Below are 56,284 nucleotides of genomic sequence, written 5' to 3' on the forward strand. Positions count from 1 at the left end.
CATGGGTGACCATGTGGACGTCGATGTCCTCGGAGGCGTCCACGGTGGTCTCGCCGATGCCGGGGCCGGTGAGGAAGCGGTTGGTCCGGCCGCGCCGGCTGGTGCCGAGGACGAGCTGGGTGGCGTCGTGGGCGCGGGCGAAGGAGAGCAGCGCGGTGGGGATGTCGTCGCCGACCACCACGTGGTAGCTGCCGCCCAGGCTCTCCACCAACTGCCGCTGCTCGGCCAGGTTTCCGGGTGAGGCACCGGCCAGGCCGTCGCTGCGGGTGATGTGCACGGCCACCAGCTCACCGCCGGCCGTACGGTCGGCGATGCGGGCGGCGCGGCGGATCAGGGTCTGCCCCTCGGGGCCGCCGGTGAGCGCGACCACGACGCGTTCGCGGGTCTCCCAGACCCGGTCGATCCGGTGGGTGGCGCGGTACTCGCGCAGGCCCTCGTCGACCCGGCCCGCGACCCAGAGCAGGGCGAGTTCCCGCAGGGCGGTCAGGTTGCCGACCCGGAAGTAGTGGGAGAGCGCGGCGTCCACCTTCTCGGCCTGATAGATGTTGCCGTGGGCCATCCGGCGGCGCAGCGCCTGCGGGGCCATGTCGACCAGCTCGAGCTGGTCGGCCCGGCGGACCACCTGGTCGGGGACGGTCTCCCGCTGCGGGATGCCGGTGATCTTCTGCACCACGTCGTTGAGGGATTCGAGGTGCTGGATGTTGACGGTGGTGATGACGTCGATCCCGGCCGCCAGGATCTCCTCGATGTCCTGCCAGCGCTTGGCGTGCCGCCCGCCCGGGATGTTGGTGTGCGCCAGCTCGTCCACCAGGACCAGGGACGGACGGCGGGCCAGCACCGCGTCGAGGTCCATCTCCTCGAACTCGGTTCCCCGGTAGGTGCGGTGGAGCCGGGGCACCGTCTCCAGGCCGTCCAGCATGCCCTCGGTGTGGCGGCGGCCGTGGCACTCGATCCAGCCGACCGCCACGTCCGCCCCGCGCTCCTGCCGCCGCCGGGCCTCGTCGAGCATCCGGTAGGTCTTGCCGACCCCGGGGGCCGAACCGAGGTACACCCTCAGCCGGCCCCGGCGGGTCCGGGAGCCGGGGGCGAGGTCGCGGGCCACGGGCGCTGCTCTTTTCGTGCGAGGGCGGAAGGTGGAATTCGGCCGACCGGCCCGGGCAGGGGAGGCGCTCCCCCGTACCCGGGCCGGTCGTTCTAAGGTGCAGGCGGTGCGGGCAGCACAGCCGGAGGAGCCGTCACTTCTGCTCCGCCACGGCCTGGTTGAGCAGGACGATGTTGACGCCCGCCTGCCCGAGGAAGCCGAGCGAGCGGCCCTCGGTGGCCTGGGCGACCAGCTTCTCCAAGGTGTCCGCAGCGAGGCCGCGGGCCTTGGCGACCCGGGCCACCTGCTGCTCGGCGTACGCGACCGAGATGTGCGGGTCGAGGCTGGAGCCGGAGCTGGTCAGCGCATCCACCGGGACGGCGGCCGGGTCGACCCCGTCGAAGGCGGCGACCGCCGCGCGGCGCTCCTCCACCGCCTTCAGCAGGTCCTCGCTGTTGGGGCCGAGGTTGGAGGCGCCCGAGCTCTTCGGGTCGTAGGGGTAGGCGGCCGGGCGGGGCTGGAACCACTTCGGGTCCGGCTGGGCGGCCTCGTCGGCGTCGTCGGGGTTCTTCTTGGGGAGGTTGAAGTTCTGGCCCAGCAGGCTGGAACCGACCTCCGTCCCGCCGGAGCTGACGATCGATCCGTTGGCCTTCTCGCTGAAGGCGACCTGGCTGATGCCGGTGACCAGCAGGGGGTAGGCGAGACCGAGGACGACGGTCATCACCAGCAGCATCCGCAGCGCGGTGAGGTGGGTCCGGACGGCGTGGGGCAGTGGCTTCGACATGTCCTGCGCTCCTTTCAGCTCAGGCCGGGGATGAACTGGACGATGAGGTCGATCAGTTTGATGCCGACGAACGGCACCACCAGACCGCCCAGCCCGTACACCCCGATGTTGCGGCGCAGCAGCGAACTGGCGTCGGACGGGCGGTACTTGACGCCGCGCAGGGCGAGCGGGATCAGGCCGACGATGACCAAGGCATTGAAGACGATCGCGGAGGTGATCGCGGACTGCGGGCTGTGCAGTTGCATGATGTTCAGCCGGTCCAGGCCCGGGTAGACCGCCGCGAACATGGCCGGGATGATCGCGAAGTACTTGGCCACGTCGTTGGCGATCGAGAAGGTGGTCAACGCCCCACGGGTGATCAGGAGTTGCTTGCCGATCTCGACGATCTCGATCAGCTTGGTGGGGTTGGAGTCCAGGTCGACCATGTTGCCGGCCTCCTTGGCCGCCATGGTGCCGGTGTTCATCGCGACGCCGACGTCGGCCTGGGCGAGGGCGGGGGCGTCGTTGGTGCCGTCGCCGGTCATCGCGACCAGCTTGCCGCCCGCCTGCTCCTTCTTGATCAGGGCCATCTTGTCCTCGGGGGTGGCCTCGGCGAGGAAGTCGTCCACGCCGGCCTCGGCCGCGATCGCCTTGGCGGTCAGCGGGTTGTCGCCCGTGATCATGACGGTCCGGATGCCCATCCGGCGCAGTTCGTCGAACCGCTCCTTCATCCCCTCCTTGACCACGTCCTTGAGGTGGATGACTCCCAGGGCCTCGGGGGCCTCGGCGCCGATCCGGGAGGCGACCACGAGGGGGGTGCCGCCGGCGGCGGCGATGCCGTCCACCAGGTCGGCGATGTCCCGGCCCACCGTCCCGCCGTTCTCGGTCACCCAGGCGGTGACGGACCCGGCGGCTCCCTTGCGGATGGCGTGGACGCCTTCGGCCTCGTCCAGGTCGACGCCCGACATCCGGGTCTGCGCGGTGAACGGAACCCAGGTGGCGTGCGTCAACTCGCCCTGGGCGCGGGCCCGCAGGCCGTGCGCGGTCTTGGCGAGCACCACGATCGAGCGGCCCTCGGGGGTCTCGTCCGCGAGCGAGGAGAGCTGGGCGGCGTCGGCCAGCTCCTCGACCGTGACTCCCTCGGCGGGCTGGAACTCGGCCGCCTGGCGGTTGCCGAGGGTGATGGTGCCGGTCTTGTCGAGCAGCAGCGTGTTGACGTCACCGGCGGCCTCAACTGCCCTGCCGGACATGGCCAGCACGTTGCGCTGCACCAGGCGGTCCATGCCCGCGATGCCGATCGCGGAGAGCAGCGCGCCGATGGTGGTCGGGATCAGCGCCACCACCAGTGCGACCAGGACGATCATCGACTGCGGGGCGCCCGCGAAGGTGGCCATCGGCTGCAAGGTGACCACCGCGATCAGGAAGACCACGGTGAGCGAGGCGAGCAGGATGTTGAGCGCGATCTCGTTCGGCGTCTTCTGCCGGGCGGCGCCCTCGACCAGGGCGATCATCCGGTCGATGAAGGACTTGCCGGGTTCGGAGGCGATCCTCACCACGATCCGGTCCGAGAGCACCTTGGTGCCGCCGGTGACGGCCGAGCGGTCGCCGCCCGACTCGCGGATGACCGGGGCGGACTCGCCGGTGATGGCGGACTCGTCCACCGAGGCGACGCCCTCGACCACGTCGCCGTCCCCGGGGATGGTCTGGCCGGGCTCGACCACCACGTGGTCACCGAGCCGGAGTCCGGTACCCGGTACCTGCTCCTCGGCCCGCGAGGCGGGCCAGTCCAGCAGGCGGCGGGCCATGGTCTCGGTCCTGCTCCGGCGCAGCGTGTCGGCCTGGGCCTTGCCCCGGCCCTCGGCGACGGCCTCGGCCAGGTTGGCGAAGACGGTGGTGAGCCAGAGCCAGAGCGTGATCGCCCAGGCGAAGACGGACGGGTCGGCGATCGCGGCGACGGTGGTGACCACCGAGCCGACCTCGACCACGAACATGACCGGGTTCTTGATCATGACGCGCGGGTCGAGCTTCTTCACCGCGTCCGGCAGCGAGGCGACGACCAGCCTGGGGTCGAGCAGCCCGGTCGCGGCTCGGTGCGGAGCCTGCTGGGGGGTGGGGGTGACGGTGGACATCAGTGCAGACCTTCCGCGATCGGCCCGAGCGCCAGGGCCGGGAAGTAGGTGAGGCCGACCACGATCAGGACGACGCCCGACAGCAGGCCCACGAACAGCGGCTTGTGGGTGGGCAGGGTGCCCGGAGTGGCAGGGACCGGCTGCTGCCGGGCCAGCGAACCCGCCAGCGCCAGCACGAACACCATCGGCAGGAAGCGTCCGAACACCATGGCCAGGCCGAGCGCGGTGTCGTACCAGTCGGTGTTGACGGTGATCCCGGCGAAGGCGGAGCCGTTGTTGTTGGCGGCCGAGGTGAACGCGTACAGCACCTCGGAGAAGCCGTGCGCCCCGGAGTTGAGCATCCCGGCCCGCTCGCCGGGCAGCGCCATCGCGATGCCGGTGCCGACCAGCACCAGGGTCGGCGTGGTGAGGATGTAGAGCGAGGCGAACTTCATCTCCCGCCCGCCGAGCTTCTTGCCCAGGTACTCCGGCGTGCGGCCGACCATCAGCCCGGCCACGAAGACCGCGACGACCGCGAGGATCAGCATCCCGTACAGGCCGGAACCGGTACCGCCGGGCGCGATCTCACCGAGCATCATGTTGAAGACCGTCAGCCCGCCGCCGAACGGCGTGTACGAGTCGTGGAAGGAGTTCACCGCGCCGGTGGAGGTCAGCGTGGTCGAGGCCGCGAACAGCGAGGAGGCGGCGATGCCGAAGCGCTGCTCCTTGCCCTCCATCGCACCGCCGGCCGCCTGCAGCGCGGAGCCGGAGTGCTGGAACTCCGCGAGGGTCAGCAGGGCGACCGAGGCGGCCCAGAACAGGCCCATCACCGCGACGATCGCGTAGCCCTGGCGGGTGTCGCCGACCATCCGGCCGAAGGTTCGCGGCAGTGCGAACGGGATCACCAGCAGCAGGAAGATCTCCAGCAGGTTGGTGAAGCCGGTCGGGTTCTCGAACGGGTGCGCGGAGTTGGCGTTGAAGAAGCCGCCGCCGTTGGTGCCCAGCTCCTTGATGACCTCCTGCGAGGCCACCGGACCGCCCGGGACCGACTGCGGGTCGCCGGCCAGGGTGGTCAGCTCGTGGAAGCCGTGGAAGTTCTGCACCACGCCGTTCGCGACCAGCACCAGCGCGAAGAGTATCGACAGCGGCAGCAGCAGGCGCAGCACGATCCGGGTCAGGTCGACCCAGAAGTTGCCGACCCGGTCGGTGCGGTTGCGGGTGAAGCCCCGGATCAGCGCGGCCATCACGGCGATGCCGACGGCGGCGGAGACGAAGTTCTGCACCGCGAGGCCGGCCATCTGGACCAGGTGGCCCATCGCCGACTCACCTGAGTAGGACTGCCAGTTGGTGTTGGTGGTGAACGAGATCGCGGTGTTCCAGGCCTGGTGGCCCGGCATCTGCGGCACGCCCAGGCTCAGCAGCAGGTGGCCCTGGAGCCGGATCAGGCCGTAGAGGAAGAGGACCGAGACGGCGGAGAAGGCCAGCACCGAGCGGAGGTAGACCGGCCAGCGCTGGTCGGCGTCGCCGTCCACGCCGACGACCTTGTAGACGACGCGCTCGGCTCTCAGGTGCCGGGCGGAGGTGAGGAGCTTGGCGATCCAGTCGCCAAGGGGGCGGTGGCACAGGGCCAGCGCGCCGACCAGCGCGAGGACCTGGAGCCAGCCCGCGAGAGTGGAACCCATGTCAGAACTTCTCCGGGTAGATCAGCGCCACGACGAGGTAGCCGACGAGGGCGACGGCGACGATGAGACCTGCGATGTTCTCGGCGCTCACAGCTTCTCCACCCCCCGGGCGATCAGGGCGATGACGGCGAACACGGCGACCGTGACGCCGACGAAGATGAGATCGGACATGTGCTCCACCAAAAGTGGTCGGATACCAGGCCGTTCGTGGTCCTGACGGACCCTCACGGCGCCGACGGCAGGTCGACGAATGAAGCAAATCAGCTGGTCACAACGGTGACGCGGTTCCTGACGCGCTCCATACGGGGCCACCCGCAACCTTGACGCGGCCTTGACGCCGACCCCGGGAACGCACCGGCCCCGGCAACGCGGAAGGCGGCCCCCCACCGCCCGGGGCCGCCTTCGACGTGCCTGCTCAGCCCACCTTGGACCGGGTCGGCTCGCCCCGGCGGACCGAGCCGGGGGCCCGGCGGGCCGGGCGGTCGGCCCGGGGCGCCGAGGAGAGCTGCCAGGGGACGCTGATCACCATCACGCCGGGCGTGAACAGCAACCGGCTCTTCAGCCAGAGGGCGGACTGGTTGTGCAGCAGGTGCTCCCACCAGTGGCCGACCACGTACTCCGGGATGAAGACCGCGACCGCGTCGCGCGGGCTGCCGCGCCGCACCGATCGGACGTACCCCACCACCGGCTTGGTGATCTCCCGGTACGGCGAGTCGAGCACCTTGAGCGGCACCTGGAGGTCGAACTCGGCCCACTGGGCGACCAGTTCGGCGGTCGAGTCCGGCTCCACCGCGACGCTGACGGCCTCGAGGGTGTCGGGGCCGAAGGCCTGGGCGTAGCCGAGCGCCCGCAGGGTCGGCCGATGCACCTTGGAGACCAGCACGATGCCGTGCACCTTGGCCGGCCGGGCCGACTCGGCCGCCGGGTCCTCGACCGCCAACTCCTGGGCCACCGCGTCGTAGTGGCGCCGGATGGCCCGCATCATCAGCCAGAGCAGCACGGCCGCGACCACCGCGAGCCAGGCGCCCTGGGTGAACTTGGTGGCCAACACGACCACCAGCACCAGCCCGGTGACCACCGCGCCGAAGCCGTTGATCACCCGGGAGCGCTGGGCCGCGCCGCGCACCGACGGGGCCTGCTCGGTCCGCAGGATGCGGTTCCAGTGCTTGACCATGCCGATCTGCGAGAGCGTGAAGGAGGTGAAGACACCGAGGATGTAGAGGTGGATCAGGTCGGTGACGTCCGCGTCGTAGAGCCAGAGCAGGCCGCCCGCCACCACCGCGAGCGCGATGATGCCGTTGGAGAAGGCGAGCCGGTCGCCCCGGGTGTGCATCTGCCGGGGCAGGTAGCGGTGCTGGGCCAGGATCGAGGCCAGCAGCGGAAAGCCGTTGAAGGCGGTGTTCGCGGCCAGGATCAGCACCAGCGCGGTGGCCGCCTGGATCAGGTAGAACAGCACCGAGTCATCGCCGCCGAACACCGCGGCCGCCAGCTGGGCGATCACGGTCTGCTGGGTGAAGCCGCCGCACTCCCCCGCCAAGCCGGTCAACTGGCAGGCGTCGTCGACGTAGTGGACCTTGGCGATCAGGGCCAGCGCGGTCACGCCGACGAACATCACCACGGCGGTCAGGCCCATCACGCCCATGGTGGTGGCGGCGTTCCTGGACTTCGGCTGCTGGAAGGCCGGCACGCCGTTGGAGATCGCCTCCACCCCGGTCAGCGCGGTGCAGCCGGAGGCGAACGCCCGCAGGCCCAGCACCAGCAGGCCGAGCCCGGCCAGCGCGTCCTTGCCGTGCTCGGCGGTGATCCCGTACGCCGCGCTCTCCGCCACCGGTGCGTCGCCGAAGGCCACCCGGACCAGCCCGGTGACGATCATCAGCAGCATCGCGCCGATGAAGAGGTAGGTCGGCGCCGCGAAGGCGTTGCCGGACTCCCGGACGCCGCGCAGGTTCATCGCGGCGAGCAGCGCCACGAAGCCGACCGCGAGCGCGACCCGGTGGTCCGCCAGGGCGGGCAGGGCCGAGATGATGTTGTCCACGCCCGAGGCGACCGAGACGGCCACCGTCATCACGTAGTCGACCAGCAGCGAGGCCGCCACCACCAGACCCGAGCTCGGCCCGAGGTTCCTGGAGACCACCTCGTACGAGCCGCCGCCGCTCGGGTAGGCGTGCACCACCTGACGGTACGACAGCACCACGACCACCATCAGCGCGACGACGCCCGCCGCGACCCAGGGGGTGAGGTAGAGGAAGGCGGTGCCGCCGACGGTGAGCACCAGCAGGATCTCCTGGGTGGCGTAGGCCACCGAGGAGAGCGGGTCGGACGCGAAGATCGGCAGGGCCAGGCGCTTGGGCAGCAGGGTCTCGCCCAGCTCCTCGCTGCGCATGGCCCGGCCGATCACGAGGCGCTTCAGCGCCTGGGGCAGATTGAACACAGGGGTGAGCGTAAGTCGCCCGGGCGCCCGGTCAAGGCAGGCCGAAATCCCCGTCGGACCCGGCATCAGTGCAGGTCGGACGGGGTTTCGGGGGCTGTTCCGGCCGCTTCGGCCCGGGCGTTAAGGGATCGTCAAGGTCCGTACGCGGATTCGGTTCATCCGGTACATTCCGGTCATTTTTCCGCCTCCATCCGCAGTCGGAGCCGGCAGACCACGGCGTCGGTGCGGCGGCGCAGCGCCCGGTCGATCACGGCGCCGCGCTGGTTCTGCAGCGCCCGCTGCCAGACCCGGGCCGGCTCGACCTCGGGGATCAGCACGGTGACCCGGCGATCGGCCCCGAGCCCGTTCACGTACCCGGCCAGCGGTGCGCCGAGGCGGCGATGCGCGTCGGGGAGCTCCACCAGCGGGACGCCCGGGCCCCACAGCTCCCAGTCCCGGCGCAGGGCCTCGGCGGCCGCCCGGTCCTCCCGGTCGGGGTCGGCGGGCACGACCGTGACGGCCAGCACCTCGTCGCCGAGCGAGACGGCGGCGCAGAGCGCGTCCCGGGTGAGCCGGGTGATCGCGGTGACCGGGACCACCACCAGGGACGGCTGCCGGGTCACCGGCCCCGGTGCCCGGCCGAGTTCGAGCCGGGTACCGATCCGGGCGTAGCTGCGGTGCACCGCCTCGAACAGCAGCACCAGCAGCGGCAGCGCCAGGCAGATGCCCCAGGCGCCCTCGGTGAACTTGGTGCCGGTGACCACGACCGCCGCCACGCCGGTGAGCAGCGCGCCGAAGCCGTTCAGCAGCGCCCGGGCGGGCTCGCCCGCCGCGCGCCAGTGCCTCACCATGCCGACCTGACAGATCGTGAAGCCGACGAAGACGCCGATCGCGAACAGCGGTACCAGGCTGTTCACGTCACCGCCCGAGCCGACCAGCAGCCCGGCCGAGACCGCGGCCAGGAACAGCACCCCGTGCCGGTGCACCTGGTGGTCGGCCCGCAGCGCGAAGACGTGCGGCAGGTGGTTGTCCCGGGCCAGCAGGCGCAGCAGCACCGGGAGCCCGCCGAAGGAGGTGTTGGCGGCCAGGCCGAGCAGCACCACGGTGGCGAACTGCACCAGGTAGAAGCCGAAGCCGTGGCCGAGCGAGGCATCCGCCAACTGCGCCAGCACGGTGACCCCTTCGACCGGCTGGAGCTGGAACCGGCCGATCAGCACCGCCAGCCCGATCAGCATCACCCCCAGCAGCGCCCCCAGCGCCACCTCGGTGTGCTGCGCCCGCTTCGCCGACGGAGCCCGGAACGAGGGCACCGCGTTGGCCACCGCCTCGACGCCGGTGAGCGCCGAGCAGCCCGCCGCGAAGGCCTTCAGCAGCAGCAGCGCGCCGACCGCGGTGACGTTGTCCGTCAGCACCGAGGCGTGGCCCGCGGCCGCCTCGACCGAGGCGGGGGCGTCCCGGAACAGCCCGACCACGATGATCACCAGGATCGAGCCGACGAAGACGGCCGTCGGCGCCATGAACCACCGCGCGGACTCGGCGATCCCGCGCAGGTTGACGGCGGTCACCAGCGCCAGCACGCCGAGGCAGAGCCAGACCCGGTCCCCGTAGAGGGACGGGAAGGCGGAGGTCAGCGCGGCCACCCCGGCCGTCACCGAGACGGCGACGTTCAGGACGTAGTCGACCACCAGCGAGGCGGCGGCGGTGAGCGCCGTCCGGCGGCCCAGGTGCGCCTTGGCCACCGCGTACGAGCCGCCGCCGTCCGGGAAGGCCGCGATCACCTGGCGGTAGGACGCCACCAACACGGCCAGCAGCACCGCGATCGCGATCGTCACCGGCAGCGTGAAGCCGAGCCCGTACGAGCCCGCGGCGGCCAGCACCAGCACGATCGACTCGGGGCCGTACGCCACCGAGGCCATCGCGTCCAGCGAGAGCGCCGCCAGGCCGCCGAGTGCGGTCAGCCGGTCCCGGGGGTGCCCGGCGTCCGTGGCGACTCGGCTGTCAGCGGCTCCGGCACCGGTGGCTCCGGTATCAGGGGGCTCCGGTTCGGCCGTGGCGGTCGGCTGCGCCTGGGTGGCACCGGACATGGACGTACCTCCGTGGATCGGGGCTGTGCCCCTCGGCTCTGTGCCCCGATCCTGGCCGCCCGGCCCGCTGCCGCCCGCCGGTCATACGCGATCCTGACGCGCACCGGCGCGGTCCTGACGCATCGTTGACACCCGTCGGCTCGCCCCGTGCGGTGGGCACGGGGCGGGCCGGGTGGTGGTCCGGTCAGCCCCGGCCGAGCAGGGCGCCGCCGTTGATCTGGAGGATCTGGCCGGTGACGAAGCCCGCCTCCGGCGAGGCCAGGTACCCGGCCATGGCCGCGATCTCGGCGGCTCGGCCGGCCTTGCCGACCAGGGTCTGGGACACCCGGGCGGCGTGGCCCGCCGGCGTCATCCGGTCGCCGAAGAACTCGGTCTCCTCGATGTAGCCCGGCGCGATGATGTTGGCCGTGATGCCCTCCGGCCCCAGCGCGGTGGCCTGTTCGGCGTTCCACGGGTGCAACGCCGCCTTCGCGCCGCCGTAGGTGCCCGGGCCGCGCAGCGCGGCGATCGAGGACAGCGTGACGATCCGGGCGCCCGGCCGGGTCAGCTGCGGGAGCAGCGCCTCGGTCAGCAGCACGGTCGGCAGCACGTTGCCCTCGAAGTTGGCCCGCCACTGGGCGGCGTAGCCCTCCAGGGTGTCCGGCTGGTCCAGCCCGTAGAAGCCGCCCGCGTTGTTCACCAGCACGTCCACCGTGTCACCGGTTCCGGCGACGTGGGCGGCGACCCGCTCGACCTCCTGGACATCGCTCAGGTCGGCCGCGAGGTGGGTGACCCGCTTGGCGTCCAGTTCGGCGTTGACGGCGTCGGCGGCCGCGGCCAGGGTCGCGGCCCTGCGCCCGAGGATCAGCACGTCGTCACCGGCGGCGGCGAAGTGCCCGGCGATCGCCAGGCCGATTCCGCTGCCGCCGCCGGACACCACCACGAGACGAGACATCCGAACTCCCCTTTCTAGCAAGGTCCGAGCGACGGGCAGCCGCCGGTTGCGGCCTCGGCGACCGGGCCGGGCTTGGCCGGTGCGCTCTGGGCCGGCTGCGCGACGACGGCAACGACAGCCACCAGTGCGGCGACGAACAGTGCGATTCTGGTCGGCTTCACAGTGAATCCTCCCCCTTCGTTCCATGGGCTTCACGCCACGGTCGGTCCGCCCCTGCACGAGCCGCACTCGACCGTCCCTCAGTCTGGGCCCTGGTTACATCGGTTGTGCATCGGCGCTGGGAACGCCGCCTTGATTCACCCGATCCGGTGCCCGCGCAGGCGAGCAGCACCAGCGCGATCATGGTGAACCCGAAGCCGAACAGCCCCATCAGCAGCACGATCCCGCCGTGCAGCAGGACGGCTCCGGGCAGCGCCGCGCGGCGCAGCCGGGGCGGTGCCACCATGCAGGCGGCCAGGGCCAGTTCGAGCCCGATCACCGACCAGCTCAGCGCCCGCACCGACCAGCCGTGATCCAGCACCGGGTCGACGAAGGGGCGCAGCCCCGGCGTGGCGCCCCAGTAGTGGCTGTGCAGCCAGTAGTACATCGCCGTCCCCTGCCGCCAGACCGGGTCGGCCAGCTTGGACAGGGCGGCGTTCAGGTAGACGATCAGGACCTGGAGCCGGAGTAGGAGTTGGGCCGCGTGGCCGGCCCCGCGCCAGAGCGGCGGCAGGGCGTCGGGGCGGCGGCGCCAGTGCCAGCGCCGGGTGTCGCCGAGCAGGACCGGGACCAGCAGCAGGGTGGCGATCCGGGCCGCCGCGTCCCCGGCGTCGGCCAGGCCGGTCGCGGCGCCGAGGGAGAAGGTCAGGTACCAGTGCAGCAGGCAGGTCCAGCGGGGCAGGAAGCCGGAGAGCACCACGGCCAGGCCGACCGCCGCCAGCAGCCGGTGCACCGTCAGGGTGCCGTCCGCGGGGCCCAGGCACCACAGTCCGAGGGCCCGGACGCCGTCGCAGCGGGGGCCGACCGGGCCGTACCCGCCGGCGGCGAACAGCGCCGCGTCGGGTGTGCCGAGCAGGGTGGCCAGTTGGACCAGGGCGAGCAGCGAGCGGCCGACCGCGATCGCCGGTCCGGGCGCGTACCCGGCGGCCCCGGCGGCGGCCCGGTCGTACAGCCGGCGGGTCCAGTCCGTGCGCGGGCCGGGCGACCGGCCGCTCACGAGCAGCTCACCCGGAGCAGGACGGCCGCCTCGATCCACCACTGCCCCGCCTGCCCGCTCCCCCAGCGCGCCAGCCTCTCCCGGGTCAGCGCCACCTCCCCGCAGAGGGTGGGCCGGGCCGCCGGGTTGTCCAGCGGCCGGGGTGCGGGGGCGCCGGGGGCACCGGTGTCGGGCCAGTGGCAGTCGTCGAGCTCCGCCGCCTCGCAGCGGAGCCAGGAATCGGGCCGGAGCAAGGCCGTCAGGGCCTCGATCTCTTTGATCTGGGTACGATCTGACTTGTTCATGCCCCATCCGCTGCCCGGCCTGCCGTGCGGGGTCAGCATCGCCTCGGTCCAGCCCCCGGGACCGGCCAGGTAGGCCACCGTCTCCGGCGCGTACTGCCCGTCGTCGAACAGATTCCACCCCTGCGGCCAGATCATTCCGGCCAATTCCCGGGCCCGCGAACCCGGCGCCGATCCGCCCTGGCCGGGCGGGAGTTGGGCCACCAGGGCGAACAGCAGCACCGCCCCCAACAGCAGTACCGTACGCCGGAATCCGCGCTCGGCCCCGGCCGTTTCCTGATCATCCGTCAACTGTCCGCCGCGCCTTCCCCCGACGTCGACCTGACGACGTCCTGGCCACTTCCTGCCACCGGGTCCGAGGATTTGCCGGAGCGGTGTTATTGAGTGCTGATATACATGGCCTCACTTGCCCACCGCTACTCGAAAGACTGTGCGCTCGTGATGAACGAGGAGTGGGGCATCGAGGTCCTCGGTCCGCTGCGCGTCCATCTCGGCGGGCGCCAGCTGGACCTGAACGGCCCTCGACAGGAGAAGGTGCTGGCCGTCCTGGTGCTGGACGCGGACCGGGTGGTCCCGTTCGACACCCTGGTCGACACGCTGTGGGACGACGCCCCGCCGGACACCGCCCGGCGGCAGGTGCACAACGCGATCGCCGCCCTGCGCCGCTGCCTCGGACCGCTGCGCGAGCTGATCCGCACCGACGGCCGGGGCTACCGGGCCGAGTTGAGCAGTGTCCCGCACGGACGTGAACGGGTCGACGCGCACCGCTTCCGCGCCCTGGTCCGCTCGGCCGAGACCGCCCGCGCAGCCGGCCGCCGGGCCGAGGCCGTCGCCGCCCTGACCGAGGGGCTGGCGCTCTGGGAGGGCCCGGCGCTGGCCGGGCTGGACGGCCGGGCGGTGCGGATCGCCGCCGACAAGCTGGACGAGAAGCGACTCACCGCGATGGAGCGGCTGTTCGACCTCCGCCTGGACTCCGACGAGGCCGGCGCCCTGGTGGCCGGCCTCTCCGAACTGGTCGCCACCCACCCGCTCCGGGACCCGTTCCGCCGTCAGCTGATGCTCGCGCTGCACCGCTCCGGCCGACAGGCCGACGCGCTGGAGGTCTACGCCCAGGGCCGGGACCTGCTGGCCGCCGACCTCGGCCTGGACACCCGGGCCGAACTCCGGCTGCTGCACGAGCAGATCCTGCGCTGCGACCCCGCCCTGGACCGGCCCGCCGCGGTCGAGCAGACCGCCCCCGCCGGACCGGGCCGGGCCGCCGACGGCGTCTTCCGGGCCCACCAGCGCCGCTTCCTGCCGTACGACGTCACCGACTTCACCGGTCGCAGCGACGAGCTGGACCGGCTGGTCACGCTGGCCGGACGGGACGAGAGCGCCACCCTGGTGGTCACCGCCGTGGACGGCATGGCCGGGATCGGCAAGACCACGCTGGCCGTCCGGGCCGCGCACGCACTGGCCGACCGCTACCCGGACGGCCAGCTCTTCATCGACCTGCACGGCCACACCCCCGGCCAGGAGCCGATCACCCCGGCCGCCGCGCTCGACCGCCTGCTGCGCTACGTCGGCGTCACCCCCGAGGGCATCCCCGACGGCCTGGACCAGCGCGCCGCCGCCTGGCGCGCCGCACTCGCCAACCAGCGGGTCCTGGTGGTGCTGGACAACGCGCTCGACGTCGGGCACGTCCGCCCGCTGCTGCCCGGCACCGGCCACGCACTGGTGCTGATCACCAGCCGGCGAAGACTCGCGGCGCTGGACAGCGCCGTCAACCTGTCCCTGGAGGTGCTCGCACCCGAGGACGCCGTCGACCTCTTCGTCCGCATCGTCGGCGCCGAGCGGACGGCCGGTCAGGACGCGGCGGTCCGCGACGTGGTCGCGCTCTGCGGCTGCCTGCCGCTGGCCATCCGGATCGCCGCCTCCCGGCTGCGCCACCGCTCCGCCTGGAGCGTGTCCCACCTGGCCCACCGGCTGCGCGACCGGCAGCGCCGGCTGGCCGAGCTGGTGGCGGGCGACCGCAGCGTGGCCGCCGCCTTCGAGGTCTCGTACGTCCAACTCGACGAGCCGCAGCAGCGGTTGTTCCGGCTGCTCGGGCTGCACCCCGGCCACGACTTCGACGCCGTCAGCGCGGCCGTGCTGACCGGCTCCACCGTGGCCGAGGCAGAGGTGCTGCTGGAGGAGCTCTTCGACACCCACCTGCTCAGCCAGCACACAGTCGGCCGCTACTACTTCCACGACCTGATCCGGCAGTACGCGCTCACCAAGGCCGAGCACGAGGAGCAGCAGGCCGGCCGCGAGGAGGCGCTGCGCCGGCTCCGGCAGCACTACCTCAACCTGGCCCGCAGCGTCGCCGACCTCTCCGACCCCGGGCTGCCCGCCGCCCCGGCCCGGGAGGTGCCGAGCGCGATCCCCGGCCTGCGGACGGTGGCCGACGCGGCCGACATGCTGGCGGCCGAGCGGGCCAACATCGTCGCGCTGCTGGCCGGCGTCCCGTCCGGCAGCGACCTGGAGCAGACCTGGCGGCTGGCCGTCGCGGTCGGCCCGCTGCTGGTCCGCAACGGCTACGCCGAGGACGCCCTGACCGGCTATCAGCACGCCCTGGACGCCGCCCGGGCCACCGACGACCTGCACGGCCAGGCCGAGGTGCAGACCAACCTGGGCCTGGCGCACCGGGCGCTCGGCCACTACGAACAGGCCGGACGGGCGCTGCGCACCGCGCTGGAGCTGTGCCGGACCACCGGCGACCGGTACGGCGAGGCCAGGACGCTGTGGACGCTCGGGCACGTCGGCCTGCTGCGCGGCGACTACCCCGAGGTGCTGGCGCAGTACCGGGAGGCGCTGGCCATCTTCGAGCAGCTGGGCGCGGCCCGCGACCAGGCGGCGGTGCTCGGCAACATCGGGGTGGTGTACGGCTACCTGGCCGACTACCGGCAGGCGTTGGCGTACCACCGGCAGGCGCTGGAGCTGAGCCGGGGCCTGGACAACCCGTTCCGCGAGGCGGTGGACCTGCTCAACGTCGGCTGGGTGCACTCCCGGCTCGGCCATGCCGAGGAGGCCTGGTCCTGCCTGGAGCAGGCCCTGGCCCGGACCCGGGAGCTGGGCGCGCGCGAGGTGGAGGCCCGCACCCGCTGGGCGTTCGGCGACTTCCTGCACCACACCGGCGACCAGGCCGCCGCACTCGGCTGGGCCCGGGAGGCCTTGGTGCTGGCCCGGGAGATCGGCAGCCGGGACCTGGAGAGCCAGACGCTCAACCTGATCGGCTCGATCCACCGCAGCCAGGGCTCGCCCGAGGTGGCCCGGGACTGCCACGAGCGGGCCCTGCGGCTGGCCACCGAACTGGAGCTGCGGTTCGACCAGGGCGTCGCCTTCGAGGGCCTGGCCCGGCTGGCCGGGGACGCGGGCGACCGGCCGGCCGCGCTGGAGCACATCGACCGGGGGCTGGCGCTGTTCTCCCGGATGCACCCGGGCCGGGCCGCCGAACTACGGCTGCTGCAGCAGCAGTTGGGCCCGTAGGCCCGGCGGTCGCGGCGACCGGCCCGGCGGGTCCGGCCGACTGCCACCACCGGACCAGCCGCCACTGTGCCGGGCCGGTCAGCTTCCCCTCCGCACCGGGCTTTGCCGCCGGCCCGGTCGAGCCCGTGGGGCGGCAGTCACTGCGGGCGGCCGACCACCCCGACCGCCCGGCCGGCCTCCCGGGCCAGGCCGATCAGCATCCCCTCCGCGCCGGGCCGGCCGACCAGCTGCATCGCCAGCGGCGCCACGCCGTCCGCCGAGCGCCCGACCGGGAAGGTCAGCGCGGGCAGGCCGGCGAAGCTGGCCACCGGGGTGTAGCCGATCTCCCGGTCGTAGTCCCGGTGGCCCGGGGTGACCAGCGAGGAGGCGGCCCGGGTCGCTCCGCGCGGGCGCGGGACGTCCGGGTCCAGCGGCAGCAGCCAGACGTCGACTCCCGCATCGGCGAACAGCTCGCCGACCCCGGCCCTGGTCCGGGCCATCAGGGCGGCGATCTCCCGGTGGCGGCCGCCGTCGACCGCCGCGCCGGAGTCCACCGCCCTGCGGGTGGACTCCGACAGCTCCTCGGCGATCCGCCCGTCCCAGACCAGGCTGCCCTCCCACGCCTCCCGGGCGCACAACTCCCAGGCGGCGCCGCGCAGTCCCCACGGCGCACCGAGACGGGCGGTGGCCACCCGGTGCCCGGCAGCAGCGAAGATCTCCCCCGCCGCCTTCAGCGCGTCCAGGATCTCCGGCTCCGCGCCGCCCTCGGCCACCTCGGCCACCACGCCGATCCGCAGGCCCCGGTGCCGCTCGGCGCGCGGGATCGGCAGGCCGGACAGCTCGGCCAGCAGCGCCAGGTCCTCCGCCGTCCTGGCCACCCAGCCGGGGGCGTCCATCGACGGGCTGAGCGGGAGCATCCCCCGGACGGCAGCCGGGTCGTGGGTCATCCGCAGGCCCACCACCCCGCAGCGCCCGGACGGCCAGCGCACCGAGCCGAGCACGTCGGTGCCGAGCGCCAGGTCGCAGATCCCGGCGGCGACGGCGACCCCGCAGCCGGTGCTGGAGCCGGCCGGGTCGATCAGCGGGAACCAGGGGTTCTCGCAGCCGGACCCGATGCCGATGTTCAGCTCGGTGGTGACCAGCTTGGCCACCGTGGCCAGCCCGTGGCCGCCGGCCAGCACCGCCGCGCTCCGGGCCGGGTGGTGCCGGTAGCGGCGCAGCCCGAGCCGGGTGGCGAAGCCGGCCACGTCCACGGTGTCCTTCACCCCGAGCCGCAGCGGGGCCGCCCCGGGCCCGCCGGGCCGGAGCTCGGCGCAGGCCCGGTAGCGGCCGTCCGCCTCCCGGCCCCAGGCGTCGGCGGCCTCGTTCCACTCGGCCAGTGCGAGCCCGCCCGACGCCAGCTGGTCCAGCCGCTCCCGCAGCGTCAGGGCCAGCAGCTCCGGCAGCTCGGCCGGGCCGGCAGGACCGGCGGCCCCGAAGTACGCCGTCGCGGCGTCCACCACCTCAGACATGGCTCTCCTCCTCGATCCGGTCCGGTACCGCCCCGTCCTCCAACACCCTTGCCAGGAGGGCAATATGGTGGCAACCCAGCCAGTACACGGCCGCAGTACCCGAAGCACGCAGGTCGGCCGCCCGGCAGTACAGCACCTCAGACATGGCTCTCCTCCTCGATCCGGTCCGGTACCGCCGCTTCGAGCGCCCCGTCCTGCAACGCCCGGGCCAGCGAAGCGACTTCGACGTCCAGTCGGCGGTCGGCCGCCAGGAAGGCGACATGGCGGCGGACCAGCCGGTACACGGCCGCGGTGCCCGGGGCGAGCCGCTCGGCGCCGCGCAGGTCGGCCGCCTGGCAGAGCGCCGCGAGCTGGATCGCCGCCGCCTCGAAGACCAGGCCGTTGACCGTCCTGGTGTGCCGGGCGCCGATGGTGGCCATGCTGACCTTGTCCTGGTTGTGCGCCTCGGTGGAGCGGGAGAAGGCGGTGGCGGGCATGCCCAGCGAGAGCGCCTCCGCGACCAGGGCCGAGCAGGCGATCTGGGCGCCCTTGAAGCCGTGGTGCAGGCCCGCCTCCCGGTCGCCGTCCGCGGTCGGCGCGGTCAGGCCCGCGGTCAGCCCGTTGCTGAACTTCTCGTCCACCACGCAGGCGAGCTGACGGTCCAGCAGGTCGCCGACGCTGGCCACCGCGACCCGCAGCGCGTCCATCGCCAGCCCGACGTGGCCGCCGTAGAAGTTGCCGCCGTTGTGGATCAGGCCGGTGTCGGCGTCCAGCAGCGGGTTGTCGTTGGTGGAGTTGATCTCGGTGTCCAGCCAGGGGTCCACCCAGTCCAGCGCGTCGTGCAGCACGCCGATCACCTGCGGGGCGCAGCGGACCGAGTAGCGGTCCTGGATCGGGTGGTCCAGCCGGCGGTAACCGGCCTCCCCCGCCTCGCCGTTGGCGTGCACCACCTGGGCGTGGTCGCGGGCCAGGCCGGAGCCCTCCAGCAGCTGCCGGATCCGGGCGGCGGACCTGACCTGGCCCGGGTGCGGCTTCTGCCGGTGGATCACCGGGTGGTAGTGGTCCCGGTTGCCGAGCAGCACCTCGACCGCCAGCGCGGTGCAGGCCTCGGCCGCTTCGGCCAGCCGGCGGGCCTCGGCGGCCGCCAGCACCGCGAAGCCGGACATGAAGGAGGTGCCGTTGATCAGCGCCAGTGCCTCCTTGGGCTGGAGCACCAGCGGCCGCAGCCCGGCCTCCGCCAGTGCCTCGGCGGCCGGCCGCTCCTCGCCCCGGTACCTGGCGGTGCCCTCGCCGATCAGCAGCGCGGCCAGGTAGCAGAGCGGCACCAGGTCGCCGCTGGCGCCGACCGAGCCGCGTTCGGGCACGATCGGCAGCAGGTCGTGCCGGAGGCAGTCCAGCAGCAGCGCGACCACCTCGCGGCGGGCCCCGGACCAGCCCCGGGCCAGGCAGTTGGCCCGGATCAGCATGGTGGCCCGCACCACCGCGTCGGGGGCCACCGGGCCGCTGCCGACCAGGTGGTACCGGACCAGGTTGTGCTGGAGCTCGGCGGCCTTGGCGGCGGAGATCTGGCCGATGTTGCGGTCACCGAAGCCGGTGGTGACCCCGTACAGCGGCTGCCCGGAGGCGACCAGCCGGTCGCGCAGGCCGACCGCGCGGTCGATCCGGTCCGCCGTCACCGGGTCAAGGCCGACCGGTTCGGTGAGCGGTCCGGCCGACAGCCGGGCGACCGTCGCGGGGTTCAGCTCCCCGGTGCCGAGGTGGATCACGCCGCCTCCTCGGTGAAGGTGGCGACCGCGAGCCTGGCCTGACCGGGGTTCAGCCGGGGGTCGCAGGCGGTCCAGTAGCGGGGCTGGTCGACGGCGTCGTGGGTGGCGCGGTGGTCGGAGACGCACTCGGTCACGTCGTCCGGGGTGAGCTCCAGGTGGATGCCGCCGGGGTGTTCGCCGAGGCTGCGGAGCACCCGGGCGAAGGCGCGGACCTCGGCCAGCACCTTGGTCATCCGTCTGATCTTCCGTCCGCCCGCGCCGCGTTCGGTGTTTCCGTGCATCGGGTCGCAGATCCAGGCGGGCCGCACCCCGGCCTCGGCGGCGGCCCGGACCAGGCCGGGCAGCACCGCCTCGACCCGGTCGGCACCGAACCGCAGCACGAACGAGAGCCGGCCCGGGGTGCGCTCCGGGTCGAGCACGGCGGCCAGGGCGGCCAGGTCCTCGGCGGTGGTGCCGGGGCCGAGCTTGACCGCCACCGGGTTGGCGGTGCCGGCCAGCGCCGCCACGTGCCGGCCGTCCGGCTGCCGGGTGCGCTCACCGATCCAGAGCAGGTGGCCGGAGCTGTTGTGCCGCAGCTCGCCCAGGCCGCGGGTGAGCGGGAGTTCGTAGTCCAGCAGCAGCGCCTCGTGGCTGCTGAACACCCGTCGGCCGTCGGCCGCGTGCTCGGTCAGCCGGCGCTGGATCTCGGCCGAGAGCCGGTACGCGGTGAGCAGCCGCTCCGGGTCGGGCACCCGCGCCTCCGCCGTCGGCAGTGGGCTGTTGACGGCGTCGCCCCGGTAGACCGGCAGGCTCTCGCCGAGCGGGCCCGGCTCGAACGGCTGTGACCTGGGCTTGGCGAACTGCCCGGCGATCCGGCCGACCGCCACCGTCGGCCGCCCGGTGCCGGCCGCCACCAGGTCGGCCAGCTCGCCGAGTTGGGCGGCCTTGCGGAGCACGGTGTGGTCGGACACCTCGGCGAACAGCTCGGCGCAGTCGCCGCCCTGCACCAGCTGGGCCCGGCCGGCCGCCACCTCGGCCAGCCGGCGGCGCAGCTCCAGGCAGTCCTCCAGGCCCACCAGCGGCGGCAGTTCGCGCAGCCGGGCGGTGACCTCCGCCACGGCCCGCGACGCGGGCCACCCCGCCTCCGGCGCGGGCGCCGCCTCGGCGGTGAACAGTGCTGACATAGTCGGGTGCCGTCCGTTCGGGTCTCGGGGTCTGGTCGGGCTCTGGGCGGGCTGGGTCGGGTGCGGTCAGGCCCGGGTCTGCAGGGTGATCGCCGCGAGGCAGCGCTCCTCGATCCGGTCGAGCGCCTCGGGGGTGGCCGCGTCCACCACGAACATCGCGGCCCGGTCGCCCGACTGCCGGATCGGGTGCAGCACGGTCCCGGCGGGCTTGAGCGCCACCACGCAGCGCAGCGCCGACGGGGCGTCGGGCTCCCCGCAGCGGGCCACCTGGGCCCGGACCAGGGCCGGGTCGAACCACTGCGGTACGGCCGCCAGCTCCGGCGCGACCGCCAACCCGGCCAGCACGCCCGGCTCGTGCGGCAGGTACACCTGGCGGGCGTACCGGCTCGGCCGGACCGGCTCCGGGCGTTCGCCGAGCGCCACCGCCACCACCGCGTCCTCCAGCGGCGCCAGGGTGGCCAGCCAGTGCAGCGCCATGATGCTGTCGCCGGGCGGCCGGGCGGCGATCTCGATCAGGACGATCCGCCCGTCCGGGCCGATCCGGTACTCGGCGTGCGCCATCCCGGTGTCGAACCGCAGCCGGGCCAGCACCGCCCGGTGCACCGCGTACAGCCGCTCCCGGGTCGGCCCGTCCAGGCCGGGCGCCGGGGTGGTGTGGCCCATCTCGACGAAGTAGTCGCCGACCACCTCGGTGGTGCGCTTCTCGGTGGTGCCCAGGTACTGCACCTCGCCGTGCAGGCTGAGCGATTCGACCGAGTACTCGGGGCCCTCGGCCCGCTGCTCGAACAGCAGCGTCTCGTCCGGCTCGTAGGCGGTCAGACTGTCCAGCAGCTCGGCCCGGTCCGCCACCAGCCGGACACCCGAACTGGCCAGCCTGCCAACGGGTTTGACCACCAGGGGGAAGGCGTCCCAGCCGGCCGCCAGCTCGGTCCGCCCGGTCGCGGGGACCAGCGCGGAGACCGGGCTCCAGTCGGCCAGGTAGCGGCGCTGGAGCAGCTTGTTGCGGCAGACCCGGGCCGCCCGCAGCCCGGGCGAGCGCAGCCCGAGCAGGTCGGCCACCAGCGCGGTGCCCTCGACGTACTCCTCGCGCAGGCAGCAGACCGCGCGGATGTCGTGCTCCAGCGCCCAGGCCGCCGCCCGGTCGGCCAGCCCGGCCAGGTCCTCGGCCGGGACCAGGTCGGCCTCGACCACGTCGGCCAGCGGGTGGCCGGGGGTGGCCCGGCCGGCCAGCAGGGTGGCGGCGTGCGGCCCGGGTGCGTCCAGCACCAGCAGCTCCAGGCCGCGGTCCCGGGCGGCCGCCAGCCAGCGCTGGTTCCAGGCCACGGCCAGGCCGCCGATCAGCAGCAGGGCGGGGCGTCGCTCAGACATGGTCGGCCTGCCTTCCCGCCTCGACCGGCGCGAGCTCGGGCTCCGGTTCGACCTCGGGCGCCCGGGACTCGACCCGCCGCACGATCGTGCTGGTGGTCATCACGATGCCGAGCACCAGCACCGCGATGCCGCAGAACAGGTAGATCAGCCGCAGCGTCAGGGTGGAGACGAAGGCGGCGAGCACGATGTACACGCCCATCCGGCAGATCCCGACCGTGGTGATCAGCAGCGCCATCACCCGGCCCTGGATGTCGACCGGCACCTGCTCCTGGACCCGGGTGCGGAAGATGTAGAACGCCTGGAAGTTGATGCCGGCCAGGGCGTAGAACACCATCGGCTCGGCCAGCCCGTCGGCCTGCCAGAGCAGGATCAGGGTCAGCCCCATCCCGATCAGCCCGTAGCAGGCCAGCCGGTCCCGGTTGAACCGCGCGGTCAGCAGCGGCAGCACCAGCCCGCCGAGGATCGCCCCGACCGCGAACATCGCGTCGATGAAGCCGAGGCCGCTGGCCCCGACGTCGAGCACGGTCTCGGCGTACGGCGCGACCAGGGTGTTCATCATGTAGAGCACCGCGAACAGCACCAGCAGCATGGTGTACGAGGGCAGTGTGGCCGGGTGCGTGCGCAGGTAGGTGAAGCCGGCGGCGGCGCTGCGCACCTGCTCGCGCCAGCCTTCGCCGGTGCTCTTGGTGATCACCCGCTTGCTCTTCACCCCGGCCACGAACAGCGCCGAGGCGGTGAAGGAGACCAGGTTGATCGCCAGCACCCAGGTGACCGAGGAGGCGGCGATCAGGAAGCCGCCGAAGGCGGTGCCGATCACGTTGCCGATCTGGACCGCGACGCCGGTGGTGGCGTTCGCCGCCAGCAGCTTCTGCACCGGGACGATCTCGCGCACCATCGTGGTCCCGGTGGGCACGGCGGTGGACTCGGTCAGGCCGAGGATGAAGACCATCACGAAGACGTGCCAGGTCTCCAGGTGCCCGGTGCCCTGGAGGGTGACGGTGACCGCCAGGGTGAGCACCGAGACCACGTCGGCGCAGACGAACACCCAGCGGCGCTCGAACCGGTCGATCGCCACCCCGATCAGCGGGCCGAAGAAGACGCCGGGGATGGCCGCGGTGAGCAGCACCAGGGCCACCGCCCGGGGGCTGTCGGTCATCTGCAGCACCAGCAGGCAGTTGGCGATGAACTGCATGCCGTTGCCGACGTTGGTGACCAGCATCGCGGCGGCGATCCGCCGGTAGCCGGGCGGGCGGAGCGGGTCGAGCCGCTCCCGGACCAGACCGCGCAGGGACTCAGCCACGGGGTTCGACCTCCACGGTCAGCGCCGCGTCCACCCTGGCCTGCACGGCGTCGAGTTCGGCGGGGGTCGGGGCGTCGATGACGTACATCGCGGAGCGGTCGGAGGAGGCCCGGATCGGGGCCAGCTCGTCGCCCTTGGCCCGGCCGGCCACGATCATGTGGACGGCGGCCGGGTCGTGCGCGCCCAGCGGTTTGACGGCGGGCCACATCCAGCGCTCGGCCAGCCAGCTGACCTCGGTGCCGAGGCCGGGTGCGGTGACGTCCTTCAGCACGCCGGGGGTGTGCTCGGGGTAGACCTGCCGGACGAACCGGCGCGGCTGCGGGTACTCGGTCGGCTCGCCGAGCGCGACGGTGAGCACCGCCTCCTCCAGCGGGGCGCCGGTGGCCAGGTGGTAGAGCGTCAGGATGTTGTCGCCGCCGGCCCGGGCCGCGATCTCCATCAGCCGGACGGTGCCGTCGGGCGCGACCCGGTACTCGGCGTGCGCGATGCCGTCCTGGAAGTCGAGCCGGGCCAGCACCTCGGCGTTGACGGCCAGCAGGGCCTCCCGGCCGGCCTGGTCGAACTCCGGGTCCGGGACGGTGTGGCCGAGCTCGACGAACCAGCGGGCCTCGCCGTCGGCGCCCTCGTTGGTGCGCTTGCCGGTGATCGCGGCGAACACCGGCTCGCCGTACTGCACCAGGGACTCCACCGAGACCTCGTGCCCGAGCGCCAGCTCCTCGACCAGCAGCGCCTCGGCCGGGTCGCGCTCGGCCAGGGCGGCGGCCAGCTCCGGCCCGCCGTCCACCCGCTCCACACCCCAACTGGCCTGCCCGTCCAAGGGCTTGAGCACGGCAGGGAAGTGGGTCCAGTCCTCCGCCCGGCTCGCGTGCGCACCGGCGGGCAGCAGCACCGAGCGCGGGCTCCAGTCGGCCAGGTAGCGGCGCTGGAGCAGCTTGTTGCGGCAGACCCGGGCCGCCCGCAGCCCGGGGGCCGGAAGGCCGAGCAGGTCGGCCACCAGCGCGGTCGCCTCGACGTAGTCCTCGCCGAACGGGACCACCGCCGCGATCCGGCGGCCCTCCGCCCAGCCGAGCACCTGCTGCACGATCTCCTCGTGCCGGTCGCCGGGCAGCCAGGCCAGCTCGGCGATGCCCGCCAGCGGGTGCTCCGGCTGCTCCCGGCGGGCCTGGTCGAAGCGCCGGGCGCGCGGGGTGTCCGCGTCGATGCCCAGCACCGTCAGCCCCCGGCGGAGCGCGGCCGGGACCAGCTCCGGGTAGCGGCCGCCCAGCATCGCGCCGAGCAGCACCACCGCCTCGGGTTCGGTCTGTGAAGTGGTCATGCGTTAGCCGTCCGTCTCATCGAGGGGGTGATCGAGGGGGTGATCGACCCGGCCAGCTGCTCCAGGATCTCGGCGACCGCGACCAGCAGGTCGTCGGCGCCGGGTGCGGCCAGGACCTGGACGCCCAGCGGGGAGTCCTGCTCACTGACCGCGAGCGGGACCGCCAGCACCGGCAGCCGGGCGTAGTTGGCGATCAGGACCGGCTCGCCCCGGCTCAGCGTGGGTGCCGCCGGTACGCCGACCAGGTCGGGCAGGCCCGCCTCCAGCGGCAGCACCAGGATGTCCAGCTGCTCGGTCAGCAGTGCCGTGAGCAGCGCCTGCGCCCGGTCCTGACCGGCCGTCAGCTCGGCGTGCCGGGCGTAGGTGGTGCCCGCGCCGCGCCGGATCGCGGCCAGCGTGTCCGGGCCGACCTCGACCCCGGGGGCGTCCAGTACGTGGGCGTAGCTGTCGTACGCGTCCCGGGCCAGCAGCTCGCCGGCCGGGGCCCGCAGCGCCCAGACCTGGTCCAGTTCGACCGCGACCGGCAGGTGGCCGCGCTCGGCCAGGGCGTGCCGGAGCGCCGCGAGCACGCCCCCGACCTGCGGGTGCAGCGGCTCGCCCGGGGGTGCGGCCACGGCGTACCTGAGCTGCTCGGGCACCTCGGCGGCCGGCAGGCCCAGGCAGTCCGCCAGTCGGTGCTGCCGCCAGAGCCAACCGAGGTCGGCGGCGGTCCTGGTGACCAGGCCGACCGACTCCATGTTCGGCGAGACGGCGTGCACCCCGGCCAGCAGCTCCGGTTGCGGGGTGAGCCGCAGGGCCGTCACCCCGCAGTAGATCGCGGGCCAGCGCAGCGATCCGCCGGAGTCGCTGCCGACCGAGACGTCGCAGAATCCGGCCGCCACCGAGACCGCCGAGCCGCAGGAGGACCCGGCGGTCGAGACGTGCGGGTAGCGCGGGTTGCGGCTCGGCTTGGCGGTGCCGAGGGCGCACTCGGTGGTGGTCACCTTGCCGACGCAGTGCAGCCCCTGGCGCTCCAGCCGGGCGGCCACCTCGGCGGATTCGACCGGGTAGTCCCGGTAGCCGCTGCGGATGCCCAGCCGGGTGGGGCGGCCCGCCACGTGGATGGTGTCCTTGTAGCTGACCGAGATCCGGTCCGGGACCGGCGCCAGGTCGTCCGGACGCCAGTCGGTGAAGGCCCGCACCTGCGGGTCGGCCCGGCGGACGTGCTCCAGCAGGGCGGCCCGGTGGGCGGCGGGGTCGAGCCCGCCCGTGTCGAGCAGCCGGCGGCGCTCGGCCAGCGGCAGCAGCAGGGCGGGCGGGACGGTCAGCGGCCGGTCCTGGGCGAGCATCAGGCGTCCGTCCAGAGCAGGTCCGGGGTCTTGCCGGTGCGCGGGTTGGCGGACCTGGCGTCCACCCGGGTGACCGTGAACTCCTCCTCGTCGCCGCGCAGGGCGAAGCCGAGGTCGATCTGCGAGGCCAGCAGGTGGGTGCGGACGGTCTCCAGGTCGGCGTCGCCGACCACCCGGACCTCCATCCGCTCGGCCATCCCGGCGGCTCCGGCGAGCACCACCTGGGCCTCCTTCACCCCGGGCAACTCCTGGGCGATCTGCACCAGTTGCTGCGGGCTGACCAGCGTCCCGGCGAACTTCACCAGCGAGCTCTCCCGGCCGGCGATCCGCAGCGCCGGGCCGGGCCGGCCGCACGGGCACTCCACCCGCTCGGCCCGGTCGCCGATCCGGTAGCGCAGCACCGGGGCCACCGCGCCCGGGTGCAGGGTGCTCACCAGGACCGCCCCGTCCACCAACTCGACGTGCTGGTAAGGGAGCTGGTGGAAGGTGTCGGTCGGGCAGCTTGGCCCGTTGTGCCCGATCACCCAGGTCTCGGTGGAGCCGTAGTTGCCCCAGAGCCCGAAGCCGGGGGCCACCCGGTCGCGCAGCTCCGGCAGTTGCGGGTCGCACGGCTCGCCGAACCAGATGCCGGCCCGCAGCGTGGCGGCGAACGGGTGGCCGGTCTCCTCGCAGAACCGCAGGATCCGCAGCAGCTGCGAGGGCGTGCCCGCCACCGCCGTGGTGCCGTGCCGGGTGAGGAAGTCCAGCCACTGGCCGAGCTCCTCGTCGGCCACGTAGCCGAGCCCGATCACGTCGGCGCCGGCCAGCTCGGCCAGCCGGTTGTAGCAGTAGTGCGCGGACCAGAGCCGGCCCGGGCTGGCCAGGTTGGCCAGCACGTCGGTGGGGCCGAGCGGCTGCCAGTGCTCGGTCAGCCGCCCCAGGTGCATCTCGGTCGGGATCCAGGCCAGCTTCGGCTCGGCGGTGCTGCCGCCGCTGGTGAACAGGTAGGCCGAACCGTTCCTGGGGCGCCGGACGGCGGCCTGGGCGGCGGCGGCGGTGACGTCCTCCCTGGTCATCTCGGGGAGGGTGGTGACGTCGAAGTCGCCGTCCAGGTCGACCTGGCGGTACTTGTGCTCGAAGTGCGGGAGCCTGGTGGCCTCGCGGGCCAGGGTGCGCAGGGCCGCGGTGGTGTCGGTCATCGGGACCTTCCGTCGGGTGGGAGCGGGAGGAGGGCGCGCGGCCGCTCGGCGGCGGGCAGGGCCCGGACGGCGGCGGCGAGTTCGGCCAGCACCCGGGGGTCGTCCGTCCCGGCGTGCACGGTGAACCACTCGCCGCGCAGCGGGTCCGGCTCGGCCCGGCAGCTGATCGGCACGCCGGGGACGGCCTCGGAGAGGCGGGCGGCCACCCGGTCCAGGCCGACCCGGACGCCGTTGACCTTGACCAGCCGGTTGCTCCGGCCGCGCCAGCGGAAGGTCCGCCCGTTCAGCACCGTCACCAGGTCGCCGGTGGTGGTGGCGGTCGGCGGCGGTCCGTCCGGGCGGCGGGCCAACCGGGGGCTGCTGACCCGCAGTTGGTCCGACTCGGAGTCCATCGCGAACCGGGTGTCGGCGGCCAGGGTCCAGTCCTCGGTGCCACCGGGCCGGGTGGCGATCAGGCCGGTCTCGGTGGAGCCGAACAGCTCGACCAGCCGGGCCCGTTCGCCGAGGTCGGCGAGCAGCTTCAGCCCGGCGGGCGGCAGTACGGCGCTGCTGTGCACCAGCGTGATCCGTTCGGCCCCGGCCAGCTCGGGCAGGCACCGGCCCAGCACCGCGAAGGCGGCGGGCACCGCGGCGATCAGCGGCCGGCGCCAGCGGGCCACCGTCCGGGCCAGCGGTGCGGTCAACCCGGCCTGCAGGCAGGGCACTTCGAGCCGGCGCGGCAGGGCGAGGCTCATCAGGTGCCCGTACAGGTGGCGCGGCGGGGCGAAGGACAGCACGCCGTCCACGCCCTGGTCCGCGCTCTCGTCCGCGCAGAGGCCGATCAGCAGCTCGGTCTCGGCGTCGACCTGGGCCAGGGTGCGCAGCCAGCGCTGCGGCTCGCCGGTCGAGCCCGAGGTGGCGAACTCCAGCTCGGCCGGTGCCGGGCCCGGCACCGCGCCGGGCACCGGTTCCTGGCAGACCGTCACGACAGCATCCCGAGCACGGCGGCGTCCCGCCGCTTGCGGTCCACCAGCGCGGCGATCGAGGCCACGCTGAAGAAGGTCGAGCGCAGGTCGTCCACGACCAGGTCGACCGAGACGCCGAAGTCCCGCTCGACCAGGCCGACCGCGTCCAGCACGCCGAGGCTGTCGTAGCGCTCGGGCGCCAGGTCGGCGAGCGAGGCCTCGTCGTCGGCCGGGTCCAGCGGGTGGTCGAGCAGGGCGGCGAGGGCCGCCCGGAGCGGGTCGCGCAGGGTGTCGGTACCGGAGGTGGTGGTCACTGGTTCTCCTCGGAGGGCTCGGCCCAGGCGGTGCCCGGCGTGAAGTGGTCGGCGGGGTCGACCGGATCGAACGAGACGAAGATCCGGTCGGCCGGGATTCGGGTCGCCAGCAGCGCGCGGACGGCGAGCGCGTAGCTGCGGCGGAAGGCGTGGTCGCGCTCGCGCGAGACCACGCAGGTGACGAGGGCGAAGAGCTGGGACCCGGGCTCTCCGGTCTGTGCGCCGCTGCCGCCGAGCGGGAACGGGCCGCTGAAGACCCGGTCGCCCGAGAGCTCGGCGAAGCGGGTGAGCACGTGGTCGAACCCGACGCCCTGGCGGCGCCACCAGAAGCTCAGCTGCTTGGCGACCTCCCGCTCGAACAGCGGATCGGCCAGCGGGGTCTCGATCTTGGTGGTCGGCATCCCTCGGCCCCTCAGAGGTTGAGTCGCAGCAGCGGCGCCGGGGCGGCATCGCTGGCGGCCAGCGCGGCGAGCTGCTCGCCCAGGCAGCCGGCCAGCAGCCCGGCCGGCACCCGGCTCAGCGGGCTCCAGGCGAAGCCGGAGCCGACCCGGACCTTGGCCAGGAAGCGGCGCAGTCCGTCCAGGTCGACCGGCAGGCCCAGCACGTGCTGGGTCAGCACCACCTGATAGGTCGACAGCAGGTCGGGCAGCTCCCTGGCGCTGGGGCCGAAGCCGCCGAGCGGGCTGGCCTGGGCGGCCAGCGTGGCGCCGAGCTCGGCCGCCTGGTCGGCGCTGCCCAGCAGGTCGAGCACCCGGATCGCCTGGGCGGTGGCGGCGAGCGTCGGCTCGGCCCCTGGTACCGGGCAGTACCGGTCGCCGGAGCGGCAGTTGGCCAGGAAGCGGTGCACCCCGGCCGGGTCGGTCCAGTCGGCCGGCGCCAGCCCGGTGGCGGCCAGCGCCTCCACCGCGCTGACCGTGGAGACCAGGTCCGAGCCGCGGCCGAGCCAGTAGCCGAAGCCGCCGTCGGCGTTCTGCAGTCCGCGCACCCAGCGGCCGATCCGCGCGCTGTCCAGCTGCTCGCCGACCGCGCCCAGGGCCTCGACCGCCCAGAGCGTGCAGCGCACCTCCGCGCCCCGGCCCGGCATGTACATCACGCCGTCCTCGTACGGGAGATGGGCCTGCTGGAGCCAGCGCACCAGCGGCCCGGTACTGCCCTGGCCGCCGTCGGGGCGCAGCGCGGAGACCACGGTCGCGGCGGCGGTGGCCAGACTGTCGCCGGCCCGGCCGGGGTCGGTGTAGGTGAAGCCGGAGTCGGGCAGCTGGCAGGAGCGGACCAGCTCGGCGATCGCGGCCCGGTCCGCCGGGGCGACCGTGTCGCCCAGGGTCTGGAGCGCGCCGACCACGCTGAAGCAGGCCCAGACGTCCGAACTCCCGTAGCCCGCCCAGCGCTCGTAGCCGCCGTCGGGCAGCCTGCGGTCGGCCAGCCAGCCGCGCAGCCGGTCCGGCTCGCGCGGCCCGGCGTCCAGCGCGGCCAGCGCGCGGACCGCCCGGAAGGCCGCCCAGGCGCAGGGCTGCGAGCCCGGCGCGAACCGGAAGCCGCCGCAGTCGTCCTGCTGGTCCCGGAGCCACTCGACCAGGGCCTCGGCCCGCCACGGCACCGGGGCGTCACCGGCCGCCGCGCGCCAGGCCAGCGCACCGTAGTAGCCGGCCCGGACGTCGGGGCTGTGCCCGCCCGGGCTCCAGCTCAGCCCGCCGGACGCGTGCTGGGACGCGGCCAGCCAGCCGCCCAGCTCCCCGGGCTCGGGCACCGGCAGCCGCAGCACCTCGCGGTACAGCCGGGTGGCGTAGTAGGCGGCCCAGATGTCGGCGCCCTGACCCGGCGTCATGGCGAAGCCCCCGTCCCAGGTGCGGGTCTGCGCCAGCCAGTCGGCGAGCAGCTCGGCCCGCGGCACCCGGTGGCCGAGGTCGCTCAGCGACTGGGTGCAGTAGTAGGTGGCCCAGACGTCCGAGGGCAGTCCGCGCTGCCAGGCGAAGCCGCCGTCGGTGTTCTGCCGCGACAGCAGGAAGGCGACCACCTGCTCCGTTCCGGCGGGCTTCTCGCCGAGCCAGTGCAGGGTGCGCACGGCGGCGTAGCTGCACCACAGGTCGGCCTCGCCCTGGCGGACTCCGCCGTCGGCGAGCAGCGTGAACGGGTTCATCGGGCGACCACCACGTTGGTGCGCTTCCAGTTCTTCTGGCTGCCGCCGGCCTTGGTGACGGCGGGCAGCTGACTGACCACCAGCACGTCGTCCCAGTGGATGCCGGTGCCCTCGAACCGCTCCCGGGCGTCGTCGGCCAGCACGTCGTCGCTCACCTCGGTGTCCACGTCCCGCTCCAGCACCAGCCGGGCGGTCTGCGGCCCGACCTGGATCAGGTAGCCGGTGACCCGGTGGTCCAGGTAGACGATCGAGCCGATCAGGCGCTCGTCCACCACCGTGCCGCCGATCTCCACCCGGTCCGACTGCCGGCCGTGGATGTAGACGGTCGGCAGCGCCAGGCCGCACGGGCAGGGCTCGGCGGCGACCTCGGCGACGTCGCCGGTGGCCAGCCGCAGCAGCGGGCGGGCGAAGTTGTTCAGCGGGGTGTCCACCAGCTCGCCGGTGGCACCCGGTGCGGCGGGCACCAGCTTGTCCCCGTCCCGCAGTTCGAGGATGTGGCCGTGCGGCAGCAGGTGCAGCCGGTCCCGCTCGCAGGTGGCGGCGATGGTGCCGGTCTCGGTGCTGCCGTAGGAGGCGTCGAACACGTCGGCCTGCCAGTCGGCGGCCAGCTTGGCGCGCTGGGCGGGCAGCGAGACCTCGCCGAGCAGCATCACCGTCCGCACCTGCGACCGGACCTGGTCCAGCGCGCCGCGGCTCTTCAGCACCCGGGTCCACTGGGTCAGCACCCCGGGCGCGGCGAACAGCACCTCGGGGCGGTAGCCCGCGAACAGCCGCTCCAGCCGGTCGAAGTCGCACATCCCGGTGGTGAACGGGTAGCAGCGCAGCGCAGCGTGCCCGAGGTACTCGCACACCCCGGCCACGAAGTCGGCCACCGGCACTACGTCCGAGGGCAGCAGCACGGCGACCCGGCGCGGGTCGGTGCCCAGCGCCCGGCGCCAGAGCGGGGCCACCCCGATCACGTTGTGGATCACGTCCTCGGCCAGCCGGGGCGTGGGGGTGGGGATACCCGAGGAGCCGGAGCTCTCGTAGTACTTGACCACCCGTTCGAGCCCGGCCCGCTCGAAGTCGGCCGGACCCGCCTTCAGCCGGTCCTTCGCGGTCGGCTCGACCGCGTCCAGGTCCCGGGCCGCGACCCCGGGCGCGTCCCGGTAGAACGGTGCCTCGGCGGCGCGGTCCCAGAGCAGCGCCAGCTTCTCCTGCTGCACCTCCCGGACCAGCTCGGGCGCGAAACCGGCTTCCTCCAACTGCTGCAGGCGCCGGTGCGCCCCGGTGAAGGCGGCGACGGCGGCCGGGTCGTTGAACAGCATCATCGGCTGCGCTCCAGAAGCTCGACGGCGGGCCCGAGGTGGTGGCGCCAGTGCTCCCGGCCGGACGCGGGGAGGCTGTGCATCGGGTCGTGGTACTCGTAGACCCGTTCCAGTGCCTGCGGGTCGTCCGTGTCCAGCACGGTCAGGAAGTGCTTGGTCCAGTACGAGATCCCCAACTCCCGGTCGTACTCGGCGACCTGGTGCACCCAGCGCTTGCCGGCGTACGGGACGTCGCAGACCAGGCGGGGCGTGGCGAAGCCGGGCAGGAAGCCCATGATCGAGTCCTGCAGGCGCTGCGCCTGGTGCAGCGGGATCCGCCAGTGCTCGCTGTTGGGGATGATGTCGCAGAGGTAGAAGTAGTACGGCGTGATGCCGCCGCCGTCGAGCAGTGCGAAGCACAGGTCCAGCAGCGCCTGCTGACTGTCGTTCACCCCGCGCAGCAGGACGCCCTGGTTGCGCACGTCGCGCACCCCGGCCTCCAGCATCGCCCGGGCCGCCTGCTCCACCAGCGGGGTGACCTGCTGGGCCGCGTTGGCGTGGGTGTGCACGGCGATGGAGACGCCCCGGCTGAAGGCGAGCGCGGCGACCCGGGCCATGCCGGCCCGCACCTCGTCGGCGAGCCAGTGCTGCGGCAGGCCGACCAGCGCCTTGGTGGCGATCCGGATGTCGCGGATGTTCTCGATCTCCAACAGCCGCAGCAGGAAAGCCTCCAAGCGCGGCCAGGGCAGGTTGGCGGTGTCGCCGCCGGAGACCACCACGTCGCGGACGGACGGGGTGGCCCGCAGGTACTCGACGATCCGGTCCAGCCGGTCCACCGGCTTGAGCGCGAAGCGGTACTTGGGAGTGGCCGGGGTGGCCGGGCCGACCAGGTCCATCCGGGTGCAGTGCCCGCAGTACTGCGGGCAGGTGGCGACCACCTCGGCCAGCACCTTGGTCGGGTAGCGGTGGGTCAGGCCCTCGGCCACCCACATGTCCGCCTCGTGCAGCGAGTCCCGGCTGGCCACCGGGTGGCTGGGCCACTCCGGGTCGCGGTCCGAGGCCACCGGGAGCATGTAGCGGCGGACCGGGTCCGCGTACAGCGAGTCGGCCGTCGGCGGCCGGTCCGGGGACATCGTGTTGATGACGTGCGGGGGCAGCAGCAGCGACATGGTCGCCAACTCCGCCTGGTCCCGGGCGACATCCTCGTAGAAGGTCTCGCCGGGGCCCGTCCCCAGCGCCTCGCGCAGCTGGCGGAGGTTCTTCACGCAGTGCGCGCGCTGCCACTGCGGGTCCCGCCACTCCTCGGCGGTGACCGCGCTCCACAGCGGGAACCGCCGCCAGTCCGGCTCGATCAGCTCTGTGCGCCGGTACTCGTAGAGCACGGTCCCGGTCCCGGCTTGGGTCGTCGTCGTCACGGCCCTCAGCCTCGATGCGTCGAACATCGGTACTACATCGCCCGACCATTGCCGCACCATCGGTCGGGTTCTGACGAAGTCCCGACCCGATCCCACCAAGTCCGGTCGAACGGCTACCCGGCCCGCCCCGGACGGGTATGGAGGCCGGCCAGCAGCGGGGCGGTGGCGGTCAGGGCGAGCAGCACCCCGAGCGCGGCCAGGCGGGTTGCGGTGGCGGGGCCCCAGGCCTGCCAGGCCAGGCCGAACAGCACCGAGGAGGCCAGGTACGCGAGCGCCTGGCCGCTCTGCACCAGCGCGATGCCGGTGGTGCGCAGCCGTTCCGGCAGCACCGGGCCGGCCAGCGCCATCAGCACGCCGTCGGTGGCGGCGTAGAACAGGCCGTGCAGCGCGAGGACCAGGACGATCACCGGCCAACCGCGCAGCGGCCCGTGCAGCAGCAGGTAGACCGCCCCCAGGGCGGCCTGCCCGCCGAGCAGCACCGGCAGCCGGCCGTACCGGTCGGCCAGCGCCCCGAGCGGTGCGGCCAGCAGCAGGTAGGCGAGCGCGGTGCCGACGGCCAGCAGCGGGAACCAGCCGACGGCCACCGCCTCGCGCCGTTGCAGCAGCAGGTAGACGAAGCCGTCCCCGACGGTGGCCAGGCCGAGCAGCACGGCGGCGGCGAACAGCCTGCGCAGGGCGGGCAGTCGGAGCAGCCCCGCCGCCGCGCGCAGCGGCACCGCCCGGGCGGACGGCCCGGCGCCCCGGTGGTCCCGGACGAACAGCAGCAACAGGACCAGGCCCAGGCACGCCACGCAGAAGCTCGCCACGAAGACCGCGTCATAGGCCTGGCCCGCCACCGCGAGCACGGCCAGGGCGACCAGCGGCCCCGCGAACGCGCCGACGGCATCCATGGTCCGGTGCACGCCGAAGGCCCGGCCCAGCGCGTGCGGCGGGACGGAGAGGGTGATCAGCGCGTCCCGGGGCGCGGTGCGCAGCCCCTTGCCGGCCCGGTCGACACCGATCACCAGCCCGATCGCGGCGGCCGAGTGGCCGGCCGCGAGCAGGCCGAGCCGGGCCGCGGCCGACAGCCCGTAGCCCAGGCCCGCGACCGCCTTCCGGCGGCCGATCCGGTCGGCGGCGTACCCACCGGCCAGCCGCAGCAGCACGGTGGCCCCGCCGTTCAGGCCGTCGAGCAGCCCGTACGCCACCGGGCTCAGGTGCAGGCCGACCACCAGGTAGAGCGGCAGGACGGCGGAGACCATCTCGGCCGAGACGTCGGTGGTCAGGCTGACCGCGCCGAGGGCGAGCACGTTGCCGCCGACCACCGACCAGCGGCGGCCGGGGCCCGCGTCCGTACGGTGCGGACGGATGGTGGAGAGGTACACGGGCGGCGGTCCTTTCCCGGGGTCAGTGCAGCGGGGCGGGTGAGTCCGCGTCGGCGGCGAGCAGGCGGGGCGTGCCGGTGCCGTCGGCCGGGACGGCCCAGACGTCGGCACCGGTGCCGGAGTGCGGCAGGCCGTACGCGACCGTGCGGTCGTCGAGCCAGGCCGCCTGGTCGTCGACGCTGCGGGTCTCGGCCAGCGGGGTCTCGGCCAGGTCGGCCAGGTTGAGCACGGTGAGGCGCCAACCCCCGTTCGGCAGCGCCTTCTTGTAGGCGATCCTGGTCCCGTCCGGGGAGAGCGACGGGCACTCGACGTTGTCCTTGAGCGGGTGCAGGTCGCGGGCGGCGAAGTCGCCCCGGACCAGGGAGCGGTGCCCGCCGGTGGACAGGGTCGCGTAGAAGCGGTTGTCGTCGACGGCGAAGGTGACGCCCCAGACGTTGGCGTCCGGGTCGGGCGGCCGCCCGTCGACGGTGAAGTTCTCCAGGTTGCCGGCCAGGGTGCCGGTGCGGGTGTCGAGGATGCCGGAGCGGGTCGAGAAGCGGCCGCCGTTGTAGGAGTCGCCGGTGACGAAGACCGTCCAGGAGACCATCCGGCCGGAGCCGGAGACCCGGGCCCGGCTCGGCACCCCGTTCAGCGGGATCGACCTGCGCTCGGTCAAGTCGCTGCCGAGGAGCACCAGTTGGGCGGAGGCCAGGCCCTCGCGCAGACAGACCCCGGTACCGGCGGCCGCGTACAGCCGGGCGCACCCCAGCGCCGATCCGGCCCGCTCGCCGCCGCTGTCCTGCACGGCGAGCCGGCCGGTCCGGGTGTCGCGGAGCAGCAGCCCCGGGGCATCCAGGGTGATCCCCGCCCGGTCGACGGCGGGCGCCGGCCGGGCCCGCAGGACGGTGTAGCCGACGGCCACCGACCCGAGCAGCACGGCCGAGAGCAGGGCGGCGAGGATGCGCCGGTTCATCTGCACCGTCCGATCAGCTCAGCACGAGGTCGTCGAACCAGGTGATGCTGGGGTCACCCGGGTAGTTGTCGTCGTGGTTCACCAGCTGGACGGTGTAGGAGTGGCCGGGGGTGAGGGTGTCGGTGACCTGCTGCCAACTTCCGTTCGCGGTGCAGGTCCTGGGCAGCGGGGTGACGGTGGTGCCGCTGGTGTTGTGCTTGACCGCGATGCTGGCCCAGGCGTACTTCACGGTGTCCCGGCAGTCGCCCTTCCACCAGATGGTGAGCCTGGTGACGCCCGGTGGGGCGGTGAAGGTCTGGGTCAGGACGGAGTCGCCGTCGGTGGGGGTGGTGGCGCCGACCGCGCCGCTGTAGGCACCCGCGTGCGGCAGGTCGGCGATCGCGGTGGTGCCGGTACGGGTCCAGCCGTTGAAAGTCCCGTACTCGAAGCCGCCGTTGACGATGCCACCGGGCGTGCTGGGGGTGGGCGACGGACTGGGCGACGGACTGGGGGTCGGGGTCGGGCCGGGGGTCGGACCGGGGGTGCTGGTGGTCCAGACGTCGGTGATCGGGGCGGCGGTGGCGGCGCTGCCGAGCGGTGCGAGGCCGTAGGCGTCCTCGAGGGTGCGCAGGATGTTGTAGTGGTTGATCTGCTCGCCGTAGCTGCCGGGGCGGACCTTGTCGCCGACGAAGACGGTGGCGATCTGGTTGACGGAGCTGAAGTTGTCCTCGTCGAAGGTGACGATCAGCAGGCTGTTGTGGGTCTTGGCCCACTGCGCGTACGCGTCCAGGTTGTTCCTGAGCCAGGTGTCGCCGGTGCCGATGGCGCAGTCGTGCATGTCGTTGCACATGTCGGGCACGACGAAGGAGACGGTGGGCAGTTGGGCGTAGTCGGTGGGGAAGGTGCTGTAGCGGACGTTGCTCGCGGCGGGCACGTTGTCGAAGTCGACCCAGGGGTTGTGCTTGCGCACGTACCGGCCGCTACTGCAGCCGGTGTAGCCGTCGGAGGGCAGGCCCTCCGAGTAGCCCTTGAAGCCGAAGCCGGCGCCGATCAGCTGACTGCCGAGGTTGGCCCTGCCGGTGAGGTTCTTCGGGCAGGAGTCGTCGGTGACGCCCTGCTGGGAGCCGGAGAAGAGCGCGACGTAGTTGCCCTGGCTGGGGTGGGTCACCCCGAACGACTGGGTGAAGCTCGCGCCCTGCGCCGCAAGCGAGTTGAGGTACGGGGCGGCGCTGCTGCCGATGATCGCCGAGTAGTCCTTGTTCTCGAACGGCACGACCACCACGTGGTCGAACCTCGGCACCGCGGCGGCCGCAACGGCCGCGGTGGCGCGGCCGGGCGAGGCGGCGCCGACCGCCGCCGTGCCGGTCAGGGCGATCACGGCCGCGAGCACGGCCGCAACCCCCGTTCTCCTGCTGGGCATGCTGAACCTCCTTGTGGGGGTGGTGGAACAGCGGCATCGTGGCGGTGGCCGCGGCGGTTGGGAAGCCGCCGGGCCCGGCCGTCGGTGGACGATGCGACGGCCGTCGCCGCACTGACCGGGAGCAATCCGGGCCGGCGTCGAAAATCCAGTACCCACTAGTAACCCAGGGGCCGTTGACGGCATCATGAACGACGTGCGGATCACCGGACCGTTCCACACGGCGCTGCGGCAGGCGATCGCCGACCGCGGCCTGAGCCTGGAACGGCTGCGCGAACGGCTGGCGGCGCGCGGCCTCACCGTCGCCGTCTCCACCCTGAGCAACTGGCAGCGCGGGGCGGTCCGGCCGCAACGCCCGGACAGCCTGCGCGCCGTGACCGAGCTGGAGCACCTGCTCGACCTTCCGGCCGGCGCGCTGAGCCGCCTGCTGGACGACCACGGGCCGCGCGGACGCCGCCCCCTGCTGCCCGGCACTCCCCCGCGCCGGGCCGGCCGCCTGCGCGCCCAGTTCGGCGCACCCGCCGACAGCGGGCTGGACCTGCTCACGGTCCAGCAGGACGTCACGGTGACCGGCACCGGCTTCCGGGCCACCGTCCGCGCCGTCGTCCGGGCCCGCCGGACCGGGGTCGACCGGCATGTGGTGCTCACCCACACGGGCGGCGGTGCGGTGCCCGAGATCCGGGCCGGCCGCGACTGCCGCCTCGGCCGGGTCCGGACCGACCCCGGTGCCGCCCTGATCGCCGCCGAGGTGCTGTACGCCCCGCTCGGCCGGGGCGAGACCTTCGCGCTCGAGTACCACCTCACCGGTGCGGAGCCGGAGCCGTACTACGGCTGGTGGTTCCGCTCCGCCGCCCAGCACTTCGACCTGACGCTGCGACTGGCCCCCGAGCTCGCCGCCGACCGGGCGTACCGGATCTGGCGGCTCGACAGCGGCACCCCGCACAAGGACGTGGCCGGGCTGCGCCTGATCGACGGCAACCTGGCGCACCTGGTCGACTTCGACGTCCCGCCCGGCTTCCACGGCATCCGCTGGTCCCGCTGACGGCTCCTCACCCGGTCACCCGAGGTCGGCCGCGGTGGCGGCCAGCACCTCCGCCAAGGGCGTGGCCCGCAGGCCGAAGGCCCGCTCGGTGCGGGTGGAGTCCAGCACGGTCGGCCGGTGGGTCAGGTAGCGCATCTCGTACACCTCTCCCAGCAGCGGTACCAGCACGGCGAGTTCGGCCAGGTCCCGGTCGGTCATCGCGGTCAGCCGGGGTGCGGGCGCACCGGCCGCACCGGCCAGTGCGGCGGCCAGTTCGCGGGCGGAGAGCGTCGCGAAGGCGGGCACGTGCCAGGCCCGGCCCCAGCTGTCCCCGGACCTGGCGGCGGCGACCAGGGTGCGGGCCACGTCGGCCGGGTAGGCCCAGCTGTGCGGAGCGTCCAGGTCGGCGTAGTAGGCGGCCGGCTCCCCGGCGACCAGCTGACGGCCCGCCAGCAGCAGGAACAGCGACTGCGCCCCCGGACCGAAGAAGCTGCCCGCCCGCACCTCGGTGGCCCGGACCCGGCCGGCCAGGTGGGCGGCCAGCGCGTCCGCCCACATCCCGGCCCGGACCGCGCCCTTGACCGTGCCCGGCGCGAGCGGCTGCCCCTCGGTGGCCGGACCGTCCAACGGGCCGTAGCCGTAGAGGTTCCCGAGCATCACGTACCCGGCGCCGGTGCGCTCCGCAGCGGTGAGCAGCGAGCCGGCCAGCGGCGGGAAGTCCTGCTTCCACCGGTCGTACAGCGGGGCGGCACAGTTGACCAGGGCGTGGGCGCCGTCGAGCAGGGCGGTGAGGCGGTTGGGGTCGGTGACGTCGGCGGCGACGCGTTCGATCCCGGGGTGCTCGGGTCCTGAGCCGCTGCGGGTGACCAGCCGGACGTGCTCGCCCTGCTCGGCGAGCAGGCGGGCGGTGGCACTGCCGGTCGATCCGGCACCGGTGACGACGTAGTGGGACATGGCGCGCTCCAGGAAGGTGGGAGGGGGACGGGCCCAACTCTGCGGGGCCACGGCGGCGTGAAACAGTGGCGCTGTTGCCGAGGTTCCGGAGGTTCTCGCCATGCACCGGATCGCCGTGGTGGCCGTTCCCCCGGTCACCGCCTTCGACCTGGCCATTCCCGAACTCGTCTTCGGCGCGGCGGAGGTGGACGGCGCACCCGGCTACCGGGTGCAGGTCTGCACGCCCGAGCCGGGGGTGGTGGACACCATGGGGAGCCTGCAAGTGGTCGTCCCGCACGGGCTGGAGGCGCTGGCGGAGGCGGACACCGTGATGGTCACCGGCTCCGGCGCCCGCGCCGACGCCGATCCCCGGGTGCTGGCGGCGCTGCGCGCGGCGGCCGGGCGGGGCGCCCGGATCGCCTCGATCTGCACGGGCGCGTTCGTGCTGGCCCAGGCCGGGCTGCTGGACGGGCGCGACGCCGCCACCTACTGGGTGCAGGAGGGCGCGCTGGGCCACCGCCACCCGGCGGTCCGGGTCCGGCCGGGCGTCCTGTTCGTCGAGGACGGGCCCGTGCTGACCTCGGCCGGACTGACGGCGGGGATCGACCTCTGCCTGCACATGATCCGGACCGATCACGGCGCGGCGGTGGCCAACGCCGCGGCCCGGCTCACGGTCGCCACCGCGGTCCGGCACGGCGGGCAGGGGCAGACCCTCCGGCTGCCGGTGGCGTCCGACGACGGCGGCACCTCGCTGTCGCGGACCCGGGGCTGGGCGCTGGAACGGCTGGCCGAGCCGCTGACCCTGACCGGGCTGGCCGCCCACGCCCGGGTCTCCGTCCGCACCCTGAACCGGCGCTTCCTGACCGAGGTCGGGCTCAGCCCGCTCCAGTGGCTGCTGCTCCAACGGATCGAGCATGCACGGGAGTTGCTGGAGTCGACCGGACTGCCGATGGAGCAGGTGGCCCGGCGCAGCGGGCTCGGCGGAGCGGACTCGCTGCGGCGGCACCTGGTCCAGCGGGTCGGCATGACGCCCCGCGCCTACCGGGCCGCCTTCGCCCGTCCCGCCACCCGGGTCCGCTGACGGCGCGGGAGATCCCGATGTCAGTGCCGTTCGGGAGAATGGGAACATGAAGGACGCAGCCGCTCTGGCCTCTCTCGCCGCCTATTCCGACGCCGTGACCACCGCCGTTCAAGCGGCCGCGGCCTACTACGACGACGGCACCACGCCGCTCGGCGACGACGAGTACGACGCCCTGGTGCGCGCCATCGAGGCGTACGAACTCGCCCATCCGGACGAGGTCCTGGAGCACTCGCCGACCGGCAAGGTGGCGGGCGGCGCGGTCGAGGGCGACGTCCCGCACTCGGTCCCGATGCTCTCGCTGGACAACGTCTTCTCGGCCGAGGAGTTCGCCGCCTGGGCGGCCGGTCTGGAGCGCCGGCTGGGCCGCCCGGTGGACGGCTGGTGCGTCGAGCCGAAGCTGGACGGCCTCGCGGTGGCGGCCCGCTACCGGGCCGGCCGGCTGGTCCAGCTGCTCACCCGGGGCGACGGCCTCTCGGGCGAGGACATCACCCACTCCGCCGACGCGGTGCTCGGCCTGCCGGCCACCCTGACCGAGCCGGTGGACCTGGAGCTGCGCGGTGAAGTCCTGCTGACCCAGCAGCAGTTCGAGCACGCCAACGAGGTGCGCACCGCCCACGGCGCCGCCCCGTTCGCCCATCCGCGCAGCGGCGCGGCGGGCACCCTGCGGGCCAAGGACCGCCCCTACCGGGTCGAGCTCACCCTGTTCGCGTACGGCGCGGTCGGCTTCGAGGAGCTCGGCCACACCGAGGTGCTGGCCCGGCTCGCCGAGCTCGGGGCCAACACCGCCGCGAGCACCGCCGCCCACCCGCAGCACTGCGCCACGGTCGAGGAGGTGCAGGCCCGGATCGACGAGATCGCCGCACTGCGGCCGGTGCTGCCGTTCGGCATCGACGGCGTGGTGGTCAAGGCCGACGCCGCCGCCGACCAGCAGCTGGCCGGCTCCGGCTCCCGCGCGCCGCGCTGGGCGGTCGCCCGCAAGCTGCCCGCCCAGCACAAGGTCACCCGCCTGCTGGAGGTGGAGTGGAACGTCGGCCGCACCGGCATCATCGCGCCCCGCGCCGTGCTGGAGCCGGTCGTGATCGACGGCGTCACGGTCACCTACGCCACCCTGCACAACCCGGCCGACATCACCCGGCGCGGGCTGATGATCGGCGACCAGGTCTTCATCTACCGGGCCGGCGACGTGATCCCCCGGGTCGAGGCCCCGCTCACCGACCAGCGCACCGGCGCCGAGCAGCCGATCGCCTTCCCCGAGGTCTGCCCCCGCTGCGGGGACGCCATCGACACCTCCGAGCAGCGCTGGCGCTGCGTCCGGGGCCGGGGCTGCCAGGCGGTCGCCTCGATCCGGTACGCCGCCGCCCGCGACCAGCTCGACATCGAGGGCCTGGGCGGCACCCGCGCCGTCCAGCTGGTCGACTCCGGCCTGGTCGCCGACCTCGCCGACCTGTTCACCCTGACCCGGGATCAGCTGCTCACCCTGGAGCGGATGGGCGACACCAGCGCCGACAACCTCGTGGCCGCACTGGAGGCGGCCCGGCGCCAGCCGCTGAACCGGGTGTTCTGCGCCCTCGGCGTCCGGGGCACCGGCCGCACCATGTCCCGCCGGATCGCCGCCCACTTCGGCAGCATGGCCGCCATCCGCGCCGCCGACGAGGAGGCCCTCGCCGGAGTCCCCGGCATCGGCACCGAGAAGGCCCGCGTGATCGTCGCCGAGCTGACCGAACTCGCGCCGCTGCTGGACAAGTTGATCGCCCAGGACGTCGGCACCGCCGAGACCGAGCCGACCGCACCCGCACCGGCAGCAGCGGCCGCAGCAGCCGGGAGCGCTGCGGAGGACGCCCCGACCGGCCCGCTCGGCGGCCAGGCCGTGGTGGTCACCGGCAGCATGACCGGCGCCCTCGCCGAGCTCTCCCGGAACGAGATGAACGAACTCATCGAGCGTGCCGGCGGCAAGGCCTCCTCCTCCGTCTCCAAGCGCACCACCCTCCTGGTCGCGGGCGAGAAGGCCGGCTCCAAGCGCGCCAAGGCCGAGGAGCTCGGCATCCGGATCATCACCCCGGACGAGTTCGCCGAGCTGGTCGCCGACCAGCTGAGCACCGACTGACGAGCTGCCCACCAGGCCCCGCCCCAGGCCGAGTTGGTACCCTCACCCCCTTCAGCACACTTCGCCGCACGGGGGACGATCAATGAGCCAGCCGCAGTTCAACCCGTACAACCAGGCCCCCATACCCCCGCAGGCACCCCTACCGCAGCAACCGCCCGGGTTCGGCCCCCCGCCCGGCTACCCCGGCCCGGCACCCGGCTACCCCGGCCCGCCGCCGGTGCAGCCCGGTCCGCCGTACCCGTTCCACCCCGCACCGTCGGGGGCGGCGCCGAGGACGGGCAGTTCGGTCGGTGCGTTCTTCCTCGGACTGCTCGGCTCGTTCCTGGTGTCGGCGCTCTACATCGGCGTCGTCGTGGCCACCTACCAACACCAGTCGGAGAACGCCCGGCACACGCTCTACCTGGCGCACGCCCTCATCAACGGCGCGGTGGTCGGCCTGCTTTCGGGCCTGGTGGGCCGGCGCCGCACCGGCGCGCGCATCTGCGCGGCCGTCGTGGCCCCGCTGGGCGCCTTCTTCGGCTACACCAACTCCGTAGTGATGGTCTTCGCCTACAGCGGCGGCTACCACGCGGTCGAGCACATGCTGAAGTTCGTCCCGATCCTCCCGGCCAGATCCTGGTGGGGCAGCCAGTCCGGGTCGGAGTGGGTAGCCGTCCTCGGCCTGCTCCTCGCCGCCGGAACGGCCTGGACGCTCACCTACCTGGTCGGCCGCAGGCGCCGCTGACGGCCCGTGGGGCGGGTAGCCAGGTCGTACCCGCCCCGGACGGGCGGCCGTTTCTCAGTGGTTGTTGCCCAGTTGGAGGAGCTTGGCGGCGGCGGGGGCGGCGGCGTCCGCGCCGTGGCCACCCGCCTGGACCTCGACGGCGACGGCGAGGTCGCCCCGGTAGGCGGTGATCCAGCTGTTGGGGTTCTGCCCGCCGACCTCGGCCGTGCCGGTCTTCGCGGCGGCACCGGGGATGGAGCCGAGCGCCTTGGCTGCGGTCCCGCTCTGCGCGGTGCGTTGCATCATCGACCGCAGCTGGTTCAGGACGGTGGCGCTCAGGGTGCGGGCGGCCCTGGGCTGGGCCTTGCCCGGGACCAGGACCGGCTGGCGGAACGTGCCGCTCTGCACGGTTGCCGACACCGACGCCATGGCCAGGGCGTTGGTCCTGATCCGGCCCTGCCCGACGTAGGCCAGCGCGATCTGCTCGGCGTTGGTCTCCACCGGGATGTCGGTGTCGAACGCCGACAGACCCGTCTTCCAGACCAGCCCCAGACCGAACACGTCCTTCGCCACCGCGGGCAGGCTGCCCGCCTTGAGCCGGGCCTGCGCGGCCTCGATGAAGGCGGTGTTGCAGGACTGCGCGAAGTCGTCCTTGAACGTGTAACCCGGCCGGGCATCGAGGAAGTCGTTGGGCACCAGGCGCCCGCCCGCGTTGGTGTTCTTCGGGCACGGCACCGGCGAGTCGGGCGTCAGACCGGTCTCCAGCAGCGCCGCCGCGGTGACCACCTTCATCGTCGAACCCGGCGCCGTCGCACCCCCGAACGCCCGGTTCTGACCAACCGTCGGATTGTTCGCGAACGCCAGCACATGACCCGTACTCGGCTCGACCGCCACCACCGACGCCGGACCGGCCTGCTCCTTCACCACCGCCTCCGCCACCCGCTGCAGATCCGCATCCAACGTCAACTGCTTCTTCGCCGCGTCCTTGGACGCCGTGATCGTGAACAACGACTCCGGTCTGCCCGAACCACCGGATGCCCCGGTCACCACCACACCGGTGCCGTCAGTGGGCTGCGCACCGTCGTCCGCGAACTCGATCTGGGACAACACGGCTGCCACCGACGGGAATTCGGCCACCGGACGGCCCTTGCGGTCCACCACCTGGGACGGCGCGGAGGAGGACACCGGCCGGATCGCCAGCGCCATGCCCGGCCCCAACCGGGGGTGCACCACCGTCGGATCCCAGTGCACCACCACTCCGCCGTCACCGGTCTTCACCATCGCGACCGCACTCTCGTACTGCCACACCCGAACCGCCCCCGGCAACCCCACCTCGGCCAGGAAGGCCACCGGCACCCCGCGCGGAGCAGCAACAGCGATAGACGGGGAAGGGGACGGGCCGACCGGCGCCACCACCGGTGCGGCGCCGGTCGGGGTCAGTGTCAGCGCCGTCGGAGTCAGCGCCGTCCGAAAGGCCGTCAGCGCCGCCACCGCCGCGTCCGGACGGTCCGTCAACCGCCCGGCCTCCTCGAAGTCGCCCTTGGCCCAGGCCGCCAGGAACGCCTTCGCACCCGCCGCAGCCGCCTCCGCCGACGGCGGCTCCGCCACCACGCTCTGCCCGGTCGGCTTCGCCGCCCCGCCCGAAGCCGTCCTGGCAGGCTCCTTGCCGCCGTCGCTCACCAGGGCGTACGCCGCGTACCCACCGCCCGCGAACATGGCCACCGTGACCGCCGCGACACCGATCCTCGCACCAGCGTGCATGTCTGCCCCACCCTCAATCTGTCGATACGTCAACCATCACCGGCCCCGGTCCCCCCGGGGGTCACACCAGGTCAGCCGTCAGCCGTCAGCCGTCGTCCAGGCCGGGCTGAGCGCGATCGCCCTCATCTGCTCGACGGTGAGCACCGGTGCCTGCCGGGTCGCCAGTTCCGTCACCGCTCCGCTGTTGTACGCCGACACCACGACCCGGATCCCGTCCCGGCGCACCGCCTCCACCCGCCGGTGGCGAGGGTTGGTGCCCTCCTCGGTCTCCCAGAGCCAGGAACCGTCCGCGAGAGTCCGCCAGCCGGGCGGCCGGTCCTGCTCCCGGAGGGTCCCGGGGTCGGGCCAGTGCTGCAGGCCGATCTCCACCAGGCTCGCCCCCGCTCCGTCGTCGACGGTGAAGTGGGCCTCGCCGGAGCCGCCCGGGTCGGCGTGGGCGGGCACCAGGCCGGCCGGGAGGAGCTTCGACGCGATCAGGACGATCTGCCCGCTCGGGAGCCGGCTCGCACTCACCTCCCCCCGGGCCGGCGGCAGCACCGCCACGATCGGGTCCCAGGCCCGCGAGGTCACCGCGGCGGTCAGCTGATCGGCCGTCAGCGGCGGCGCCGGGCGGCTGACCGGCTCGCCCTTGCTCGCCGGGGCGTTCCACTCGGTGAGCTCGATCAGCCGGCCGTCCGGGCCGGACAGGACGGCCGACCAGAGTTTGGTGTCCGCCCGGCCGTCGGGGAACTCCAGCCCCTGGAACACGGTCAGCACCGAACCGTCGGCGAGCGTGCTGGTCCGGCAGCCCTCGGCGGACCCGCCGCTCCGGGTGACGCACAGTTGCTGGGCTGCGGCCGCCGTCCGCGGGGCGCGTCGCGTCACGGACACCGACACCGCCGAGACCCCCCTGCCGTCGTCGAAGCGCAGGCTGACCATGGCTCCGTCGATCTCGATGTCCTGGTCCTCCAGACCCTCCACCCCGCTGAAGGTCCCGGTCGGCAGGCTGGCTCGCAGAGCCGTCAGCACGCGCTCGGTCGGCACCAGTACCGGCCCGGAGGTCCGGGTCGAGCTCGGCGCGGCCGACCTCGTTCCGGACGGGTTCGGGGGTACCGGCGCCTCCGAGGAGATGGCCGGACCGGTCGAGACGGCCGGGCCGCCCAGCGCCACCAGGTAGACGCTCCCGCCGACCAGGGCCAGCGCGAGTGCGGTGCCGAGGGCCGTACCGGCGCGGCGGCGCCGCCAGGCCCGGCGGCCGCGTTCCAGACCGACCGCGTCCAGCCGTGCGGTCTCGGTGCGGAACGTCGCCCCGACCCGGGTCAGGGCGGACGCCAGCTCGGCTTCGAACTCCTGGTCGCTCTTCTGGTCACTGGACACGCGGAGACCTCGTCATCGTCGTCGTGCTCATCGTCGTCGTGGGGCTCGTTGTCGTGGGGCTCGTTGTCGTGGGGCTCGTCGTTGTGGGGCCGGCCGGGGCGGCATCGGCGGTCAGCGGGGCGCCGACTCGGCGAGCGAGTCGCCGAGTTGGGCCCGCAGTCTGGCCAGCGCCCGGGTGGTCCTGGTCCGGACCGCGCCCGGGCTGCACTGCATCACCTCGGCGGTCTCCTCGATGCTCCGGTCCTCCCAGTGCCGCAGCACCAGCACCGCGCGGTCCTTCGGGCCGAGCTGCGCCAGCGCGTGCAGCAGGGTCAGGCGCAGGGCGCTGTCGTCGTCCGGCGCGCCGCCGCCCTCCGGCAGTTCCCCGATCGGCAGCTCCCCGCTGGAGCGGCGCTTCCGGTGGGCCAGGAAGGTGCGCACCAGCACCCGGTACGCGTACGCACCGGGGTCCTCGATCCGGGAACGCCCGGTCAGCCAGGAGTTCTGCCGGCGCCAGATGGTGTACATCCGGGCCAGCGTGTCCTGGACCAGGTCCTCCGCGAGATGGGTGTCACCACCCGTCAGCAGGCACGCCGAACGGTACAACTGTGCCGTGCGACCGGCCGTCAGCTCCAGGAACCCGGCGTCCCTGACCTCTGCGGCGGCACGACTGCCTGCCATCTTCCACTCCCCCCGGCGTCCCTACATGCCTAATGAGGGGTCGGGCGAGCCCGGACGTTACACACGAGTTTTCGAACCCCTCGGACCCGCCATCGCGGCCACCTTACGGAGCCCTCAGTACCCGGCCGGGTCGGGCGTCGCCATCAGCCCGCTGCGGTGGGCGATGGCGACCGCCTGGGCGCGGTCGCGGGCGCCGGTCTTGGTGAGCACCCGCTTCACGTGGGTCTTGACCGTGGACTCGGCGAGCACCAGCCGGCCGGCGATCTCCGCGTTCGAGCAGCCCTCGGCGGCCAGCCGCAGCACCTGCCGCTCCCGGGCGGTCAGCCGCTCCAGCCGCCGGTCGGTCACAGCGGCCGGCGGCCCGTCCGGGTGACGGGTGATCAGGTGGCCGACCAGGTCGCGGGTCACCGCCGGGTCCAGCAGGGCCTGTCCGGCCGCCACCGTCCGGACCGCGTCCACCAGCCGCTCCGGTGAGGCGCGTTTGAGCAGGAAGCCGTCCGCCCCGGCCCGCAGCGCACCCCAGACGTACTCGTCGTGGTGGAAGGTGGTCAGCACCAGGATGCGGACCGGCAGTCCGGCCGCCACGATCCGCCGGGTGGCCTCGATCCCGTCGACCCCGGGCATCCGGACGTCCATCAGGACCACGTCCGGGGCGAGTTCGCGGCAGAGCTCGACGGCACGCAGCCCGTCGGCGGCCTGGCCGACCACCTCGAACCCCGGTTCGGTGCCGAGCACCAGGGCGATCCCGGCGCGCAGCAGGTCGTCGTCCTCGGCCAGCAGGATCCGGACTGCCGACCCGGCAGCGGCCGCCCCGGCAGTAGCCCGCGCGGTCATCCGAGCGGGAGCGTCACGCGCAGCCGGAAGCCGCCCCGTTCACCTCCCTGCTCCGCCACGCTGCCGTGCTCGACCGTGCCGCCGAACATCGCGGCCCGTTCGGCGATCCCCAGCAGCCCCCGGCCGGGGGTGTACCCGCCGGGGGCGCCGCGCCCGCCGTCCCGGACCTCGATCGCGAGCACCTCCGCCTCCCGGCCGACCGTGATCTCGACCGTGTCGGCACGGCCGTGCCGGACCGTGTTGGTCAGTGCCTCCTGGACGATCCGGTACGCCGACAGGTCGACGGTGCGCGGCAGTTGCCGCACCTCCGGGCCGACCCGGGCGGTGACCCGGAGCCCGGCCTGCTCCAGTCGGCCGACCAGCCGGGGCAGATCCGCCAGGCCGGGTTGCAGGCTCGCCCCCTGCCCCGGCCCGTCCTCGCTCCCGCTCCCGTCCCCGTCCGCCGGCCCGCTGAGCCGCAACAGGCCGAGCACCCGGTCGAGTTCGTCCAGCGCCTCCCGGCCGGTGTGCTCCAGCCCCGACAGCAGCTCGCCGCTCTGCACCGGGTCCCGGGGCAGGAGCCGGCGGGCGGCCCCGGCCTGGACCAGCATCAGGTTCAGCGTGTGACCGACCACGTCGTGCAACTCCCGGGCGATCCGGGCCCGTTCCTCCGCCACCACCCGTTGCCGGAGCACCTGCCGGGCGACCGTCCGCTCCTCCTGCCGCCGGGCGGCGGCATAGCCGAGCGCCCAGGTCAGCAGCCAGAGGAAGAGCACCCCGCCCGGCACCGCGAGAGCGCCGAAGTACCCCGCCATGCCTGCCAGTACGACCACCGGGCCGAGCCTGGCCCGGCCCCGGGTGGCGTACCGGCCGAGCGCGTACAGGCCGAGCAGGTTCGCGTACGGCGACAGCGGCCCGGGCGGCGTGATCACCTGCGCCTCCACGGCCAGCGCGACCGTCCCCGCCAGGTACGCCGCCAGCGGCGCCCGTCGGCCCAGGGCCAGCGCCCCGGCGACCGCCGCGCTCAGCAGCAGCGCGGGCAACTGCGGTGCGTGGGCCAGCCGTTCGGCCGTCATCGCCAGCAGGAACGCGAGCGCCACCGCACCGTCGCGCACGGGCGCGGCCGGCATCCGCACCGCGCTGCCGGGGGCGATCCATCTGGTCAGGGCCGTCATGGCCGGTACGGTAGCCCGCCGCCGGGCCCGGGCACATCGCCCTGTGGGGGTACCCCGGCCGACCTCGCCGGGGGGACGTGCCCGGGGGCGCCCGCCGCCTACCGTCCGCAGCATGAACCCATCCGTCCTGCTCCGCCGTTCGGGCTGGATCACGGTCACCGTCCTGGCCACCGCGATCGCCCTGCTCTCGGCCCGCTACCTGACCCTCGACCCGGAGACCTTCCTGGAGGAGCAGCGCGCCACCTACCTCGCCTCGCTCGCCCCGCTCACCCTCCATGTCGGCGGCGCCGTGCTGGCGCTGGCCCTGGGCCCGTGGCAGTTCCTGCCCCGGCTGCGGCTGCGGTGGCCCCGGGTGCACCGCCTCCTCGGCCGGGTCTACCTGGCCGGCGCGGTGGCGACGGCGGCCGGCGGGCTGCTGCTGGTGCCGAAGGGGCTGTTCGGCCCGATCGCCCCGGCCGGGTTCGCCGCCCTCGCCGTCGGGGTGCTGGCCACCTCCACGGCGGCGTTCGCCGCGATCCGGCGGCGCCGGGTGGCCCGGCACCAGGTCTGGATGATCCGCTCCTACGCACTGATCTTCACCGGGGTCACCTTCCGGCTCTGGCTGATCGTCTGCTCGGCCGCCGGGGTCCCGTTCGAGCAGGCGTACACCAGCGGCGCCTGGGCGGCCTGGCTGGTCAACCTGCTGGTGGCCGAGCAGGTGATCGCCCGGCGCGCCACTGGACCATCCGTCCGATCTGGACGTACAGTCCAGCCATGACGAAAGCACCGGAGGACCCGCGGGTACGGCTCTGGGGCCCGGTCTGCCAGGCCGTCGCCCTGCTGCTCGGCCCGTACGCCGAGGTGGTGCTGCACGATCCGGACACCGACCGGGTGCTGGCGATCTGGCACCCGATGACCGGCCGCCGGGCCGGCGACGCGTCCCTGCTCGGCGAGCTGGACGCGCTCGACCCGGCCGCGAACGACGTCTACGGGCCGTACGAGAAGCTGCTCGCGGACGGGCGGCGGCTCTCCTCGGTCAGCGCGGTGCTCCGGGACGAGGACGGCCGGGCGGCGGCCGTGCTCTGCGTCAACCTCGACCGCACCCCGCTGGAGCGGGCCGCCGCCGTGCTGTCCGCCTTCGGCGCGCCGACCGTGCAGCGGCCGGAGCAGCTGTTCGAGCAGGACTGGACCGAGCGGATCCAGCACGTGGTCGGTGCCCACGTGCGCGAGCACGGCCGCCCGGTCGAACGGTTCACCAGGCCGGACCGGCTGGCCGTGCTCGGCGAGCTGGACCGGGCCGGGGTGTTCGCCGTCCGCCGGGCCGCACCCGTCGTCGCCGAGGCGCTGCGGGTCTCCCGCTCCACCGTCTACGCCCTGCTGACCGAGCTGAAGAGAGACCCCGCGCCATGACCCGCCTGCCCGACTTCCGGCTCGAAACGTACTTCTCCCGCTGGGAGTTCACCGCCCGGCACCACCTGACCGCCTCCGACGTCCAGACCATGACCATGGCCGAACTGCTGGCGCTCGCCGACCCGGCGGACCGGGAAGCCTTCGAGCAGCTCCCGCTCGGCTACACCGAGACCTTCGGCGACCCGGCGCTGCGCGCGGCGATCGCCGCGACGTACGACGTGGCCGGCCCGGACGACGTGATCTGCTTCGCCGGGGCCGAGGAGGCGCTCTACCTGGCGATGAACGTGCTGCTCGGCCCGGACGACCACGCCGTCGTGGTGACCCCGAACTACCAGGCCGCCGAGACCGTGCCGCTCGCGCTCTGCGAGGTCACCGGTGTCGCCCTGGACCCGGACCGGGACTGGGAGTTGGACCTCGACCTGGTCCGGGCCGCGCTGCGCCCGAACACCCGGGTGGTGTCGGTCAACTTCCCCAACAACCCGACCGGGAAGCTGATCGACGCCGCCGGGTTCGCCGCGCTGGCGCAGCTCTGCGACGACCGCGGCATCCACCTGTTCAGCGACGAGGTCTACCGGGGCCTGGAGCGCGACCCGGCCCGCACCCTGCCGCAGGCCGCCGACCTCTCCCCGCGCGCCCTCTCGCTGAACGTCACCTCCAAGTCGCTCGGCCTGCCCGGCCTGCGGATCGGCTGGATCACCTGCCGCGACCGGGAGTTGCGCTCCCGGCTGGAGCGGGCCAAGCACTACACCACCATCTGCAACGCGGCCCCCAGCGAGGTGCTGGCCCGGATCGCCCTCAAGGCCCGCGCCACCATCCTCGACCGCAACCGGGCCCTGATCGCGGCCAACCTGCCGGTCTTCGACGCCTTCTTCGCGCGCTTCCCCGAGCTCTTCGACTGGCAGGCGCCGGACGGCGGTTGCGTCGCCTACCCGCGCTACCTGGGCGCCGACGGCGTGGAGTCCTTCTGCGCCCGCCTGGTCGAGGAGGCCGGGGTGCTGCTGCTCCCGGCCTCCGTCTACCGCTCCGAACTGACCCCCACCCCCACCGACCGGTTCCGGATCGGCATCGGCCGCCGCGACCCGGAGGCGGGCCTCACCGCCCTGGCGGACTGGCTCACCGCCGGGCGGTGAGCAGCGGCAGGCCTCGGCGCGGGTTCGCCGGGCGCCCAAGGCCCGGTCCTGGTCAGAGCCAGTCAGAGCTGGTCAGGGCGCCGTCGTCGGTGCTGACCCGGTCGAGGAGAACGGCAGGGAGGCGGCGCGGTCCACCCCGGCCGGCGGGACGTAGTGGACGTCGACCTCGTCGGCGTCGACGTAGCGGGCCGGCTCCCCGGGCAGCCGGTGGAAGACCTTGCGCGCCGAGCCCGGGTGCTCGTAGTCGTCGGTGTACGTGAGCAGGCCGCCCTCCTGGTCGGCTTCGAACCAACCGCCCTGGGAGTGCCCGTCGAAGTCGAAGGCCTCGATCAGCGTTCCGGGCGCGAGGGCCGGCCCTGGCACCTCCCGGAAGACGGTCTCCCCGAAGATGTCCTCGATGATCCGCCCGTACTTCTCGAACCGGTGCGCCGCCACCCGGACCCGTCCCGTCCCAACGGCCAGGCCGGCCGCCCCCGGTGCGGGTGCGGTCCCCGGCTGCGGCGGTGCGACGGCCACCGGCACCCAAGCGGTGCACGACCGGTCCTCCGCGCCGACGGTGTCCTCCAGGACCAGCGGCCCGCCCACCGGGCCGGCCAGGCCCAGGAGTCGGCCGGCCTGGTCGTTGATCGCCAGCAACCGCCCGGTGTCGCGCTGGACGAAGGCCCGCCAGGCCTGCCGCCAGTACGAGGAACCGCCCCCGGTGTCAGGGAACTCGGGCCGCAGCACGACGGCCGCCCCGGCGTCCGTCCCCTCGACGGTCAGGTAGAGGCCGGTGGCGGCATGCCGGATCCGCACGTGCACGGCCCTGAACCGCTCGGCCACCCACTGCTCACCCGCTCCCCCCGTCTCCCGCCCCACCAGCACGGGCGTCCCCGGCGGACTGTCGGCGGCGGCCGACGCCACCCGGCCCCGACTCCGGTGGAGGTGCAGCACGAACGGCCCGGCAGGCCAGTCGACCAGCATCCTGACAACAACCTTCCCACGTAGACAAAGTAACGCTCCGTCACTCCATCGTCGCCTGCCGGATGCGATCACGCCAGAGCGCCCCGACGACCCGACCGCCCGAGGACCCGACGACCGGGCTAACTGTGCATCAGGTCCTGCACCAGCCGGGCCATCCGGGGCGACGGGGCGACGTTGAGCTCCCGCTGCAGCAGCGTCCGGTACTGCTGGTAGCACTTGAGCGCGCTGGCGAGGTTCCCCTCGGCGATGTGCACCTCGATCACGATCCGGTGGGCCGTCTCCCGGATCGGGTCGATCGAGACGGCGGTGAGGGCGGTCTCCAGCGCGGCGAGGTACTGCTCGGCCCGGTTCAGCTGGTGGGCCAGGGACTCCAGGGCGTGCAGGCGCATCTGGTCCCAGCGTTCGCGCTCCAGCAGCAGCCAGTCCTCGGACCAGCCCGGCAGCAGTTCCCCGCCGAGCTCCTCGACCAGTTCGCCGCAGCTCGCGGGCAGCGGGTCGAGCCCGGCCAGCACCTGCTCGGCCGAGCACCAGGCGGCGTGCAGGTCGACCCGGATGCCGGGGGCCAGCCGGAGCCGCTGGCCGGCGCTCTCGATCGCCGTGCCGTCCCCCAGCCGCCGCCCCTGGCACAGTGCCGAGCGCAGGTTGGCCGCCGCGCGCCAGCTGGTGCAGTCCGGCCAGAGCTGCTCGGCCGCCGTGATCCGCTGGGCGCCGCTGTCGCCCTGTAACGCGAGGAAGGCCAGCAGGTGCTGCGCACCCACCGGGAGGGGCACCCTGGTCCCGGCGTAGGTGACCTCGAAGCCCCTCAGCAGGTCAAGGCACGCGCCATTCCTCGACACATCCACCACTCTCCCGCCACCGGGAGTTCCGCGCACCTGCTCGCCGCGTCCCGGGCGCGTCGCCGGTCCGTGCCGCAGGCGTCGCGCCGCCGTCCACCGGGCGTCCGGCGAACGTCCCCGACCCCGGGCCCGGCCGGGCACCCCGTCACCCCGGGGAAGCACCCGGCCCGGCCGGCCCACGGCACCGCAACGTCCGACCGACGTTCCCGGAACGCCCGGACGACTTCCCGGCGCCGCCCGGACGGACGGGCGGGGTGGAACGTGGTGCCAACGCCCGCGACTCCCGCACCGCCAACTGCCGGGACACCCGCGGACGGTGACCGCCGAACGGCGAGGAGGACCCCATGGACCCCAGGTCGATCCTGCGGGACCTGCCACCCGCCGCCGAGCTGCTCGGCGACGAGGCGGTCCGGATCGCGGTGCTGGACGGCCCGGTGGACCTCACCCACCCCTGCTTCGCGGGTGCCGACCTGACCAGGCTGGACACCCTGGTCGGCCAGCCGGCCGGTCCGGGGCCGATGTCCCTGCACGGCACCCACGTCGCCAGCCTGCTGTTCGGCTGGCCGGGCAGCCCGGTGGCCGGTGTGGTGCCGCGCTGCCGGGGTCTGCTGCTGCCGGTCTTCACCGACGCGCCGGACGGCCGGGTCCCGCAGCTGGACCTGGCCCGGGCGGTCGAACGGGCGGTCCAGGAGGGGGCGCACATCATCAACATCAGCGGCGGCGAGCGCAGCCAGGACGGCCGGGCGGAGGCCGTGCTGGAGCGGGCGCTGCGGCTCTGCGAGGAGAACGGGGTGCTGGTGGTCGCGGCCGTGGGCAACGACGGGAGCGACTGCGTCCAGGTCCCGGCCGCCCTGCCGTCGGTGCTCGCGGTCGGCGCGGCCGGTCCGGACGGCGAACCGCTGGAGCTCAACAACTGGGGCAGCGCGTACGCCGCCAACGGCGTGCTGGCACCCGGCCTGGACATCCTCGGCGCCGCACCCGGCGGCGGGGTCTCCGCCCTGACCGGCAGCAGCTTCGCGACCCCGCTGGTGACCGGCGCCGCCGCCCTGCTGGTGGCCGCGCAGCTCGCCCGGGGCCGGACCGCCGACCCGCTCGCGGCGGGCCGGGCCGTCCTGGCGACCGCGCGCAGTACGCCGTGCTCGCCCGACGGGTCGCCGGAGTGCCGGCGCCGGCTGACCGGCCGCCTGGACGCAGCGGGCGCGTACGAGCTCATCTCCGGTGCCGGGCAGGCGGGTTCGCCGATCCGGGCCCTCCCGCTCCCCGGGGTCGACGCCGCCGGCGCGCCCTCGCCCGAACCGCTCCCGCCCGCACCGAACGCATCCGCCGTTTCGCCCGCCACCGCTTCGCCCGCCCACGCATCGCACGAGGGAGTCAGCACCATGGACACCGAGAGCGTTCCGACCGCCCCGGCCGCCCCGCCCGCCGCCGTCGCACCCGAGGAGGCGGGCGTCACCGCGTCCGCGCCCTGCCGGTGCCAGGAGGCCGAACCGACGGCTCCGGCCCACCGTGACCCGCCTCCTCCTGAGGCGGCCCCACCGGGCGTCAAACCGTCCTGCGGGTGCGGTGGTTCGGGCGGTCCGCGCCCCTTGGTCTACGCCATCGGGGAGATCGGCGTCGACTTCGGGACCGAGGCCCGCCGGGACACCTTCCGGCAGCAGATGGCCCCCGCGCCCGGGCCCCGGACGGCGGCGGGCGAGGCGACCGAGGTCCCGCCGAACCCGTACGACCCCCGCCAGCTGTACGAGTACCTGCTCTGGAACCCCTGGGCGTCCGACAAGCTGACCTGGACCCTGACCATGGACAGCACCCCGATCTACGCGCTGGAGGCCGAGCCCACGGTCGGCGTGGACTGGAGCACGCCCGTCCTCGACCCGTTCCAGGACCGGGCCGCGCTGGAGCAGGCCGTCTCCCGGCCGGCCGAACTGGCGCAGATGCTGCTGACCCTGGCCGCGCCGCCGGTCTCCACGGTGTACCGGGTGTTCCGGGACGCGTTCGTCGGGCAGTCCCGGCTGAAGGACGACCAGGAGGGGTTCGTGTCCCGGGTCTCGGTGCCGGGCGTGATCACCGACCGCACCGTCCGGCTGTTCTCGGGGCAGCTGGTCCCGGTGGTCGAGGTGAAGAGCCGCGGCCTCTACACCTGGAACGAGACGGCCCTGATCGAGTCGGTGCTCGCGGCGGTGCGCGCCGACACCAAGGACCGCAAGGTCAAGATCGACGACGCGGCGCTGCGCAAGACCGTCCGGGCCTTCCTGGACAAGATCTACTACCAGTTCCGCAACCTCGGCCAGAGCTCGGCCGACCGCGCGCTGAACTACGCGGGCACCAACGCGTTCCTGTTCGGCAGCCAGGTCAGCGAAGGCCTGCTCTCGGCCAAGCACGTCCCCGGACCGGAGGACCGGCTGTACGCGCTGGACTCGATCAGTGTCGCGAAGAGCCCGTACTGCCGGATGGGCTCCGACTGCCAGGACGTCGTCGTCAGGTTCTTCGACCCGGACGACGAGCGGCGCTCGCGGGTCACCTACCTGTTCACCATCGACGTGAGCGACGAGCTCCCGGTCAGCCTGTCGCCGACGCACCAGTTCCTCGGCGACATGTGAGCCCGGGGTACGTCCATCACCACCGAGTACGACCGAGGAGGCCGGTCCATGAACACCACCGGAGCACTGCCGAGGACCACACCCCCACCCCAGGTCCGACCGGTCCGCCGGGACGCCAGGAGCGCACCGGAGGCCCGCCCGGGCGGGTCCGGGGTGGAGGCGGCCAGGTCGCGCTGCGCCGGCCTGCCCGGGCTGGCCCGGCAGATGTGCTACGCCGCCCAGTACGGCGCCTGAGCACCACCGACCCGTGCCGACGGGTGCGTCCCGCCGGCCGCAGAACCGCAAGGAGGACTGATCACCGTGACGATCCATCAGACCCTGAGGAACCCGGCCCCGCTCGGGGCGCCCGCGCTGCACCTGCCCCCGCAGGCCCGGCCGGTCCGGCGGACCGGCGTGGCCGCCGGCGCCGCCCTCGGCACCGCCGCGGGCGTCGAGGCGGCCGGGATCCTGGAGTGGCTGGGCAAGCAGGGCGACAAGTACCTGCCCATCCCGGACATCAACCCGGGCGACATCATCGACTGGATCGGCGGCCTCTTCTGACCGCCCCCGCGCCCACGACCGCCCCCGAACCCACCGTCACCACGATGAGGGAGTCCTCCCATGACGAACGGAACCACTCGACCGGCGGGCGGGGTGCGCCCCACCGCCTTGCAACTGCCCCGACTGGCCCCGCCGGTCGACCGGAGCACGGCCGCGGCGGGTGCGCTCGGCAGCGCGTCCGGCATCGAGGCGGACGGGCTGTTCGACCTCATCAAGAGCGTGCTGCCCAGTGTCCTGCCGGGCGGCCTGCCCGGCGGCCTGCCGAACCCGTTCGGCATTCTCGGCGGCCTGCTCGGGCACTGATCCGCCGACCGCGCCGACGGCGGCCACCCGCTCCGCCGTCGGCGCAGCGACCCGTCCGCATCCCCGGTGCGGTGACCTGCACCTCGACCTGAACAGGGGAAGCCATGCCACGCAACCTGCCGCTGCTGCGGCCGATCGACCGCCGGGAGCCGTACGAGCCCTACCTGGTCGTGACCGGC

General features: G+C 74.0%; 50 protein-coding genes (2 of these 50 cut by a window edge). 13 read left to right on the forward strand and 37 right to left on the reverse strand.

Annotated features, from left to right (window positions below; all coding sequences use genetic code 11):
• The 11 genes from ABT118_RS17540 to ABT118_RS17590 all read right to left on the reverse strand — a co-directional run.
• Positions 1–1,102: the beginning of an ATP-binding protein gene (locus ABT118_RS17540; RefSeq protein WP_350669421.1), read on the reverse strand. Its footprint begins 1,430 nt before the window's first position; 1,102 of the gene's 2,532 nt are visible here — the first part of the coding sequence; its start codon is at positions 1,100–1,102; the stop codon falls past the left edge of the window.
• A 133-nt stretch (positions 1,103–1,235) separates the two neighbouring features.
• The gene (kdpC, locus tag ABT118_RS17545) at positions 1,236–1,865 is read right to left on the reverse strand and encodes a potassium-transporting ATPase subunit KdpC (RefSeq protein ID WP_350669422.1); all 630 of its coding nucleotides are present in this window, start codon (positions 1,863–1,865) and stop codon (positions 1,236–1,238) included.
• 14 nt (positions 1,866–1,879) lie between these two features.
• Entirely contained in the window at positions 1,880–3,973 is a 2,094-nt protein-coding gene (gene kdpB / locus ABT118_RS17550; protein WP_350669423.1) for a potassium-transporting ATPase subunit KdpB, read from the reverse strand.
• Positions 3,973–5,634: a potassium-transporting ATPase subunit KdpA gene (gene kdpA / locus ABT118_RS17555; protein ID WP_350669424.1), complete on the reverse strand. Its 1,662-nt coding sequence runs from the start codon at positions 5,632–5,634 to the stop codon at positions 3,973–3,975. The genes kdpB and kdpA overlap by 1 nt, the downstream gene beginning before the upstream one ends.
• 1 nt (position 5,635) lies before the next feature.
• Positions 5,636–5,725, reverse strand: coding sequence for a K(+)-transporting ATPase subunit F (kdpF, locus tag ABT118_RS17560; RefSeq protein ID WP_097237446.1), 90 nt, complete (start codon positions 5,723–5,725; stop codon positions 5,636–5,638).
• 324 nt (positions 5,726–6,049) lie between these two features.
• Positions 6,050–8,017 (reverse strand): APC family permease, encoded by a 1,968-nt coding sequence (locus ABT118_RS17565; RefSeq protein WP_350669670.1) that lies wholly within the window; start codon positions 8,015–8,017, stop codon positions 6,050–6,052.
• 221 nt (positions 8,018–8,238) lie between these two features.
• Complete coding sequence (locus tag ABT118_RS17570; RefSeq protein WP_350669425.1) at positions 8,239–10,128, reverse strand: APC family permease; 1,890 nt, start codon at positions 10,126–10,128, stop codon at positions 8,239–8,241.
• 184 nt (positions 10,129–10,312) lie between these two features.
• Positions 10,313–11,062, reverse strand: coding sequence for an SDR family NAD(P)-dependent oxidoreductase (locus tag ABT118_RS17575; RefSeq protein ID WP_350669426.1), 750 nt, complete (start codon positions 11,060–11,062; stop codon positions 10,313–10,315).
• A 14-nt stretch (positions 11,063–11,076) separates the two neighbouring features.
• Positions 11,077–11,223, reverse strand: a complete 147-nt coding sequence (locus ABT118_RS17580) for a hypothetical protein (protein ID WP_350669427.1) — start codon at positions 11,221–11,223, stop codon at positions 11,077–11,079.
• Positions 11,220–12,257, reverse strand: coding sequence for a sporulation-delaying protein SdpB family protein (locus tag ABT118_RS17585; protein ID WP_350669428.1), 1,038 nt, complete (start codon positions 12,255–12,257; stop codon positions 11,220–11,222). The genes ABT118_RS17580 and ABT118_RS17585 overlap by 4 nt, the downstream gene beginning before the upstream one ends.
• Entirely contained in the window at positions 12,254–12,829 is a 576-nt protein-coding gene (locus ABT118_RS17590; RefSeq protein WP_350669429.1) for a hypothetical protein, read from the reverse strand. Before ABT118_RS17590 ends, ABT118_RS17585 begins: the two co-directional genes overlap by 4 nt.
• Positions 12,830–12,979: 150 nt before the next feature.
• Between ABT118_RS17590 and ABT118_RS17595 the strand changes: the two genes are divergently transcribed.
• Positions 12,980–16,045: an AfsR/SARP family transcriptional regulator gene (locus ABT118_RS17595; protein WP_350669674.1), complete on the forward strand. Its 3,066-nt coding sequence runs from the start codon at positions 12,980–12,982 to the stop codon at positions 16,043–16,045.
• Between the two features lie 137 nt (positions 16,046–16,182).
• Here ABT118_RS17595 and ABT118_RS17600 read toward each other — a convergent pair whose 3' ends face one another.
• The 18 genes from ABT118_RS17600 to ABT118_RS17685 all read right to left on the reverse strand — a co-directional run bounded on the left by ABT118_RS17600 (position 16,183) and on the right by ABT118_RS17685 (position 36,743).
• A complete protein-coding gene (locus tag ABT118_RS17600; protein ID WP_350669430.1) occupies positions 16,183–17,535 on the reverse strand; it encodes an amidase family protein in 1,353 nt (450 codons plus the stop codon).
• Positions 17,528–17,680 carry a hypothetical protein gene (locus ABT118_RS17605; RefSeq protein ID WP_350669431.1) on the reverse strand — a complete coding sequence of 51 codons (153 nt, stop codon included), beginning with the start codon at positions 17,678–17,680 and terminating at the stop codon, positions 17,528–17,530. The genes ABT118_RS17600 and ABT118_RS17605 overlap by 8 nt, the downstream gene beginning before the upstream one ends.
• A complete protein-coding gene (locus ABT118_RS17610) occupies positions 17,673–19,280 on the reverse strand; it encodes an aromatic amino acid lyase (protein ID WP_350669432.1) in 1,608 nt (535 codons plus the stop codon). Before ABT118_RS17610 ends, ABT118_RS17605 begins: the two co-directional genes overlap by 8 nt.
• Positions 19,277–20,443 (reverse strand): 3-deoxy-7-phosphoheptulonate synthase, encoded by a 1,167-nt coding sequence (locus ABT118_RS17615; protein ID WP_350669433.1) that lies wholly within the window; start codon positions 20,441–20,443, stop codon positions 19,277–19,279. Before ABT118_RS17615 ends, ABT118_RS17610 begins: the two co-directional genes overlap by 4 nt.
• Positions 20,444–20,509: 66 nt before the next feature.
• Positions 20,510–21,811, reverse strand: a complete 1,302-nt coding sequence (locus ABT118_RS17620) for an ATP-grasp domain-containing protein (RefSeq protein WP_350669434.1) — start codon at positions 21,809–21,811, stop codon at positions 20,510–20,512.
• A complete protein-coding gene (locus ABT118_RS17625; protein ID WP_350669435.1) occupies positions 21,804–23,111 on the reverse strand; it encodes an MFS transporter in 1,308 nt (435 codons plus the stop codon). The genes ABT118_RS17620 and ABT118_RS17625 overlap by 8 nt, the downstream gene beginning before the upstream one ends.
• On the reverse strand, positions 23,104–24,426 hold the full coding sequence (locus ABT118_RS17630) for an ATP-grasp domain-containing protein (protein ID WP_350669436.1): 1,323 nt from the start codon (positions 24,424–24,426) through the stop codon (positions 23,104–23,106). Before ABT118_RS17630 ends, ABT118_RS17625 begins: the two co-directional genes overlap by 8 nt.
• The gene (locus ABT118_RS17635; protein ID WP_350669437.1) at positions 24,423–25,754 is read right to left on the reverse strand and encodes an amidase family protein; all 1,332 of its coding nucleotides are present in this window, start codon (positions 25,752–25,754) and stop codon (positions 24,423–24,425) included. The genes ABT118_RS17630 and ABT118_RS17635 overlap by 4 nt, the downstream gene beginning before the upstream one ends.
• Positions 25,754–26,932: a phenylacetate--CoA ligase family protein gene (locus ABT118_RS17640; RefSeq protein WP_350669438.1), complete on the reverse strand. Its 1,179-nt coding sequence runs from the start codon at positions 26,930–26,932 to the stop codon at positions 25,754–25,756. Before ABT118_RS17640 ends, ABT118_RS17635 begins: the two co-directional genes overlap by 1 nt.
• Complete coding sequence (locus ABT118_RS17645; RefSeq protein ID WP_350669439.1) at positions 26,929–27,897, reverse strand: AMP-binding protein; 969 nt, start codon at positions 27,895–27,897, stop codon at positions 26,929–26,931. The genes ABT118_RS17640 and ABT118_RS17645 overlap by 4 nt, the downstream gene beginning before the upstream one ends.
• Positions 27,894–28,190, reverse strand: coding sequence for a hypothetical protein (locus ABT118_RS17650; protein WP_350669440.1), 297 nt, complete (start codon positions 28,188–28,190; stop codon positions 27,894–27,896). The genes ABT118_RS17645 and ABT118_RS17650 overlap by 4 nt, the downstream gene beginning before the upstream one ends.
• Positions 28,187–28,591, reverse strand: a complete 405-nt coding sequence (locus ABT118_RS17655) for a hypothetical protein (protein WP_350669441.1) — start codon at positions 28,589–28,591, stop codon at positions 28,187–28,189. Before ABT118_RS17655 ends, ABT118_RS17650 begins: the two co-directional genes overlap by 4 nt.
• 11 nt (positions 28,592–28,602) lie before the next feature.
• Positions 28,603–30,327, reverse strand: coding sequence for a prenyltransferase/squalene oxidase repeat-containing protein (locus tag ABT118_RS17660; protein ID WP_350669442.1), 1,725 nt, complete (start codon positions 30,325–30,327; stop codon positions 28,603–28,605).
• Complete coding sequence (locus ABT118_RS17665; protein WP_350669443.1) at positions 30,324–31,637, reverse strand: phenylacetate--CoA ligase family protein; 1,314 nt, start codon at positions 31,635–31,637, stop codon at positions 30,324–30,326. Before ABT118_RS17665 ends, ABT118_RS17660 begins: the two co-directional genes overlap by 4 nt.
• Entirely contained in the window at positions 31,634–33,028 is a 1,395-nt protein-coding gene (locus ABT118_RS17670) for a KamA family radical SAM protein (protein ID WP_350669444.1), read from the reverse strand. The genes ABT118_RS17665 and ABT118_RS17670 overlap by 4 nt, the downstream gene beginning before the upstream one ends.
• Positions 33,029–33,141: 113 nt before the next feature.
• Complete coding sequence (locus ABT118_RS17675) at positions 33,142–34,392, reverse strand: MFS transporter (protein WP_350669445.1); 1,251 nt, start codon at positions 34,390–34,392, stop codon at positions 33,142–33,144.
• Positions 34,393–34,414: 22 nt separating this feature from the next.
• Positions 34,415–35,344, reverse strand: coding sequence for a TolB-like translocation protein (locus ABT118_RS17680; protein ID WP_350669446.1), 930 nt, complete (start codon positions 35,342–35,344; stop codon positions 34,415–34,417).
• A gap of 13 nt (positions 35,345–35,357) precedes the next feature.
• The gene (locus tag ABT118_RS17685; RefSeq protein ID WP_350669447.1) at positions 35,358–36,743 is read right to left on the reverse strand and encodes an alkaline phosphatase family protein; all 1,386 of its coding nucleotides are present in this window, start codon (positions 36,741–36,743) and stop codon (positions 35,358–35,360) included.
• A 193-nt stretch (positions 36,744–36,936) separates the two neighbouring features.
• Between ABT118_RS17685 and ABT118_RS17690 the strand changes: the two genes are divergently transcribed.
• Positions 36,937–37,782 (forward strand): helix-turn-helix domain-containing protein, encoded by an 846-nt coding sequence (locus tag ABT118_RS17690; protein ID WP_350669448.1) that lies wholly within the window; start codon positions 36,937–36,939, stop codon positions 37,780–37,782.
• Positions 37,783–37,797: 15 nt separating this feature from the next.
• Here the strand turns inward: ABT118_RS17690 and ABT118_RS17695 are convergent, their stop codons facing one another.
• Positions 37,798–38,715 carry an NAD-dependent epimerase/dehydratase family protein gene (locus ABT118_RS17695; RefSeq protein ID WP_350669449.1) on the reverse strand — a complete coding sequence of 306 codons (918 nt, stop codon included), beginning with the start codon at positions 38,713–38,715 and terminating at the stop codon, positions 37,798–37,800.
• Between the two features lie 100 nt (positions 38,716–38,815).
• On the opposite strand from ABT118_RS17695, the gene ABT118_RS17700 reads away from it, so the two are divergent.
• The 3 genes from ABT118_RS17700 to ABT118_RS17710 all read left to right on the forward strand — a co-directional run bounded on the left by ABT118_RS17700 (position 38,816) and on the right by ABT118_RS17710 (position 42,603).
• Positions 38,816–39,775 carry a GlxA family transcriptional regulator gene (locus tag ABT118_RS17700; RefSeq protein ID WP_350669450.1) on the forward strand — a complete coding sequence of 320 codons (960 nt, stop codon included), beginning with the start codon at positions 38,816–38,818 and terminating at the stop codon, positions 39,773–39,775.
• 46 nt (positions 39,776–39,821) lie between these two features.
• Positions 39,822–41,879 carry an NAD-dependent DNA ligase LigA gene (ligA, locus tag ABT118_RS17705; protein ID WP_350669451.1) on the forward strand — a complete coding sequence of 686 codons (2,058 nt, stop codon included), beginning with the start codon at positions 39,822–39,824 and terminating at the stop codon, positions 41,877–41,879.
• Between the two features lie 82 nt (positions 41,880–41,961).
• Entirely contained in the window at positions 41,962–42,603 is a 642-nt protein-coding gene (locus tag ABT118_RS17710) for a hypothetical protein (protein WP_350669452.1), read from the forward strand.
• A gap of 54 nt (positions 42,604–42,657) precedes the next feature.
• Here the strand turns inward: ABT118_RS17710 and ABT118_RS17715 are convergent, their stop codons facing one another.
• The 5 genes from ABT118_RS17715 to ABT118_RS17735 form a co-directional block, all read right to left on the reverse strand.
• The gene (locus tag ABT118_RS17715) at positions 42,658–44,343 is read right to left on the reverse strand and encodes a penicillin-binding transpeptidase domain-containing protein (protein WP_350669453.1); all 1,686 of its coding nucleotides are present in this window, start codon (positions 44,341–44,343) and stop codon (positions 42,658–42,660) included.
• A gap of 78 nt (positions 44,344–44,421) precedes the next feature.
• Positions 44,422–45,699, reverse strand: a complete 1,278-nt coding sequence (locus ABT118_RS17720; RefSeq protein ID WP_350669454.1) for a hypothetical protein — start codon at positions 45,697–45,699, stop codon at positions 44,422–44,424.
• Between the two features lie 111 nt (positions 45,700–45,810).
• Positions 45,811–46,359: a SigE family RNA polymerase sigma factor gene (locus ABT118_RS17725; protein WP_350669455.1), complete on the reverse strand. Its 549-nt coding sequence runs from the start codon at positions 46,357–46,359 to the stop codon at positions 45,811–45,813.
• 114 nt (positions 46,360–46,473) lie between these two features.
• Positions 46,474–47,193, reverse strand: a complete 720-nt coding sequence (locus ABT118_RS17730) for a response regulator (protein WP_350669456.1) — start codon at positions 47,191–47,193, stop codon at positions 46,474–46,476.
• A complete protein-coding gene (locus tag ABT118_RS17735; RefSeq protein ID WP_350669457.1) occupies positions 47,190–48,347 on the reverse strand; it encodes a sensor histidine kinase in 1,158 nt (385 codons plus the stop codon). Before ABT118_RS17735 ends, ABT118_RS17730 begins: the two co-directional genes overlap by 4 nt.
• Before the next feature lie 112 nt (positions 48,348–48,459).
• On the opposite strand from ABT118_RS17735, the gene ABT118_RS17740 reads away from it, so the two are divergent.
• The 3 genes from ABT118_RS17740 to ABT118_RS17750 are packed head-to-tail and all read left to right on the forward strand — an operon-like array spanning position 48,460 to position 50,866.
• On the forward strand, positions 48,460–49,104 hold the full coding sequence (locus ABT118_RS17740) for a DUF2306 domain-containing protein (protein WP_350669458.1): 645 nt from the start codon (positions 48,460–48,462) through the stop codon (positions 49,102–49,104).
• On the forward strand, positions 49,101–49,736 hold the full coding sequence (locus ABT118_RS17745) for a helix-turn-helix transcriptional regulator (protein WP_350669459.1): 636 nt from the start codon (positions 49,101–49,103) through the stop codon (positions 49,734–49,736). Before ABT118_RS17740 ends, ABT118_RS17745 begins: the two co-directional genes overlap by 4 nt.
• Positions 49,733–50,866, forward strand: coding sequence for an aminotransferase class I/II-fold pyridoxal phosphate-dependent enzyme (locus ABT118_RS17750; RefSeq protein ID WP_350669460.1), 1,134 nt, complete (start codon positions 49,733–49,735; stop codon positions 50,864–50,866). Before ABT118_RS17745 ends, ABT118_RS17750 begins: the two co-directional genes overlap by 4 nt.
• Positions 50,867–50,938: 72 nt before the next feature.
• Here the strand turns inward: ABT118_RS17750 and ABT118_RS17755 are convergent, their stop codons facing one another.
• Entirely contained in the window at positions 50,939–51,829 is an 891-nt protein-coding gene (locus ABT118_RS17755) for an RICIN domain-containing protein (RefSeq protein ID WP_350669461.1), read from the reverse strand.
• 119 nt (positions 51,830–51,948) lie between these two features.
• Positions 51,949–52,587: an AfsR/SARP family transcriptional regulator gene (locus ABT118_RS17760; RefSeq protein WP_350669462.1), complete on the reverse strand. Its 639-nt coding sequence runs from the start codon at positions 52,585–52,587 to the stop codon at positions 51,949–51,951.
• Positions 52,588–53,009: 422 nt separating this feature from the next.
• Between ABT118_RS17760 and ABT118_RS17765 the strand changes: the two genes are divergently transcribed.
• The 5 genes from ABT118_RS17765 to ABT118_RS17785 form a co-directional block, all read left to right on the forward strand.
• Entirely contained in the window at positions 53,010–55,262 is a 2,253-nt protein-coding gene (locus ABT118_RS17765; protein WP_350669463.1) for a cyanobactin maturation protease PatG family protein, read from the forward strand.
• Between the two features lie 48 nt (positions 55,263–55,310).
• On the forward strand, positions 55,311–55,496 hold the full coding sequence (locus ABT118_RS17770; protein ID WP_350669464.1) for a hypothetical protein: 186 nt from the start codon (positions 55,311–55,313) through the stop codon (positions 55,494–55,496).
• A gap of 66 nt (positions 55,497–55,562) precedes the next feature.
• Entirely contained in the window at positions 55,563–55,802 is a 240-nt protein-coding gene (locus tag ABT118_RS17775; RefSeq protein WP_350669465.1) for a hypothetical protein, read from the forward strand.
• A 60-nt stretch (positions 55,803–55,862) separates the two neighbouring features.
• Entirely contained in the window at positions 55,863–56,105 is a 243-nt protein-coding gene (locus ABT118_RS17780; protein ID WP_350669466.1) for a hypothetical protein, read from the forward strand.
• 104 nt (positions 56,106–56,209) lie between these two features.
• Positions 56,210–56,284, forward strand: the 5' portion of a protein-coding gene (locus ABT118_RS17785) for a hypothetical protein (protein ID WP_350669467.1). The gene runs 246 nt beyond the window's last position; the window shows 75 of its 321 coding nt (coding positions 1–75); it begins with the start codon at positions 56,210–56,212; the stop codon falls past the right edge of the window.

Source organism: Kitasatospora sp. NPDC002040, from assembly GCF_040296785.1.
Classification (GTDB): domain Bacteria; phylum Actinomycetota; class Actinomycetes; order Streptomycetales; family Streptomycetaceae; genus Kitasatospora.

Excerpts from the sequence above, each read along its gene's own strand:
- kdpC (WP_350669422.1), bottom strand. The coding sequence starts at position 1,865 with ATGTCGAAGCCACTGCCCCACGCCGTCCGGACCCACCTCACCGCGCTG.
- kdpB (WP_350669423.1), bottom strand. The coding sequence starts at position 3,973 with ATGTCCACCGTCACCCCCACCCCCCAGCAGGCTCCGCACCGAGCCGCG.
- kdpA (WP_350669424.1), bottom strand. The coding sequence starts at position 5,634 with ATGGGTTCCACTCTCGCGGGCTGGCTCCAGGTCCTCGCGCTGGTCGGC.
- ABT118_RS17565 (WP_350669670.1), bottom strand. The coding sequence starts at position 8,017 with ATGCGCAGCGAGGAGCTGGGCGAGACCCTGCTGCCCAAGCGCCTGGCC.
- ABT118_RS17570 (WP_350669425.1), bottom strand. The coding sequence starts at position 10,128 with ATGTCCGGTGCCACCCAGGCGCAGCCGACCGCCACGGCCGAACCGGAG.
- ABT118_RS17575 (WP_350669426.1), bottom strand. The coding sequence starts at position 11,062 with ATGTCTCGTCTCGTGGTGGTGTCCGGCGGCGGCAGCGGAATCGGCCTG.
- ABT118_RS17595 (WP_350669674.1), top strand. The coding sequence starts at position 12,980 with ATGAACGAGGAGTGGGGCATCGAGGTCCTCGGTCCGCTGCGCGTCCAT.
- ABT118_RS17600 (WP_350669430.1), bottom strand. The coding sequence starts at position 17,535 with ATGTCTGAGGTGGTGGACGCCGCGACGGCGTACTTCGGGGCCGCCGGT.
- ABT118_RS17605 (WP_350669431.1), bottom strand. The coding sequence starts at position 17,680 with ATGTCTGAGGTGCTGTACTGCCGGGCGGCCGACCTGCGTGCTTCGGGT.
- ABT118_RS17615 (WP_350669433.1), bottom strand. The coding sequence starts at position 20,443 with ATGTCAGCACTGTTCACCGCCGAGGCGGCGCCCGCGCCGGAGGCGGGG.
- ABT118_RS17620 (WP_350669434.1), bottom strand. The coding sequence starts at position 21,811 with ATGTCTGAGCGACGCCCCGCCCTGCTGCTGATCGGCGGCCTGGCCGTG.
- ABT118_RS17630 (WP_350669436.1), bottom strand. The coding sequence starts at position 24,426 with ATGACCACTTCACAGACCGAACCCGAGGCGGTGGTGCTGCTCGGCGCG.
- ABT118_RS17635 (WP_350669437.1), bottom strand. The coding sequence starts at position 25,754 with ATGCTCGCCCAGGACCGGCCGCTGACCGTCCCGCCCGCCCTGCTGCTG.
- ABT118_RS17640 (WP_350669438.1), bottom strand. The coding sequence starts at position 26,932 with ATGACCGACACCACCGCGGCCCTGCGCACCCTGGCCCGCGAGGCCACC.
- ABT118_RS17655 (WP_350669441.1), bottom strand. The coding sequence starts at position 28,591 with ATGCCGACCACCAAGATCGAGACCCCGCTGGCCGATCCGCTGTTCGAG.
- ABT118_RS17660 (WP_350669442.1), bottom strand. The coding sequence starts at position 30,327 with ATGAACCCGTTCACGCTGCTCGCCGACGGCGGAGTCCGCCAGGGCGAG.
- ABT118_RS17665 (WP_350669443.1), bottom strand. The coding sequence starts at position 31,637 with ATGATGCTGTTCAACGACCCGGCCGCCGTCGCCGCCTTCACCGGGGCG.
- ABT118_RS17680 (WP_350669446.1), bottom strand. The coding sequence starts at position 35,344 with ATGAACCGGCGCATCCTCGCCGCCCTGCTCTCGGCCGTGCTGCTCGGG.
- ABT118_RS17685 (WP_350669447.1), bottom strand. The coding sequence starts at position 36,743 with ATGCCCAGCAGGAGAACGGGGGTTGCGGCCGTGCTCGCGGCCGTGATC.
- ABT118_RS17695 (WP_350669449.1), bottom strand. The coding sequence starts at position 38,715 with ATGTCCCACTACGTCGTCACCGGTGCCGGATCGACCGGCAGTGCCACC.
- ABT118_RS17700 (WP_350669450.1), top strand. The coding sequence starts at position 38,816 with ATGCACCGGATCGCCGTGGTGGCCGTTCCCCCGGTCACCGCCTTCGAC.
- ligA (WP_350669451.1), top strand. The coding sequence starts at position 39,822 with ATGAAGGACGCAGCCGCTCTGGCCTCTCTCGCCGCCTATTCCGACGCC.
- ABT118_RS17710 (WP_350669452.1), top strand. The coding sequence starts at position 41,962 with ATGAGCCAGCCGCAGTTCAACCCGTACAACCAGGCCCCCATACCCCCG.
- ABT118_RS17715 (WP_350669453.1), bottom strand. The coding sequence starts at position 44,343 with ATGCACGCTGGTGCGAGGATCGGTGTCGCGGCGGTCACGGTGGCCATG.
- ABT118_RS17725 (WP_350669455.1), bottom strand. The coding sequence starts at position 46,359 with ATGGCAGGCAGTCGTGCCGCCGCAGAGGTCAGGGACGCCGGGTTCCTG.
- ABT118_RS17730 (WP_350669456.1), bottom strand. The coding sequence starts at position 47,193 with ATGACCGCGCGGGCTACTGCCGGGGCGGCCGCTGCCGGGTCGGCAGTC.
- ABT118_RS17735 (WP_350669457.1), bottom strand. The coding sequence starts at position 48,347 with ATGACGGCCCTGACCAGATGGATCGCCCCCGGCAGCGCGGTGCGGATG.
- ABT118_RS17740 (WP_350669458.1), top strand. The coding sequence starts at position 48,460 with ATGAACCCATCCGTCCTGCTCCGCCGTTCGGGCTGGATCACGGTCACC.
- ABT118_RS17745 (WP_350669459.1), top strand. The coding sequence starts at position 49,101 with ATGACGAAAGCACCGGAGGACCCGCGGGTACGGCTCTGGGGCCCGGTC.
- ABT118_RS17750 (WP_350669460.1), top strand. The coding sequence starts at position 49,733 with ATGACCCGCCTGCCCGACTTCCGGCTCGAAACGTACTTCTCCCGCTGG.
- ABT118_RS17755 (WP_350669461.1), bottom strand. The coding sequence starts at position 51,829 with ATGCTGGTCGACTGGCCTGCCGGGCCGTTCGTGCTGCACCTCCACCGG.
- ABT118_RS17765 (WP_350669463.1), top strand. The coding sequence starts at position 53,010 with ATGGACCCCAGGTCGATCCTGCGGGACCTGCCACCCGCCGCCGAGCTG.
- ABT118_RS17770 (WP_350669464.1), top strand. The coding sequence starts at position 55,311 with ATGAACACCACCGGAGCACTGCCGAGGACCACACCCCCACCCCAGGTC.
- ABT118_RS17780 (WP_350669466.1), top strand. The coding sequence starts at position 55,863 with ATGACGAACGGAACCACTCGACCGGCGGGCGGGGTGCGCCCCACCGCC.